54 protein-coding genes (2 of these 54 cut by a window edge) are annotated in these 57671 nt (G+C 63.8%); 19 read left to right on the forward strand and 35 right to left on the reverse strand.

Features of this window, described 5'->3' with window-relative positions; genetic code table 11:
* The 4 genes from GM676_RS12425 to GM676_RS12440 all read left to right on the forward strand — a co-directional run.
* Positions 1–383 carry the 3' portion of a gluconokinase gene (locus GM676_RS12425; RefSeq protein WP_229262656.1) on the forward strand. Its footprint begins 130 nt before the window's first position, so only the last 383 of its 513 coding nucleotides appear in the window; its start codon lies beyond the left edge, outside the window; it ends in the stop codon at positions 381–383.
* Positions 384–475: 92 nt separating this feature from the next.
* Positions 476–1813 carry an MFS transporter gene (locus tag GM676_RS12430; RefSeq protein WP_371866214.1) on the forward strand — a complete coding sequence of 446 codons (1338 nt, stop codon included), beginning with the start codon at positions 476–478 and terminating at the stop codon, positions 1811–1813.
* Positions 1814–1826: 13 nt separating this feature from the next.
* Positions 1827–4196 (forward strand): GH36-type glycosyl hydrolase domain-containing protein, encoded by a 2370-nt coding sequence (locus GM676_RS12435; protein ID WP_155463888.1) that lies wholly within the window; start codon positions 1827–1829, stop codon positions 4194–4196.
* A gap of 81 nt (positions 4197–4277) precedes the next feature.
* The gene (locus GM676_RS12440; protein ID WP_229262657.1) at positions 4278–6479 is read left to right on the forward strand and encodes a beta-glucosidase family protein; all 2202 of its coding nucleotides are present in this window, start codon (positions 4278–4280) and stop codon (positions 6477–6479) included.
* On the opposite strand, the gene GM676_RS12445 is transcribed toward GM676_RS12440, so the two are convergent.
* Entirely contained in the window at positions 6476–7318 is an 843-nt protein-coding gene (locus GM676_RS12445) for a substrate-binding periplasmic protein (RefSeq protein WP_155463890.1), read from the reverse strand. The two genes, GM676_RS12440 and GM676_RS12445, sit on opposite strands and share 4 nt — an antisense overlap.
* 128 nt (positions 7319–7446) lie before the next feature.
* Here GM676_RS12445 and GM676_RS12450 point away from each other — a divergent pair, with 128 nt between their 5' ends.
* Positions 7447–8640 carry an esterase/lipase family protein gene (locus GM676_RS12450; RefSeq protein WP_155463891.1) on the forward strand — a complete coding sequence of 398 codons (1194 nt, stop codon included), beginning with the start codon at positions 7447–7449 and terminating at the stop codon, positions 8638–8640.
* Here GM676_RS12450 and GM676_RS12455 read toward each other — a convergent pair.
* The 4 genes from GM676_RS12455 to GM676_RS12470 all read right to left on the reverse strand — a co-directional run bounded on the left by GM676_RS12455 (position 8637) and on the right by GM676_RS12470 (position 10009).
* On the reverse strand, positions 8637–8894 hold the full coding sequence (locus GM676_RS12455) for a hypothetical protein (protein WP_155463892.1): 258 nt from the start codon (positions 8892–8894) through the stop codon (positions 8637–8639). The genes GM676_RS12450 and GM676_RS12455 overlap by 4 nt on opposite strands.
* Before the next feature lie 26 nt (positions 8895–8920).
* Positions 8921–9229 (reverse strand): hypothetical protein, encoded by a 309-nt coding sequence (locus GM676_RS12460; protein WP_155463893.1) that lies wholly within the window; start codon positions 9227–9229, stop codon positions 8921–8923.
* Positions 9230–9294: 65 nt separating this feature from the next.
* A complete protein-coding gene (locus GM676_RS12465; RefSeq protein ID WP_155463894.1) occupies positions 9295–9585 on the reverse strand; it encodes an RnfH family protein in 291 nt (96 codons plus the stop codon).
* Positions 9575–10009, reverse strand: coding sequence for a type II toxin-antitoxin system RatA family toxin (locus GM676_RS12470; protein WP_155463895.1), 435 nt, complete (start codon positions 10007–10009; stop codon positions 9575–9577). The genes GM676_RS12465 and GM676_RS12470 overlap by 11 nt, the downstream gene beginning before the upstream one ends.
* 75 nt (positions 10010–10084) lie before the next feature.
* Here GM676_RS12470 and smpB point away from each other — a divergent pair, with 75 nt between their 5' ends.
* From smpB to GM676_RS12485, 3 genes are all read left to right on the forward strand, one after another.
* Positions 10085–10534 (forward strand): SsrA-binding protein SmpB, encoded by a 450-nt coding sequence (gene smpB, locus GM676_RS12475; RefSeq protein ID WP_155463896.1) that lies wholly within the window; start codon positions 10085–10087, stop codon positions 10532–10534.
* Positions 10535–10687: 153 nt separating this feature from the next.
* On the forward strand, positions 10688–11362 hold the full coding sequence (locus tag GM676_RS12480; RefSeq protein WP_229262658.1) for a hypothetical protein: 675 nt from the start codon (positions 10688–10690) through the stop codon (positions 11360–11362).
* Complete coding sequence (locus tag GM676_RS12485) at positions 11362–11913, forward strand: FlgO family outer membrane protein (RefSeq protein ID WP_155463898.1); 552 nt, start codon at positions 11362–11364, stop codon at positions 11911–11913. The genes GM676_RS12480 and GM676_RS12485 overlap by 1 nt, the downstream gene beginning before the upstream one ends.
* On the opposite strand, the gene GM676_RS12490 is transcribed toward GM676_RS12485, so the two are convergent.
* From GM676_RS12490 to ppsA, 5 genes are all read right to left on the reverse strand, one after another.
* Complete coding sequence (locus tag GM676_RS12490) at positions 11910–12746, reverse strand: NAD-dependent protein deacetylase (protein WP_155463899.1); 837 nt, start codon at positions 12744–12746, stop codon at positions 11910–11912. The two genes, GM676_RS12485 and GM676_RS12490, sit on opposite strands and share 4 nt — an antisense overlap.
* Positions 12743–13159 (reverse strand): DUF4259 domain-containing protein, encoded by a 417-nt coding sequence (locus GM676_RS12495; RefSeq protein ID WP_155463900.1) that lies wholly within the window; start codon positions 13157–13159, stop codon positions 12743–12745. The genes GM676_RS12490 and GM676_RS12495 overlap by 4 nt, the downstream gene beginning before the upstream one ends.
* Before the next feature lie 2 nt (positions 13160–13161).
* Positions 13162–14097, reverse strand: coding sequence for an SPFH domain-containing protein (locus GM676_RS12500; RefSeq protein ID WP_155463901.1), 936 nt, complete (start codon positions 14095–14097; stop codon positions 13162–13164).
* 21 nt (positions 14098–14118) lie between these two features.
* Positions 14119–14553 (reverse strand): NfeD family protein, encoded by a 435-nt coding sequence (locus GM676_RS12505; protein ID WP_155463902.1) that lies wholly within the window; start codon positions 14551–14553, stop codon positions 14119–14121.
* Between the two features lie 141 nt (positions 14554–14694).
* Positions 14695–17124: a phosphoenolpyruvate synthase gene (gene ppsA / locus GM676_RS12510; RefSeq protein ID WP_155463903.1), complete on the reverse strand. Its 2430-nt coding sequence runs from the start codon at positions 17122–17124 to the stop codon at positions 14695–14697.
* A 153-nt stretch (positions 17125–17277) separates the two neighbouring features.
* Between ppsA and ppsR the strand changes: the two genes are divergently transcribed.
* Complete coding sequence (gene ppsR / locus GM676_RS12515; RefSeq protein WP_155463904.1) at positions 17278–18126, forward strand: posphoenolpyruvate synthetase regulatory kinase/phosphorylase PpsR; 849 nt, start codon at positions 17278–17280, stop codon at positions 18124–18126.
* Between the two features lie 3 nt (positions 18127–18129).
* On the opposite strand, the gene GM676_RS12520 is transcribed toward ppsR, so the two are convergent.
* The 18 genes from GM676_RS12520 to rpsB all read right to left on the reverse strand — a co-directional run bounded on the left by GM676_RS12520 (position 18130) and on the right by rpsB (position 37159).
* Positions 18130–20505, reverse strand: a complete 2376-nt coding sequence (locus tag GM676_RS12520) for a catalase (RefSeq protein WP_155463905.1) — start codon at positions 20503–20505, stop codon at positions 18130–18132.
* Positions 20506–20589: 84 nt separating this feature from the next.
* Positions 20590–21789: an EAL domain-containing response regulator gene (locus GM676_RS12525; protein ID WP_155463906.1), complete on the reverse strand. Its 1200-nt coding sequence runs from the start codon at positions 21787–21789 to the stop codon at positions 20590–20592.
* A gap of 18 nt (positions 21790–21807) precedes the next feature.
* Complete coding sequence (locus GM676_RS12530) at positions 21808–22593, reverse strand: TrmH family RNA methyltransferase (RefSeq protein WP_371866216.1); 786 nt, start codon at positions 22591–22593, stop codon at positions 21808–21810.
* The gene (rnhB, locus tag GM676_RS12535; RefSeq protein ID WP_371866217.1) at positions 22590–23231 is read right to left on the reverse strand and encodes a ribonuclease HII; all 642 of its coding nucleotides are present in this window, start codon (positions 23229–23231) and stop codon (positions 22590–22592) included. The genes GM676_RS12530 and rnhB overlap by 4 nt, the downstream gene beginning before the upstream one ends.
* Positions 23228–24397 (reverse strand): lipid-A-disaccharide synthase, encoded by a 1170-nt coding sequence (gene lpxB / locus GM676_RS12540; RefSeq protein ID WP_371866222.1) that lies wholly within the window; start codon positions 24395–24397, stop codon positions 23228–23230. The genes rnhB and lpxB overlap by 4 nt, the downstream gene beginning before the upstream one ends.
* A gap of 28 nt (positions 24398–24425) precedes the next feature.
* The gene (gene lpxA, locus GM676_RS12545; RefSeq protein ID WP_155463907.1) at positions 24426–25217 is read right to left on the reverse strand and encodes an acyl-ACP--UDP-N-acetylglucosamine O-acyltransferase; all 792 of its coding nucleotides are present in this window, start codon (positions 25215–25217) and stop codon (positions 24426–24428) included.
* 5 nt (positions 25218–25222) lie between these two features.
* A complete protein-coding gene (gene fabZ, locus GM676_RS12550; protein ID WP_170304285.1) occupies positions 25223–25708 on the reverse strand; it encodes a 3-hydroxyacyl-ACP dehydratase FabZ in 486 nt (161 codons plus the stop codon).
* Positions 25705–26760 carry a UDP-3-O-(3-hydroxymyristoyl)glucosamine N-acyltransferase gene (gene lpxD, locus GM676_RS12555; RefSeq protein WP_155463908.1) on the reverse strand — a complete coding sequence of 352 codons (1056 nt, stop codon included), beginning with the start codon at positions 26758–26760 and terminating at the stop codon, positions 25705–25707. Before lpxD ends, fabZ begins: the two co-directional genes overlap by 4 nt.
* 15 nt (positions 26761–26775) lie before the next feature.
* Positions 26776–27279, reverse strand: a complete 504-nt coding sequence (locus GM676_RS12560) for an OmpH/Skp family outer membrane protein (RefSeq protein ID WP_155463909.1) — start codon at positions 27277–27279, stop codon at positions 26776–26778.
* A gap of 58 nt (positions 27280–27337) precedes the next feature.
* Complete coding sequence (bamA, locus tag GM676_RS12565) at positions 27338–29674, reverse strand: outer membrane protein assembly factor BamA (RefSeq protein ID WP_155463910.1); 2337 nt, start codon at positions 29672–29674, stop codon at positions 27338–27340.
* 30 nt (positions 29675–29704) lie between these two features.
* Positions 29705–31063 (reverse strand): RIP metalloprotease RseP, encoded by a 1359-nt coding sequence (gene rseP, locus GM676_RS12570; protein ID WP_155463911.1) that lies wholly within the window; start codon positions 31061–31063, stop codon positions 29705–29707.
* Positions 31060–32253, reverse strand: a complete 1194-nt coding sequence (ispC, locus tag GM676_RS12575; RefSeq protein WP_155463912.1) for a 1-deoxy-D-xylulose-5-phosphate reductoisomerase — start codon at positions 32251–32253, stop codon at positions 31060–31062. The genes rseP and ispC overlap by 4 nt, the downstream gene beginning before the upstream one ends.
* A 10-nt stretch (positions 32254–32263) precedes the next feature.
* Positions 32264–33103, reverse strand: a complete 840-nt coding sequence (locus tag GM676_RS12580; protein ID WP_155463913.1) for a phosphatidate cytidylyltransferase — start codon at positions 33101–33103, stop codon at positions 32264–32266.
* Positions 33103–33855 (reverse strand): polyprenyl diphosphate synthase, encoded by a 753-nt coding sequence (gene uppS, locus GM676_RS12585; protein ID WP_155463914.1) that lies wholly within the window; start codon positions 33853–33855, stop codon positions 33103–33105. The genes GM676_RS12580 and uppS overlap by 1 nt, the downstream gene beginning before the upstream one ends.
* 106 nt (positions 33856–33961) lie before the next feature.
* Positions 33962–34522 (reverse strand): ribosome recycling factor, encoded by a 561-nt coding sequence (frr, locus tag GM676_RS12590; RefSeq protein WP_155463915.1) that lies wholly within the window; start codon positions 34520–34522, stop codon positions 33962–33964.
* Positions 34523–34546: 24 nt separating this feature from the next.
* Complete coding sequence (gene pyrH / locus GM676_RS12595; RefSeq protein WP_155463916.1) at positions 34547–35263, reverse strand: UMP kinase; 717 nt, start codon at positions 35261–35263, stop codon at positions 34547–34549.
* Positions 35264–35384: 121 nt separating this feature from the next.
* The gene (gene tsf / locus GM676_RS12600; protein ID WP_155463917.1) at positions 35385–36299 is read right to left on the reverse strand and encodes a translation elongation factor Ts; all 915 of its coding nucleotides are present in this window, start codon (positions 36297–36299) and stop codon (positions 35385–35387) included.
* A gap of 107 nt (positions 36300–36406) precedes the next feature.
* A complete protein-coding gene (rpsB, locus tag GM676_RS12605) occupies positions 36407–37159 on the reverse strand; it encodes a 30S ribosomal protein S2 (RefSeq protein ID WP_155463918.1) in 753 nt (250 codons plus the stop codon).
* A 347-nt stretch (positions 37160–37506) separates the two neighbouring features.
* On the opposite strand from rpsB, the gene GM676_RS12610 reads away from it, so the two are divergent.
* The 8 genes from GM676_RS12610 (at position 37507) to GM676_RS12645 (ending at position 49123) form a co-directional block, all read left to right on the forward strand.
* The gene (locus tag GM676_RS12610) at positions 37507–38292 is read left to right on the forward strand and encodes an MHFG family PEP-CTERM protein (protein ID WP_155463919.1); all 786 of its coding nucleotides are present in this window, start codon (positions 37507–37509) and stop codon (positions 38290–38292) included.
* Between the two features lie 135 nt (positions 38293–38427).
* Positions 38428–39249: a type I methionyl aminopeptidase gene (gene map, locus GM676_RS12615; RefSeq protein ID WP_155463920.1), complete on the forward strand. Its 822-nt coding sequence runs from the start codon at positions 38428–38430 to the stop codon at positions 39247–39249.
* 18 nt (positions 39250–39267) lie between these two features.
* On the forward strand, positions 39268–41835 hold the full coding sequence (locus GM676_RS12620; protein ID WP_155464005.1) for a [protein-PII] uridylyltransferase: 2568 nt from the start codon (positions 39268–39270) through the stop codon (positions 41833–41835).
* A 24-nt stretch (positions 41836–41859) separates the two neighbouring features.
* Positions 41860–42609, forward strand: coding sequence for a pseudouridine synthase (locus tag GM676_RS12625; RefSeq protein ID WP_211923218.1), 750 nt, complete (start codon positions 41860–41862; stop codon positions 42607–42609).
* Between the two features lie 205 nt (positions 42610–42814).
* A complete protein-coding gene (locus GM676_RS12630) occupies positions 42815–43489 on the forward strand; it encodes a flagellar brake protein (RefSeq protein ID WP_155463921.1) in 675 nt (224 codons plus the stop codon).
* 53 nt (positions 43490–43542) lie between these two features.
* The gene (locus tag GM676_RS12635; protein WP_155463922.1) at positions 43543–46938 is read left to right on the forward strand and encodes a hybrid sensor histidine kinase/response regulator; all 3396 of its coding nucleotides are present in this window, start codon (positions 43543–43545) and stop codon (positions 46936–46938) included.
* On the forward strand, positions 46922–47824 hold the full coding sequence (locus tag GM676_RS12640) for a response regulator (RefSeq protein ID WP_155463923.1): 903 nt from the start codon (positions 46922–46924) through the stop codon (positions 47822–47824). The genes GM676_RS12635 and GM676_RS12640 overlap by 17 nt, the downstream gene beginning before the upstream one ends.
* 33 nt (positions 47825–47857) lie before the next feature.
* Positions 47858–49123 (forward strand): DUF445 domain-containing protein, encoded by a 1266-nt coding sequence (locus GM676_RS12645; protein WP_371866218.1) that lies wholly within the window; start codon positions 47858–47860, stop codon positions 49121–49123.
* On the opposite strand, the gene ctaD is transcribed toward GM676_RS12645, so the two are convergent.
* Genes ctaD through GM676_RS12660 form a run of 3 tightly spaced genes read right to left on the reverse strand, consistent with a single transcriptional unit; the run spans position 49110 to position 52893 of the window.
* Entirely contained in the window at positions 49110–51605 is a 2496-nt protein-coding gene (ctaD, locus tag GM676_RS12650) for a cytochrome c oxidase subunit I (protein WP_155463925.1), read from the reverse strand. The two genes, GM676_RS12645 and ctaD, sit on opposite strands and share 14 nt — an antisense overlap.
* Positions 51602–52537 (reverse strand): cytochrome c oxidase subunit II, encoded by a 936-nt coding sequence (locus tag GM676_RS12655; protein ID WP_155463926.1) that lies wholly within the window; start codon positions 52535–52537, stop codon positions 51602–51604. Before GM676_RS12655 ends, ctaD begins: the two co-directional genes overlap by 4 nt.
* A complete protein-coding gene (locus GM676_RS12660) occupies positions 52534–52893 on the reverse strand; it encodes a c-type cytochrome (RefSeq protein ID WP_371866219.1) in 360 nt (119 codons plus the stop codon). The genes GM676_RS12655 and GM676_RS12660 overlap by 4 nt, the downstream gene beginning before the upstream one ends.
* Positions 52894–52973: 80 nt before the next feature.
* Here GM676_RS12660 and GM676_RS12665 point away from each other — a divergent pair, with 80 nt between their 5' ends.
* Positions 52974–53816 carry a c-type cytochrome gene (locus GM676_RS12665; RefSeq protein WP_155463927.1) on the forward strand — a complete coding sequence of 281 codons (843 nt, stop codon included), beginning with the start codon at positions 52974–52976 and terminating at the stop codon, positions 53814–53816.
* A gap of 12 nt (positions 53817–53828) precedes the next feature.
* A complete protein-coding gene (locus tag GM676_RS12670; protein ID WP_155463928.1) occupies positions 53829–54902 on the forward strand; it encodes an AI-2E family transporter in 1074 nt (357 codons plus the stop codon).
* Here GM676_RS12670 and urtE read toward each other — a convergent pair.
* The 4 genes in view from urtE to urtB are tightly spaced (at most 4 nt apart) and all read right to left on the reverse strand, a layout consistent with a single transcriptional unit that may run on beyond the window.
* The gene (gene urtE / locus GM676_RS12675; protein WP_155463929.1) at positions 54880–55578 is read right to left on the reverse strand and encodes an urea ABC transporter ATP-binding subunit UrtE; all 699 of its coding nucleotides are present in this window, start codon (positions 55576–55578) and stop codon (positions 54880–54882) included. The genes GM676_RS12670 and urtE overlap by 23 nt on opposite strands.
* Positions 55579–55582: 4 nt before the next feature.
* Positions 55583–56377: an urea ABC transporter ATP-binding protein UrtD gene (urtD, locus tag GM676_RS12680; protein ID WP_155463930.1), complete on the reverse strand. Its 795-nt coding sequence runs from the start codon at positions 56375–56377 to the stop codon at positions 55583–55585.
* Positions 56374–57447 (reverse strand): urea ABC transporter permease subunit UrtC, encoded by a 1074-nt coding sequence (gene urtC / locus GM676_RS12685; protein WP_155463931.1) that lies wholly within the window; start codon positions 57445–57447, stop codon positions 56374–56376. The genes urtD and urtC overlap by 4 nt, the downstream gene beginning before the upstream one ends.
* Positions 57444–57671: the 3' portion of an urea ABC transporter permease subunit UrtB gene (gene urtB, locus GM676_RS12690; protein WP_155463932.1), read on the reverse strand. It continues 1344 nt past the right edge of the window; the window shows 228 of its 1572 coding nt (coding positions 1345–1572); the start codon falls outside the window, past its right edge — the gene reads right to left on this strand; its stop codon occupies positions 57444–57446. The genes urtC and urtB overlap by 4 nt, the downstream gene beginning before the upstream one ends.

Raw genomic sequence — 57671 nt, forward strand, 5'->3', positions numbered from 1 at the left:
ACTCCTTCGAGAACGTGGCCAAGATGACGGCCGGCGTGCCGCTCACCGATGCCGACCGCGCCGACTGGCTGTGGGCCCTGCACCGCGAGATCCGCGAAGCCCGCCTCAGGCACAGCGGCCTGGTGCTGTCCTGCTCGTCGTTGAAGCGGCGCTACCGCGATCTGCTGCGCAGCGCCGATCCCGAGTTGCGCTTCGCCCACCTGGCCGGCCCGCGCGAGCTGATCGCCGAGCGCATGGCGGCGCGCAAGGACCATTACATGCCCACCACCCTGCTGGACAGCCAACTGGCCACGCTGGAGCCGCTGGAGGACGACGAGGCCGGCATCGTGCTGGACATCGCCCGCCAGCCGGTGGACTTGGTGCGGCAGATTTTAAGAACATAGTTACCGCTATCAAAGAGCTCTCCCCGGAACTGTAGCAAGTTCCGTTCAGGCAGTGTTACGCTGCCTGCTTTTACAAGCGTTTGAAGACCACCGTGAACAAACAACTGACCTGGCGCGAAAAAATCAGCTACGGCGTGGCCGACATGGGTTTCAATTTTTACTGGACCAACGTCGCCACCTTCCTGCTGATTTACTACACCGACACCTTCGGCATCTCAGCCGCGGCGGCCGCCTCCATGATGTTCACGATCAAGCTCATCAACGCATTCACCGACCCCATGATCGGCGCGGCGGCCGACCGCACCAGCACCCGCTGGGGCAAGTTCCGGCCTTACCTGATCTGGGTGCCGCTGCCGCTGGCCTGCGCCGCCTTCCTCACCTACACCACGCCCGACCTGTCGGAGGACGGCAAGATTATCTGGGCCTACGGCACCTACCTGGCGATGATGGTGTGCTACACCTGCATCAACATTCCGTACAACGCGCTGTCCGGCGTGCTGTCGGCCGATGCGCAGGAGCGCTCCACCGTCAACGGCCTGCGCTTCATCTTCGCCTTTGCCGGCGGCACGCTGGTGACGGCGGCCACGCCGTGGCTGGTGCGTCATCTGGGCGGCGGCAACGACAAGCTGGGCTGGCAGCTGACCATGTTGGCGTGGAGCGCGTTTGCCTCGGTGCTGTTCGTGCTCACCTTCCTCAACACGCGCGAACGGATCGCGCCGCCGGCCGAGCAAAAGACCAACGTCTGGCAAGACCTGCGTGACCTGTCGCAGAACCGCCCGTGGGTGGCGCTGTTCTTCCTGGCGCTGATCATCATGATCACCATCACGCTGCGCACCAGCAGCGCGGCCTACTACTTCAAGTACGTGGTGGAGCGGCCGGATTTGATGGCGGGCTTCGTGCCGGCCTACATGATGGCGGCCGCCGCCGGCGCCTCGCTGACGCCGCTGATGACGCGCTTCGTCGACAAGAAAAAGCTGATGATGGTCCTGATGACCATCACCGCCCTGCTCTCCTCGGCCTTCTTCTTCGTGCCGAAGGACCAGGTGTGGCTGATGTTCGCGCTGCAAATCGGCATGGGGCTGGCGCTGGGGCCGAAGTCGCCGCTGGCCTTCTCCATGTACGCCGACACCGCCGACTACAACGAATGGCGCACCGGCCGCCGCGCCACCGCCATGACCTTCGCCGCCGCCACCTTCTCGCAGAAGCTGGGCACCGCCGTCGCGGTGGCGGTGATCGGCGCCATCTTCACCCAGCTGGGCTACGTGGCCAACGCCGCCCAGAGCGCCGTGTCGCAGGCCGGCATCGTGTGGCTGATGTCCTTCATTCCGGCCGCCTTCGCGCTGCTGGCGGTGGCGGTCATGTTCTTCTACAACCTCGATAATCAAAAACTGCTCCAGATCCAGCACGATCTCGAAGCGCGCAAATCCTGACGGAGAGATGTCTATGTTACGCCCCACCCACAACGGCGACCGCTATGAACTGACCAGCCCCACGGCCATGCCGCAGGCAGCCGGTTTCCTGTGGAATCAGAAGATGATGATACAGATCACCTGCCGCGGCTACGCCACCGCCCAGTTCATGCAGCCGGAACCGGCCAAGTATGCGCACGCGCCGAATCTGGAGGCCAAGACCTTCATGCAGCCGGAGCAAAACTACTACGCGCACCACCCGGGCCGCTTCTTCTACATCAAGGACGAAGAGACGGGCGAGCTGTTCTCGGCGCCGTACGAGCCGGTGCGCACCAAGGTCGACCGCTTCAATTTCTCGGTCGGCAAAAGCAATCTGGCGTGGACCGTCGAGCATCTGGGCGTGCGCGTCGAACTGACCCTCAGCCTGCCGGTGGCGGACGTGGTGGAACTGTGGTCGCTGCGCGTGACGAACATCTCGGGCCGCGTCCGCAAGCTCAGCGTCTACCCCTACTTCCCGATCGGCTACATGTCGTGGATGAACCAGTCCGGCGAATACCGCGCGGATCTGGGCGGCGTGGTGGCCAGCAGCGTCACGCCGTACCAGAAGGTGGCCGACTACTTCAAGCAGAAGGACTTCAAGGACAAGACCTACTTCCTGTGCGAGCAGGCGCCGGACGCGTGGGAAGTGCGCCAGTCCGCCTTCGAAGGCGAAGGCACGCTAAACCGCCCGGCCGCCATCGAGGCCGAACAGCTGGGCGGCAGCGACGCCCGCTACGAAACGCCGACCGCCGCCGTGCAGTACCGCCTGTCGCTGGCCGATGGCGAGGCGCGCGACTACCGCTTCCTGTTCGGCCCGGCGTTTGACGACGCCGAGATCAAGGCCGTGCGCGCCAGGTACCTGAGCGCCGAGGCCTTCGCCGCCACGCAAAAACAATACGCGGCCTACATCGCCGGCGGCCAGGGCTGCCTGCGCATCGAAACGCCGGACGCCGATCTCGACAACTTCGTCAACCACTGGCTGCCGCGCCAGGTGTTCTATCACGGCGACGTCAACCGCCTGAGCACCGATCCGCAAACCCGCAACTACCTGCAGGACAACATGGGCATGAGCTTCATCAAGCCCAGCGTGATGCGCAAGGCCTTCCTGCACGCGCTGTCGCAGCAGGAGGCCAGCGGCGCCATGCCGGACGGGATTCTGGTGGCCGAAGGCGCCGAGCTCAAATACATCAACCAGGTGCCGCACACCGACCACTGCGTGTGGCTGCCGGTGGCGCTGAAAGTCTACCTCGACGAAACCGGCGACTACGACATCCTCAACGAAGACGTGGTCGGCGTGGAAAGCGGCGTTGCCCTCACCGTGTCCGAGCGCGTCAGCAGCGCCATGGACTGGCTGTTGCAAGCGCGCGACAAGCGCGGCCTCAGCTACATCGCCCAGGGCGACTGGTGCGACCCGATGAACATGGTTGGCTACAAAGGCCGCGGCGTGTCCGGCTGGCTGACCGTGGCCACCGCCTACGCCCTCAATCTGTGGGCCGAGATTTGCGAAACCACCGGCGCCAGTTCCTCGCTGGCCGAAAGCGCCAAGCACTTCCGCGCCGGCGCGCGCACCGTCAATCGCGCCGCCAACGAACACCTGTGGGACGGCGACTGGTTCGCGCGCGGCATCACCGATGATGACGTGGTGTTCGGCACCAGCAAGGACAAAGAAGGCCGCATCTGGCTCAATCCGCAAGCGTGGGCGATTCTCGGCGGCGCGGCCAACCCGGGCCAGCGCGCCGCCATGCTGCAACAGGTCGACCAGCAGTTGGTGACGCCTTACGGCGTGCAGATGTTCGCGCCGCCATTCAGCGCCATGCGCGACGACGTCGGCCGCGTGACGCAGAAGCATCCGGGCTCGGCCGAGAACGGCGCGGTGTACAACCACGCCGCCGTGTTCTACATCTACAGCCTGTACAGCATCGGCGAAAGCGACCGCGCCTACGACCTGCTGCGCCGCATGCTGCCCGGCCCGGGCGAGGCCGATTACCTCCAGCGCGGCCAGCTGCCGGTGTTCATCCCCAACTACTATCGCGGCGCCTGGCACGAGTACCCGCGCACGGCCGGCCGTTCCAGCCAGCTGTTCAACACCGGCACGGTGTCCTGGGCTTACCAGTGCTTCATCGAAGGCCTGTGCGGGCTGAAAGGCAATGCCGACGGCCTGGTCATCAAGCCGCAACTGCCGTCGCACTGGGATGGCATCAAGGTGGTGCGCCAGTTCCGCCACGCGACTTTCAACGTGTCTATACAACGTGCCGACGTTAAAGAAATTCAGGTCTGGCATGAAGGCAGGTGTTTGACTGAAAACGTTTTCACCGGTATCGTTGCGGGCGGAGCTTACGCGCTGGAAGTTTTGATTCCGCGCTGATCAATCAACATAAAACTACAAGGACAACGTAATCGTATGAAAAAGCGTCTCTGGCTGTCTCTGGCACTGGCTTATCCACTCATGTTAACCGGTGCCGCGCACGCCGCGGACGCCAACCAGCCCTGGCTGAATCCGGCGCTGTCGCCGGACGCGCGCGCCGAACAGCTGGTCAAGGCGATGACGCTGGATGAAAAGATCCAGACCGTGTTCGCCTACTTCTCGACCGAGTTCACGCCGAAGAAATTCGAGCAGCCGAAGGAAGGCCGTCCGGATTCCGCCGGCTGGGTGCCCGGCATTCCGCGCCTGGGTCTGCCCTCGCAGTGGCAGTCGGACGCCGGCGTCGGCGTCGCCACGCAGGCCGTGTCGAAGAAACCATACGAGCGCACCTCCCTGCCGTCGGGCATCGCCACCGCCGCCACCTGGAACCCGAAAGTCGCCTTCGCCGGCGGCGCCATGATCGGCAGCGAGGCGCGCAGCACCGGCTTCAACATCCAGCTGGCGGGCGGCGTCAACCTGATGCGCGAACCGCGCAATGGCCGCAACTTCGAATACGGCGGCGAAGATCCGCTGCTGGCCGGCATCATGGTCGGCGAGCAGATTCGCGGCATCCAGTCGAACCACATGATTTCGACCGTCAAGCACTACGCCTTCAACGACCAGGAAACCAACCGCAACCACGTCAACGTCAAGATCGACGACCAGGCCGGCCGCATGTCGGACCTGCTGGCGATGCAGTTCGCCATCGAGCGCGGCCAGCCTGGCTCGGTGATGTGCGCCTACAACCGCGTCAACGGCGACTACGCCTGCGAAAACGACTACCTGCTGAACCAGGTGCTGAAACAGGACTGGAAATATCCGGGCTACGTGATGTCCGACTGGGGCGCGACCCACTCCACCATTCCTGCCGCGCTGCGCGGCCTGGACCAGCAGTCCGGCTTCCCGTTCGATAAATCGGACTACTTCAACGGCGCCCTGAAGGAAGCGGTGGTCAACCGCCACGTGCCGGAAGCGCGCCTGGACGACATGGTCAAGCGCATCACGCGCGCCATGTTCGCCAACGGTCTGGTCGAGCATCCGGTCACCGCGCCGACCTCGGCCGACGCCGGCATCGACTTCGTTGCCCACGGCAAGATCACGCAAGCCGATGCGGAAGAAGCCATCGTCCTGCTGAAGAACCAGCACGACCTGCTGCCACTGTCTTCCGGCGTGCGCAGCATCGCCATCATCGGCGGCCACGCCAACGTCGGCGTGCTGTCGGGCGGCGGCTCGGCGCAGGTATACCCGATCGGCGGCTCGGCCGTGCCGAACGAAGGTCCGACCTCCTTCCCCGGCCCTATCGTCTACCACCGCTCGTCGCCAATGGGCGAACTGGCCAAGCTGAGCAAGGCAAAGCTGACCTACCACGACGGCAAGGACGTCGCCGCCGCCGCCAGGCTGGCCGCCAGCAGCGAGGTGGTGATCGTGTTCGCCAACCAGTGGCTGGCCGAAAGCTTCGACGCCGACGACCTAAACCTGCCGAACAAGCAGGACGCCCTGATCGAGGCCGTGGCCAAGGCCAACGCCAAGACCGTGGTGGTGCTGCAAACCGGCGGCCCGGTGGTCATGCCGTGGCTGAACAAGGTGGGCGCGGTGCTGGAGGCCTGGTATCCGGGCACCAGCGGCGGCGCCGCGATCGCGCGCGTGCTGGCCGGCGAAGTCAATCCATCCGGCCGCCTGCCTGCCACCTTCCCGGCCTCGCTGGCGCAATTGCCGCGTCCGGTGCTGGATGGCGACGCCAAAACCAAGGATGAGAACATCATCGAGAAGGTCGCCACCGACTACAACATCGAAGGCGCGGCGGTTGGCTATAAATGGTTCGACCTGAAAGGCCACAAGCCGCTGTTCCCGTTCGGTTACGGCCTGTCGTACACCAACTTCGCGTATGAAGGCCTGAGCGCCAAGCCAGCCGGCAGCGGCATCGAGGTCAGCTTTAGCATCAAGAACACCGGCAAGCGCGATGGCAAGGCCGTCGGCCAGGTCTACGTGTCGCCGGTCGCGGGCGGCTGGGAAGCACCCAAGCGTCTGGGCGGCTGGGACAAGCTGGAGTTGAAAGCAGGCGCCAGCGGCAAGGCCACCGTGCAGATCGATCCGCGCCTGCTGGGCGTGTACGACAGCGCCAGCAAGACCTGGAAGATCGCCGCCGGTGAATACCTGGTCACGCTGGCCGACTCGGCCGGCGCCAAGCCAGCCGCCAGCGTCAAGGTCAAGCTGGACGCCCGCACCGTGGACGTCAACGGCCGTTAATCCTCGGGCGCCGACAAGGCCGTGAGCAACGGCCCCTGGCCTTGTCGGAAAGTGCGCTTGACGATGGCTTCGTCAAAATAGCGCGTATAAATGCCGTGCACATACAGGTCCGCCACCATCGTCTTCAGCGTGAGGGCGTAACGCTGGCGGACCTGCTCCTCCATGGTCTTCTTCGATAGATAGATGCCGGTAAAACGCGCCGTCGCTTCCGCTATCGGAATAACCGCGGCGCGGCGATGCAGGCTGCTTTGCTTCAGGTACTTGCTGTAGATGGGCGGCGTGGCGAGCGTGCCGTCGGCGCGCCCCATCTCCAGCTTGCCGAACACGGTCTCATAATCGTTCACCACCTCCAGCCGGCCGGCGGCGGCCAGCAGCGCCAGCTGTGCGTCGACCGCCGCGCCATAGGTCACGCCACGCGTCACGTTGAGCCGCCCGCTGCCATGCTCGACGAAATCGGCCAGGCTGTGATACTGGCGTGAAGGCGCGGCCGCCAGGACCAGATCGTATTGCAGGTAGGCGTACGGCAGATGGCGCGCGTACGCATCGCGTTCCGGCGTGCGGACCGAGCCCATGGTCATGTCGATGTGGCCGGCCTCCATCTCAATGAACAGGCGCTGGCGCGGATACCAGTGGAATTCAAACTTGCAGCCGGTGCGGCGCCCCATCTCATTGGCGATCTCGACCGCGATGCCGGCGATGCGCCCCTGTTCGCGGTAGGCGGCATAACCCAGGTCGCTCAGGCCGACCCGCGTGACCGACGGGCAGGCGCCGCCGGCCTGGGCAACAGGCAGGCTGCAATACAGTACGGCGATCAATAGCAACCGGTTGCGTCTCATCATGGGCTCTTAGCTGGAGGTAACAATGAGTGTATCTTAGGTTGGCGCCTGAGCGCGAGGAAGGCCCATCGCCGCAAAGCTTGTTTGCAACAGTGCAAAGGGCGCCTGGCCAGCGGCGGTACACTGGCAACATGACACTCACTCCAGCCAAGCAAGCCGAACTGCATCGCGCCCTGCAAGACGCGGCGGACGATCACGCCTTGCTGGCGGCGCCGCCGGACTTGCAACTGCTGGCCGGAACACCGCCGCTGCCGGCCGAACACATCGCCGACAGCGAGCTGCACATCGTGCGCCACAAGGACAGCGGCTGCGTGCAGTTTGTGGTGCCGTCGGCGACGCAGGGGCTGCTGCCGCAGGGCTGGGACTGGATTGTGCAAGCCACCCTGCGCAGCAAGGAGCGCATGACGCAGGCCATGATCGAACGCATCGAGGCGCACAGCAAGCCGGAGCGCCTGCTGTCGTTGCGCCATGGCTACGGCGTGGCGGCCACAGCCGACGAACTGGCGGCGGCCCACGGACGCCGGGTGCTGTTGCTGGTGCATGGCGTGTTCAGTTCGTGCCACGGCGCATTTGGCGCACTGGACTTGCAGCCGTTGCTGGAGCGCTATGAAGGCCGGGTATTCGGCTACGACCACTGGACCATCGCCAAGACGCCTCAGCGCAACGCGCTCGACCTGCTGTCGCTGCTGCCGGCCGAGGCCGGCTGGGAGGTCGACATCCTCTGCCACAGCCGTGGCGGCCTGGTGGTGCGCGCGTTATTGAGCGAAGCCATGGCCGACATCCGCCGCACGCGCGATGGCCGCATCGCCAAGGTGGGCAAGGTGATGTTCGTGGCGGCGGCCAACCGGGGCTCGGCGCTGGCCTCGCCGGACGAAATCCAGCATTTCCTGAACGCGGCGGCGCTGCTGGCCTCGTTCAGCGGCGGCATGGCGCTGGATGTGGTGATCGGGCTGGCGCGGCTGGTGGTATCGATGGGCTTCGGCCGGCCCAGCGTGCAAGCGCTGGCCAGCAGTTCGGCCTTCATTGCCAAGCTGGACCGTGACGCCAGCCTGCTGACCGGCGCCAACAGCTACTACGTCCGCGCCAACTTCGATTACGGCGACTCCATGCTGGAGCACACCGGCGCCCTGCTCTCGCGCGTGCTGCTGGACAGCGCAAACGACCTGGTCGTGCCCTACGACGGCGTGTTGCTGCCGCAAGCGGCGCCAGACAATGCCCACATGCTGAGCTTTGGCAGCGCAGAACAAAAGCAAAACGAAGTATGGCACACCGAATTTTTCACCCAGCCCGCCACCCGGAACTTCCTGCTGGCGAACCTGCACTAGCGCCTCAGCCGCGCCCAGTGCGCGCGCACCATCTCCGCGTGATGCTCACGCAACTCCGCTTCAAAGCGCTTGGGATTTTCCTGCACATACTCGAAGAACTTCCATATCTCCGCGTTGGGATTGGGAGTCCCCTTGAAATACGTCGGCACCAGATCGGCAATATCGTCATCCACCCCGCCAACCAACATCGGCGCCTCACCTGACAAGTACCTGCGAAACTCTTCGATGCCTTCCAAAATAGCCTTGGTATTCATAATGCACCTCCAATGCTTTCAGAGATCTATACGCCGAAAAAGTTCCGCAAACGTAGTAGGCAACTTGGCGGGCGCAAACCATGCCATTCCACTTTTTCAACATCCATAAAGCAGATTGCTCGAAATAGAGGCTCGTAGGAGTAATAGACCACGCAACCGGCAAAATCCAGAGAGCGAGAATTGCGGGAGCCCTGCAATTTCGCGCCGATTTCCGGCTCCTCCGCAACCAGCAGCTTCAGAGCGCGAAACTCGACGGCGCTAAGACTCACGTATAAATTCTTTGAAAATCTGGCGCCAAACGCAAACTGCACCGGCGATTCGGATTGAGGCGCCATCTCGACCTCCAGAAGCGGTAGATGCTCCATTGTCCTGCCGGGCGTACCGCCCCATCTGATCTGGATCAAACGGGCGCGGGGGTTTTGCGGCGGCGACGGGCGTGTTTGGGATCGGCGATCAGGGGGCGGTAGAGTTCGACGCGGTCGTGCTCGCGCAGCACGGTGTCGCGCGGCTTTTTCTTGGCGTAGATGCCGGTTTCCAGCGCGTTCAGGTCCACCCCGGGCAGTTCGGCGGCCAGCCCGCTCAGGGCGATGGCTTGTTCCAGCGTGGTGTCCACCGGCACTTGCAAGGCGCGCAGGAATTGCACCGCGTCGCTGGCGTAGCACACCTGAATGTTGATGGTCTCAGCCGCCATACACCGTTTCCGCCCGTTTGCAGAAGGAGTCCACCATGCTGTTGGCGATCATGCCGAACACCGGTCCCACCAGCTTGGCCAGCAAGGCGCTGGAAAATTCGTAGTGCAGGTCCAGATCGATCTTGCAGGCGTCGGCGCGCAGCTCCTTGAAGGTCCAGGTGCCGTCCAGGCACTTGAAAGGACCGTCCACCAGCTTCATCTTGATGGTCGTCGGCGCCGTGTTTTCATTGGCGGTGGTGAAGCTTTGCTTGACACCGTGATAATTGATGCCAACGCTGGCCACCACCGTATCGCCATTGCGCTCCTTGATTTCAACACCACCGCACCATGGCAGGAATTTGGGATAGTCCTCGATCGCGGCCACCAGATCGAACATTTGCCGGGCGCTATAACCGAGTAAAACTGATTTGTGTACTACTGCCATGTGCTAACCATTTGCTATGATGTTGAATTATTCGCGCTTTTCGGCGCGCAGCAGTAGTTTAACCGATACCATCTCATGACCATAGCCGATAACAAAAAAGCCTTTTTTGACTACTTCATCGAAGACCGCTTCGAAGCGGGCATCGTGCTGGAAGGCTGGGAAGTCAAGGCCATCCGCGACAACAAGGTGCAGATCAAGGAAGCCTACGTCACCATCAAGGGCGACGAGCTGTACCTGTTTGGCGCCCACATCAGCGCCCTGCCGACCGCCTCCACCCACATCACCCCCGACATGGTGCGCACCCGCAAGCTGCTGCTGCACCGTCAGGAGATCGACAAGCTGATCGGCAAGGTCACGCGCGCCGGCTACACCCTGGTGCCGCTCAACCTGCACTACAAGGGCGGCCGCATCAAATGTGAAATCGGCCTCGCCAAGGGCAAGAAAATGCACGACAAACGTGCCACCGAGAAAGATCGCGACGGCAAGCGCGAGGTGGCGCAGGCGATGAAAACCCACCGCCGCTAAAACTGTTGCGCCCTCTGTACAAAACCCGGTCCCGCACCGGGTTTTTTATTGTTTATAGAATTTCTAACTAGAAACATCCATGCTAAACTTGGGGGTGACCGATTTTACATTCGCACCTTTGACGATGAGGCAATCATGGCGCTGAAAACTGCAATGGCTCTGGCAGCCGGAATTTTGCTGGCAGGATGTGCGGCGCGCTACACGCCCACCCCGCTGGCCGCCAACTTCCCCACCACCAAGCAAGCCAAGCTGCAAGCGGCTTACCACTGGGGCGTCATCTCCGACAATATCGAAAAGAACGTGGCCGCCGAGCTCAAGAAGAATCCGCCGCGCCCGGTCTACATCAACGAGTCGAAAGACCCGACGCCGTTCCAGCGCGCGCTGGCGACCCAGCTGACCACCTCGCTGGTGAACGACGGCCATGTGGTGTCGCGTTCGCCGGCCGGCTCGCTCAAGGTCGACCTCGACGTGCAGGCTGTCACCTTCAGCGCCAACCGTCCGCAATACCGCTACCACGGCGAGCGCGCCATTCTGGGCGCCGGCGTCTGGCTGCTGAGCGAGATCGAAGCCCCGGCACTGGCCTACGCGGCGGCCGGCGCCGGCGCGTGGGACGCCTACGACTGGTTCAACGCCCAGTTCGCGCCGGGCGCCACGCCCAAGACCGAGATCATCGTCACCGTGTCGGTGTCCGACCAGTACCGCTATCTGGCGCGCAGCACCTCGGCCTACTACGTGGCCGATACCGACCGCGTGCTGTACGGCATCGTCGATCCCAAGCCCGAAGAACCCAAACTGACCCGTACCTTCCAGGTACGCGGAGACATGTAATGCTGAAAACCGTATTGCGCACCGCCCTGCTGGCCGCGCCGCTGCTGCTGGCCGCCTGCTCCTCCACGCCGAAACAGGAAGAAGGCAATTACGCCACCATTTCCTCCAACCAGTTCATCAACGCCAACTACAAGGCCGCCGACGCCCTGCTCCAGCAACTGAGCGGCAAGCTGGTGGCCGACAAGCCGCTGATCATGGCCACGGTGGTGAATATCGACGCGCTGGAGCAGACCACCACGCTGGGCCGCCTGGTTTCCGAGCAGCTGTCCACGCGCATGGCGCAAGGCGGCCTGAGCATGCTGGAGATGAAGCTGCGTAACAGCGTCTACCTGAAACGCAATCAGGGCGAGCTGATGCTCACGCGCGAGATCGGCGAAGTGGCCAACAGCCACAACGCGCAAGCCATCGTGGTCGGCTCGTACGCCGAGACCAGCGACATGGTGTTCATCAACGTCAAGGTGATCCAGCCCAACACCAACTTCGTGCTGGCCGGCCATGACTACGTGCTGGCCAAGGAAGCCATCGTCCGCTCCATGTTGCAGCGGAACTAAAGCAGCAGCGGCAGAATATCGACTGCCGACGCCGCCACCTTCAAGCCGATCAGGTCGTCCGCCCGGGTTTTCCCGAGATTGATGGCCGCGATCGGCTTGTTCGCTTGCGCCGCCAACTTGGCGAAGCGGTAGCCGGAAAACACCATCAGCGACGAGCCGACCACCAGCACGGCGTCGGCCTCCTCGGCCATCTGCAAGGCATCGGTCGTGCGCTGCGGCGGGATGTTATCGCCGAAGAAAATCACGTCCGGCTGCAAGGTGCCGCCGCAGGCGGCGCAGTAAGGCAGCTGGAAATGCTGGAACTCGTCCAGTTCGACTTCCGCATCGCCGTCGGGACGCGCTTCCGGCACCACTTCGCCGGCCGGGCCGGTTGGCACCAGCTCCGGATTGGCCTGTGCCAGCCATTCCTGAATCCCGGCACGCGGATGCACCCGGCGGCAGTCGAGGCAGACCACGCCATGAATATTCCCATGCAGCTCGATCAGTTTGCGGCTGCCGGCCCGCGTGTGCAGGCCATCCACATTCTGCGTAACGATGCCGTGAATCCGCCCGGCCTCCTCCAGCGCGGCCAGCGCATGGTGGCCCGCGTTCGGCGCGGCGCCCGCCAGGGTCGGATAGCCGGCCATGCTGCGCGCCCAATAGCGGCGGCGCACCGCCTCGGACTTGCGGAAATCCGGTCCCTGAATCGGATTGCGGCCGCGCCGCACGCCATCCTTGTCGCGGTAATCGGGAATGCCGGAGGCGGTGCTCAGGCCCGCCCCGGTCAGCACCAGCACGCGCTGGTGGCGCCGCAAAAAGGCTTGCAGCTGGTCGATCTCGTGCTTCATGGTCATGAATTCAGGCGGCTGCGCAGGTCTTCGACGGCGGCGCGCCAGTCGGCGTAATGTTCGCTGTCTTCCCACAGCTGGCGTAGCTCGCTATCAGGCGCGAGGACGCGTTCGATGGCGCGCGCGGCTTTCTCGGCCAGATCGGCGCGCGGCTTCACCGGCTTCGCCTTGCGCGCATCCACCCATTCATCGACCGCCGCGCTGTCTTCGGTACGCGCGCCGCCCTTGCCTTGCAGACGCGCCAGCACTTCAGCCGCCACCAGCGCTTCCGCCGCGAACGGCGCCTCCAGTTCGGCGCCGCTGTCCAGCACGGTGTTCAGCGTGTCTTCCACCGCATCCAGGTTGCCGGTCTCGTGCAGATCCTCCGCCCAGTCCTGCGCGTAATCGTTGCCGAAGGCGTCCACTGCCCAGGTCCCCATAGTTACTCCTTGATGATCTTGCCTTGTGTCTTGACGACCTGCATGGCGGTAGCAATCAGCCCGCTCATGTCACCCAAATTGGCCGGTATGATAATCGAATTATTGGTCTTGGCCAGTTGGCCGAAGGCGTTGACGTACTGCTCGGCCACTTTCAGGTTCATGGCCTCGTCGCCGCCCGGTTCGCGCAGCGCGGCGCCGACCTGGCGCAAGGCCGAGGCATTCGCTTCCGCCAGCGCCACAATCGCCGCCGCCTGGCCCTGCGCGCGGTTGATGGCGGCTTGCTTGTCGCCCTCCGAGCGCGCGATCTGCGCTTCGCGTTCGCCGCTGGCGATGTTGATCTGCTCCTGCTTGCGGCCTTCCGAGGCGGCGATCAGCGCGCGCTTCTCGCGCTCGGCGGTGATCTGCGCCTGCATGGCGTGCAGGATTTCCTTCGGCGGCGTCAGGTCCTTGATCTCGTAGCGCAGCACCTTCACGCCCCAGTTGGCGGCCGATTCGTCGATCGCGTTCACGATGGTGGTGTTGATGTGTTCACGCTCTTCAAACGTCTTGTCCAGCTCCATGCGGCCGATCACCGAGCGCAGCGTGGTTTGCGCCAGCTGGGTAATCGCGGCGATATAGTTGGACGAACCGTACGAAGCGCGCATCGCATCCGTCACCTGGAAGTACAGGATGCCGTCCACTTGCAGTTGGGTGTTGTCGCGCGTGATGCAGACCTGCGGCGGCACGTCCAGCGGAATCTCTTTCAGCACATGCTTGTAAGCGATGCGGTCGACAAACGGAATCACGATGTTGAGGCCCGGCCCCAGCGTCGCGTGATACTTGCCGAGTCGCTCCACCACCCACGCGTGCTGCTGCGGCACCACGTTGATGGTTTTAATGACGAATACCAAAGCCAGAATAAACAGAATGAAGGTGACGTTACCTATGCTGATGTCCATGTAAATCTCCGTTGATTAATCTTAAGCCGCCACAATCAGGCGGCTGCCGCGTACTTCGCGGATGGTGTACTGGCCAGGCGTGGCCACCACGCCTGGCGCCACGCTGGTGTCCAATTCCACATCCCACAGCGCGCCGCGATACATCACGCGCGCCGCGTTATCCTGCCATTCCGGCACATGCACGGTCTGGCCGATATCCAGGTTGACGTTCGGGTCGCGCGCCGCGTCGACGCGTTCCTGCTGCTTGCCGTAGCGGCTGCGGCGCAGCGCCACGGTGGCGCCGGCGCCGACCAGCGCCGCCACCAGCAATTGCACCGCTTCGCCAAAGCCGAGCAGGGCCGCCGCGCTGCCTGCCGCCAGACCGATGGCGATCATCAGCAGGTAGAACGTTCCGCTGAACAGTTCCAGTATCACTGTCAGGCCCGCCGCGGCCAGCCAGTAGCTCCAATCAGCCATGATGCACTCCTTTCAAATGAAAAAACCCCCGCGTCCCGGGATGGGCTGCGAGGGTCTTTTGCTGCTGACAGATGGTATTGATAGAGTGTTTTGCCACTAAATTCGATAACTCCAGTCTATACCATTTTCAGCTTACGTCAATCATTTCTGGAGCGACGCCAGTTTCTGCCATGTGTCGATCACCGAGTCCGGATTCAGCGACATCGATTCGATGCCCTGCTCCATCAGCCACGCCGCGAAGTCCGGGTGGTCGGATGGGCCCTGGCCGCAAATGCCGATGTACTTGCCCTGCGCGCGGCAGGCCTTGATCGCTTGCGACAGCAGGGCTTTCACCGCGTCGTCGCGCTCGTCGAAATCGGCCGCCAGCAGCGCCATGCCGGAATCGCGGTCCAGGCCCAGGGTCAGCTGAGTCAGGTCGTTGGAACCGATGGAGAAGCCGTCGAAGTGCTCCAGGAAGCGCTCCGCCAGAATCGCGTTCGATGGCACTTCGCACATCATGATCAGGCGCAGGCCGTTCTCGCCGCGCACCAGGCCGTTCTTGCCCAGCAGGCCCACGACTTTCTCAGCCTGGCCCAGGGTGCGCACGAACGGCACCATGATCTCGACGTTGGTCAACCCCATGTCGTTGCGCACACGCTTCATGGCCGCGCATTCCATTTCGAACGCACCGGCGAAGTCGTCGGCCAGATACCGTGCGGCGCCGCGGAAGCCCAGCATCGGGTTTTCCTCGTCCGGCTCGTAACGCGAGCCGCCGATCAGCTTCTTGTACTCGTTGGACTTGAAGTCCGACAGGCGCACGATCACCGGTTTCGGCCAGAACGCGGCGGCGATGGTGGCCACACCTTCGGCCAGCTTGTCGACGTAGAAGGCTTTCGGCGAAGCGTGGCCGCGCGCGACCGACTCCACCGCTTTCTTCAGGTCGGCGTCGATGTTCGGGTACTCCAGAATCGCCTTCGGGTGCACGCCGATATTGTTGTTGATGATGAACTCCAGACGGGCCAGACCCACGCCGCCGTTCGGCACGGCCTGGAAGTCGAACGCCAGCTGCGGGTTACCCACGTTCAGCATGATCTTGGTCGGCAGCTTGGGCAGCTCGCCGCGCGACACTTCCGACACTTCGGTTTCCAGCAGGCCGTCGTAGATCTTGCCTTCATCGCCTTCGGCGCAGGACACGGTGACGAAAGTGCCGTCCTTCAGCACATCGGTCGCATCGCCGCAGCCCACAACGGCAGGCACGCCCAGTTCGCGCGCGATGATCGCCGCGTGGCAGGTACGGCCGCCACGGTTGGTGACGATGGCCGATGCGCGCTTCATCACCGGTTCCCAGTTAGGGTCGGTCATGTCGGCCACCAGCACGTCGCCCGGCTGCACGCGTTCCATTTCCGACGGATCGGTAATCACGCGCACCGGGCCGGCGCCGATCTTCTGGCCAATCGCGCGGCCCGAAGCCAGCACGGTGCCGGACGATTTCAGCTTGAAGCGCTGCTGCACGTCGGTCGATTTCTGCTGCGACTTCACGGTTTCCGGACGCGCTTGCAGGATGTACAGCTTGCCGTCGCGGCCGTCCTTGCCCCACTCGATGTCCATCGGACGACCGTAGTGGTTCTCGATGATGACCGCGTACTTGGCCAGCTCCACCACTTCCGCATCGTTCAGCGAGTAGCGGTTGCGCAGCTCGACCGGCACGTCAACGGTCTTCACCGAACGGCCGGCCTTGGCTTCCGAGGTGAATTCCATCTTGATCAGTTTCGAACCGATGTTGCGGCGGATGACGGGCGATTTGCCCTTCTCCAGCATCGGCTTGTGGACGTAGAACTCGTCCGGATTGACCGCGCCCTGCACCACGGTCTCGCCGAGGCCGTAGCTGGAGGTCACGAACACCACGTCCTTGAAGCCGGACTCGGTGTCGATGGTGAACATCACACCCGCCGCGCCCAGGTCGGAACGCACCATGCGCTGCACGCCGGCCGACAACGCCACTTCGGCGTGGGTGAAGCCCTTGTGCACGCGGTACGAGATCGCGCGGTCGTTGTACAGGGAGGCGAACACGTGTTTCATCGCGTCCAGCACGTTGTCGATGCCGACCACGTTCAGGAAGGTCTCCTGCTGGCCGGCGAAGGACGCATCCGGCAAGTCTTCGGCGGTAGCGGAAGAACGCACGGCGAACGATACCTCGGTCGACGAGTCGGCCACCAGTTTATCGTAGAAGGTCTTGATTTCCGCTTCCAGCCGAGGCTGGAACGGCGTATCGATGATCCACTGGCGAATCTCGGCGCCGGCTTGCGCCAGCGAGCGCACGTCGTCGATGTTCAGGTCGGACAGACGATCGGCGATGCGATCGGCCAGCGACTTGCCGCCGGCTTCGCTGTAGGACAGGAAGTCGCGGAAAGCCTGTGCCGTGGTGGCAAAGCCCCCAGGCACGCGCACGCCGGCTCCCGCCAGCTGGCTGATCATCTCGCCGAGAGATGCGTTCTTGCCGCCGACGGATTCGACATCCGTCATTCGCAAGTGTTCAAACGAGGCAACGTAGACTGCTTCGTTGTTTTGCTCCTTCAATGCTGCGTTGGACATAATTACACCTTTTTGATGATAGAAATCTTCCAGCGAGGCGCAGACTTGTTTCTTGTTATTCTGTTCGTCGTGCAGCACAATCTAACCATAGCCTTTTATTCTACAGCCTGTGGCCAGAATTGACGAACCACAATACAACATCGCATCCCCTACATGACACAAGAACAACGACCACCCCTGCCCTCCGCCGCCCGCACCGTGTTTTTTGTTTCCGATGGTACCGGTATCACCGCTGAAACCTTTGGTCACTCCGTGCTGACCCAGTTCGAGCTGCGCTTCCGCCAGGTGCGGCTGCCCTTCATCGATACGCTGGACAAGGCGCACGACGCGGTGCGCAAGATCAACGAGGCGTTTGCGACCGACGGTCAGCGCCCGATCATCTTTTCGACGCTGGTGAAGACGGAGTTGTCCGACGTCATTCGTCTATGCAAGGGCATGTACATGGACATGTTCCAGACATTTGTCGCCCCGCTGGAACAAGAGTTGGGCGTGAAGTCGACCCATACGATAGGCCGCTCGCACAACATCGTCGACAGCGAGGAGTACAAGAACCGCATCGAGGCGATCAACTTCTCGCTGGCGCATGATGACGGCCAGTCGCACAAGAATCTGTCGTCGGCGGATGTGATCCTGGTGGGCGTGTCGCGCTCGGGCAAAACGCCGACCAGTTTGTACCTGGCGATGCAGTACGGGATCAAGGCCGCCAACTACCCGCTGATTCCGGACGATTTCGAGCGCGGCAAGCTGCCGTCGTCGCTGTATGAATTCAAGTCGAAGATCTTCGGCCTGACCATCACGCCGGAGCGCCTGAGCGAAATCCGCAACGAGCGCCGCGCCGGCAGCAAGTACGCGTCGCTGGAAAACTGCCGCTACGAAGTCAACGAAGCGGAGCTGATGATGAAGCGCGAAGGCATACGCTGGCTGTCGTCCACCACCAAATCGATCGAGGAAATCTCGACGACGATCCTGCAAGAGATCAAGCCGGATCGCCGCGAGTACTAAGCGCTAGGCGCGTTCGCGCGCATACACACGGTGACGCGCCAGCATCTCCTTGAAGCTGGCCAACGCCGCCTCCGCATCCGCGCTCTCCGCCACAATCACGCCGGGATCAGGCTTGCGCGGGATTTTGGCGGCCTTCAGCAATTCGGCGCCGTTCCCCAGCGCCAGTATCGGCTTGTCGTGCTGATACTGTAGCCTGAGGAATTCCAGCGCCTGCGCGTCGCCCACGAACACCGGGCTGTCGGCCACGATCACGCCATCCCACAACACCGAGGGCCCGGTCTCGAAGCTGATTTCCACGTCCAGCGGCGCGTCGTCGCTGGTGGCGAGCGGCCCGATACGCGCCGAAATCAAACGCGGCACAGCGCCCGCATCCAGCAGCGCCGCGTACAGCTTGCGCACCTGCCCTCCTTCCGCACCCTGCCCGACCATCCACGCCACACGCCGCGTGCGCACGCCCAGCGCGCCGGGACGCGCAAACAGCGACAGCGCCGGCGACGGCTGATAGTCATGCGGCGGGTTGTCCGAGGACAGTGGCAGCGGCGGCGGCAACACCATGCCCAGGCCGTCGGCCACCGCGCCGGCCAGGCGCTCATCGATATTCAGCAGCAGCGCCAGCACGCGGCTGCGCACGGCCGGCGTCTGCACTCGCGTCAACTCAAAGCGGAAGGCATCGATGATGTGGCGCTGCTCCACCGCGCTCTGACTGACCCAGAACAGGCGCGCCTGCGAATAGTGGTCGGCAAACAGTTCCGGCTTGCCGCGCACCTCATTGCCCTGCGAAGGTTCAGGCACGCTGACAAAACCGCGCGCCCCCGCCTGGAACGGGCAGCCTCCGGCCAGCGAATTCGGCTCGTAATTCACGCGGCCACGGTTGATCTGCTGGCGATGGAATCCCTCGCGCTGGTTGTTGTGAATCTGCGCCACCGGCGTATTGATCGGGATTTCATGGAAGTTCGGGCCGCCCAGGCGCGTGATCTGCGTGTCGATGTAGGAATGCAGCCGCCCTTGCAGCAACGGGTCGTTGGTGAAGTCGATGCCTGGCACCACCTGGGCAGCGCAGAACGCCGCCTGCTCGGTCTCGGCGAAGAAGTTATCCGGATTGCGGTCCAGGACCATCTTGCCGACCGGACGCACCGGCACCAGTTCTTCAGGCACGATCTTGGTCGGATCGAGAATATCGAAGGGGAATTGCGCCGCCTGCTCCTCGGTGAACAGTTGCAGGCCCAGCTCCCACTCGGGAAACTGGCCGCTGTCGATGGCTTCCCACAAATCGCGGCGGTGATAATCGGGATCGGCGCCGGCGATGCGTACCGCCTCGTCCCACACCAGCGAATGCGTGCCGGCCATTGGCGTCCAGTGGAATTTACAGAACAGTGACGCGCCCTTGTCGTTCACCAGCCGGAAGGTGTGCACGCCAAAGCCTTGCATCATGCGGTAGCTGCGCGGGATAGCGCGGTCCGAGGTTTGCCACATCAGCATATGCGCGATCTCGGGACTGAGCGAGGCGAAGTCCCAAAAGGTGTCGTGCGCGCTGGAGGCTTGCGGCATGGCGTGATGCGGCTCCGGTTTGACCGCGTGGACCAGATCGGGGAATTTCATCGCATCCTGGATGAAGAACACCGGAATGTTATTGCCGACCAAATCCCAGTTGCCGTCATCGGTGTAAAACTTGACGGCAAAGCCGCGTACATCGCGCACTGTGTCGGCCGAACCGCGCTCGCCGGCCACCGTGGAGAAGCGCACAAACACCGGCGTGCGCTTGCCGGCCGCCGCGAACGGCGCGGCGCGGGTGATGGCGCGCAGGTCTTCGTAACTTTCAAAATAACCGTGGGCGGCCGAACCGCGCGCGTGCACCGCGCGTTCGGGAATGCGTTCGTGGTCGAAGTGCGTCAGCTTCTCGCGCAGGATGAAGTCTTCCATCAGCGTCGGGCCGCGCAGGCCGGCTTTCAGGGAGTTCTGGTTGTCGGCCACCGGCACGCCCTGATTGGTGGTCAGCTCGCGGCCAGTGTCGTCCACGCGCACGCGGTCCAGCGGGCGGTTGATGGCGTTATCGCCGATGTCCGGCTGGCCGTCGCCGACCTTTTCCGAGGCGACGGTTTCGGTGCAGGTGCTGGCGGTGGCGATGGGCGTGGGCGGCGTGTGCGTTTCGCCCTTGTGCGGCGTGTAGGCAGCTTCGCCGTATTCCAGCGGCTTGGTGGAATTGAACGGCATTTCGGCCGCCAATGTCTCGTCGCCGGTGACCTTTTCCAGCAGCTGCCCGGCGATGGGATTGGGCGGTCCAAGCCGAGTCGGATGCGGCGGCGCGGCCGGCCCGGCCACCGTGCTGAGTACCGATCCGGCGCCATCCACCGCGCCGCCGTTGTTCTTACGTTTAGCCATCTCACACCTCGCATTTGACGCCCTCCCGACGGGAGCGCAGAAATCGAGTGTGCGATTGTTATGGCTGGCTGTATTTGATCCGGCTCAGAAGAAGTGCTGCCAGTCGGCCAGCCAGGCGGGGAAGTCTTCCACCGGCATCGGCTTGGCGATGTAGTAGCCTTGGGCGTAGGTGCAACCCAGGCCTTGCAGGAAGTCCCAATCCTGCTTGGTCTCGACGCCCACCGCCACCGACTTGCGGTCAAGGCTGCGCGCCAGGCCGAGACAGGAGCGCAGCACGGTGCCGATGGCGGCGCGCTTGGAGGCGCCGTCCACGAAGCTGCGGTCGATCTTCAGTTCGGAGAACGGGATGCGCGCCAGCAGTTGCAGGTTGCTGCGCCCGGTGCCGTAGTCGTCGATGGCGAGGCCGAAACCTTGCATGCGCAACCGCAGCAGGCGTTCGAGGAAGTGCGGATCGGTGCTCAGCACCGCCGATTCAGTCATCTCGAAGGTGATGTAGTCGGCCATGATGTGGTGCCGCGCAAGGCAGGCCGCGATCTGCTCCATGAATTGCGGATGCGCCAGCGTGGTCTGGTCGACATTGATCGAGACCGAGATCGGCACGCCCTGATCGTGCAGCTTGCGGCAGGCCGCCACCGATTTTTCGATCATGGTCCAGTCGAGGAAGTCGACCCGCCGCGCCGCCTCCAGCGCCGGAATGAAGGCCGCCGGCCCCAATACGCCGCGCAAGGGATGGCGCCAGCGGGCGAACATTTCCAGCCCTTTTACCTGTCCGGTCTCCAGTTCGATCTTGGGCTGGAAGAAGGGATCGAACTCGCGGTTCTGCAAGCCCTGCCCCACTTCGGCGAACGACATGGCCTGCGCGCCGTCGCCCGCCGTGTGTGACTCGCCCGGTTGCAGGTAGTTGTTGATCAGCGCGACCAGGCGGCTGCCGATCACCGGCTTGCCGATCGCGCCCAGCACGTTGACGCCGTAGGCCAGCGCCATGGTCTCCACCGAGAACAGCACCGCGTTGGTTTGCGCGCCCACCACGATCACGCCGGCCGTGCAGCGTGCCTCACCGAGGCGGCGTATCAGTTCCAGCGCATCCATGCCCGGCAAGGCCAGGTCGATGATGGCGATGTCCACCGCCGGCGTAATGCCGGCGTTGAAATGGCGCAGCGCGGTGTGGCCGTCCGGCGCCTGCGTGATACGTCCGACGCCGAGATGAACCAGGATATCGGCCAGCGCATGGCGTTGTACCTGATCCCCTTCGGCTACCAGAAAGTGCAACTGCGCGATATCCATGACGGCTCCAGTGTGTTCTTACGTCTGATTCTGCCTTACTTGCTCGAAAAAGCAAACTGCCGCGCAAGCGGCGACGTTGAGCGACTCCACCTGTCCGAGGTGCGGGATCACCACCTTGTGGGTGGCCAGCGACAGCAGGTCGTCCGCCACGCCCTGCCCTTCGTGGCCGAAGATCCAGGCCACCGGCTGGCGCAGGTCGATGTCGTACAGGCGCTGCGCCGCGTAGCCGCTGGTGGCCAGCGTCGGCACGCGCGCGTTCCGAACCAGTTCCGCCAGATCGACGTTTTCAAAGATATCGAGCACGAAGTGCGCGCCCATGGCCGCGCGCAGCACTTTGGGCGACCAGCAAACCGCCGAACCGGCGCTGCAATACACTTGTTGGATGCCCGCCGCCGCCGCGCTGCGCAGGATGGAGCCCATGTTGCCCGGGTCCTGCACGCCATCCAGCAGCACCGCCGATACGCTCAGTGCTTCGGTCACGCTGCGTTCCGGCGTGTCGACCAGGAACATCACGCCGATGCCATGTTCGACCTGGCTGACGGCGTTGTACAGCGCATCCGGCAAGGCCAGCACGTGGGCGCGCTGCGCTTCCAGCTGGCCGACGATATCCATCACTTCCGGGTTTTGCAGCGAGCCTTCGCTGACCACGCACTGCTCCGGCATGCCGCGCAGTTGCAGATACGATTGGCACAGATGCACGCCATCCAGCAGCGTGCGGCCGGCCTTGCGGCGCGCCTGCTGGCTACCGGCCAGCTTGACCAGTTCCTTGTACTGCGCATTGTCACGCGAGGTGATGGTCTTCACGCCAGGCCTCCGGCGCGCAGCGAGAATACTTCGATCACTTCGCGCACCGGCGCGAACGAGCGGCGATGCACCGGCGAAGCGCCGTGCTCGCGCAAGCGCTCCAGGTGCAGCGCGGTGCCGTAGCCTTTGTGCTGGTCGAAGCAGTATTGCGGATACTGCGTGTGCAGCGCCACCAGCGCGGCGTCGCGCGCGGTCTTGGCGAGGATGGAGGCGGCCGAAATGGCTTCCACCTTGTCGTCGCCACCGACGATGGCGATGCTCTGGATTTTCATTACCGGGCAGCGGTTGCCGTCGATCAGGGCCAGCGTCGGCACCGTCTTCAGCGCTTCCACCGCGCGGCGCATGGCCAGCATGGAGGCCTGCAAGATATTCAGCTTGTCGATTTCCGCTTCCGACGCTTCGGCGATGGCCCATGCGATGGCCTGCGCCTTGATCAGCGGCGCCAGCATGTCGCGCTTGGCTTCGTTGAGTTTTTTCGAATCGCGCAGGCCATCAATCGGCCGCGATGGGTCGAGGATGACGGCGGCCGCGAACACCGGGCCGGCCAGCGGCCCGCGGCCCGCTTCGTCCACACCACAGATGATTTCGTCCGGCGATTCGGGCAAGTCGTCGAACAAGCCAAGATTTTGGTTCTTCACTTTCGTCCTTCAATAACACGCAGCACAGCGGCCGCGCTCTCCGCCGCGCTGTTGCGCAGCAGGCTGTGATGCATATCGGTGAAGCGCTGCGCCAGCCGCAAACGGTGTGGCGCATCGCTCAACTGCTTCCACATGGCTTCCGCCAGCGCTTCCGGATTGGCCGCGTGTTGCAGCAGTTCCGGCACCAGGAATTCGCGCGCCAGGATGTTCGGCATTCCGATCCACGGCTGATAGCCGAAGTGGCGCAGGATTTGCCACTCCAGCTCCATCATGCGGTACGCGATCACCATCGGCTTCTTGAACAGCGCCACCTCCAGCGAAGCCGTGCCGGAAGCCACCAGCACCGCGTCGGCGGCCGCGATCGCGGTGTGCGACTGGCCGTCCAGCAGCCGGATCTCAACGTCCTGCAAGCCCGCCTGCGCCACCAGTTGCAGGAAATACTGCCGTTGGCGCTCGCCCGCCATCGGCGCCACGAAGCGCAGCGTGCGGTCGCGCGCCTTGAGCAGCCTGGCCGCCTGCATGAAGGCCACGGTGTTGTACTTGATCTCCGACATGCGGCTGCCCGGCATGATGGTGACCACGCTGGCGTCTTCCGGCAATCCCAGCGCACGTTTGGCGGCGTTTTCGTCCGGGGTCATCGGGATCAGTTCCGCCAGCGGATGGCCGACATAGCTGACCGGCACGCCGGCCTGCTTGTAGATCGCTTCCTCGAACGGGAACACCACCAGCATGTGCGACACGGCCCGGATGATTTTCTTGATGCGGCCACCGCGCCAGGCCCAGATCTGCGGGCCGATGTAGTGCACGGTCGGGATGCCGGCCGCCTTCAGCTGCTCTTCCAGCCCGAGGTTGAAGCCCGGGTAGTCGGCGCCGATGAAGGCGGCCGGGCGCTCGGCCAGCAGTTGGTCGCGCAGCGCGGTCTGGATGCCTTTCAGTTCGCGGTAGCGCATCAGCACCGGCAGCAGGCCGCGCACGGTCAGCTGGTCCATCGGCCAGTGCGACTCGAAACCATGCGCCATCATCGCCGGACCGCCGATGCCGTGGAAGCGCGCGTCCGGCAGATGCGGACGCAGGCCGGAAAGCAAACGAGCCGCCAGCATGTCGCCGGACGGCTCGCCTGCTACCAGTGCGATGGATGGGCCGCGCCCTGTCGCCGGCCGGCCCACGCCGGCATCGGCGCCCTGCGGCGGCAAATTAGCGGACGATGCCACGGGTCGCGGTATCCAGGAATTCGCGCATGGCGCGCATGTGCAGCGCCACGTCGGCCGGCACCGCCGCCTCTTCGACGATCAGCGCCGCCTTGGCTTCTTCCAGCGTGAGGCCGGAGCGGTAGATGATTTTGTAGGCCGCGCGGATGCCGTTGATCTGCTCGCGCGTGAAGCCACGGCGTTTCAGACCTTCGATATTGACGCCGTGCGCCGCCGCCGGATTACCGTTCAACAGCACGAACGGCGGCACATCCTGCGTCAGCGAGGTGCTCATGCCGACAAACGCGTGCGCGCCGATCTTGCAGAACTGGTGCACATTGGCGAAGCCGCTCATGATCACGTGGTCGCCGATTTCAACGTGGCCGGCGATCTGCGCATTGTTCGAGAAGATGGTATTGCTGCCCACCTGGCAGTCATGCGCCAGGTGCACATAAGCTGAAATCCAGTTGTCGTTGCCCAGCGAGGTCACGCCCTTGTCCTGCACCGTGCCAGTGTTGAAGGTGCAGAATTCGCGGATGGTGTTGCGGTCGCCAATGGTCAGGCGGGTAGGCTCGCCCTTCCACTTCTTGTCCTGCGGCGCGGCGCCGATCGACGAGAACTGGAAGAACTTGTTGTCGCTGCCGATGGTGGTGTGGCCTTCGATCACCACGTGCGGGCCGACCACCGTGCCGGAGCCGATGGTCACATTCGGACCGATCACCGAGTACGGGCCGATTTCCACGCTGTCGTGCAGCTCGGCCTTGCTGTCGACGATGGCGGTGGCATGAATTTTTGCCATGATGCTTAACCTGCCGGCTGCGAAGCGTCAGTGGCGCTACGGATGGTGCACATCAGTTCCGCTTCCACGGCCACCTGGCCGTCGACCGAACCAACCGCCTTGTACTTCCAGATGCCGCGCGCGTTGCGCAGGATCTCGACGTCCATTTTCAGCTGGTCGCCAGGACCGACCGGGCGCTTGAAGCGCGCGCCGTCGATGCCGACGAAGTACACCACCGAATTCTCGTCAGGCTTGATGCCCATGGTCTTGAACGACAGCAGGGCCGCGGTCTGCGCCATCGCCTCGATCATCAGCACGCCCGGCATGACCGGCTTGTGCGGGAAGTGGCCGTTGAAGAACTCTTCGTTTACGGTCACGTTCTTGATGGCGGTGATGGTCTTGCCCTCTTCGTACGAAATCACGCGGTCCACCAGCAGCAGCGGGTAGCGGTGCGGCAGGTAGGATTTGATTTCGCAGATATCCATGGTTTTGGAAGTTTCGGTAGTGGTCATGATTCGTCTTCTTCTGATTTCGTCTTAATGATTTTTTCAAGCGCGCGGATTTTATCGCGCATGGCCGGCAGGTTGCGCACAATGACCGCCGACTTTTCCCAGTCGGCGTTCTTGGCCAGCGGGTAGAAGCCGGTGTACTGCCCCGGCTCCAGGATCGAGCGCGACACCATGCTGCCCGAACCCACATGCACCTTGTCGACAATGGTCAGATGGCCCAGCACCATGGCCGCGCCGCCAAAGGTGCAGTACTTGCCGATCTTCGCGCTGCCGGCCACGCCGACGCAGCCGGCCATCGCCGTGTGCGCGCCGATATGGCAGTTATGGCCGATCTGGATCTGGTTATCCAGCTTCACGCCGTCTTCAATAATCGTATCGGCCAATGCGCCACGGTCGATGGTGGTGTTGGCGCCGATATCCACGTCGTCGCCGATCATCACGCGGCCGGTTTGCGGAATCTTGATGTAGACGCCGCCCTCGTTGGCAAAGCCAAAGCCGTCGGTGCCGATCACCGCGCCGGAGTGGATGATGCCGCGCTTGCCGATCTGGCAGTAAGCGTGGAAAGTCACGTTGGCGAACAGCTGCGTTTCCGCGCCGATCACCGCCTCGTGGCCGATGAAGCAGCCGGCGCCGATCACCACGCCCTCTTCGATCACGGCGCCGTCCTCGATCACCACACGCGGGCCGATGTGGGCCGAAGCGGCGACTTGCGCGCTCTCCGCCACCACCGCCGTGGCATGCACACCGGCCGCCGGCACGATGGCCGTCAGCGAAGCGAAGTACTGTGCCGCGCGGGCGAAGTACACATAGGGATTCGGAACGACGATGCGCGCGCCGCCGTAGCCGGCCGCGATGAATGCGTCATCGGCGGCCGACACAATCAGCGCCGCCGCCTTGCTCTGCGCCGCCTGCGCGCGCAGTTTGCTATTGCTGAGAAAGCTGATGTGCGAAACGCCGGCATCAGTCAGGGGCGCGATCCCGGTCACTTCCAGGTTTGCGTCGCCCACCAACTGTCCGCCCAAGCGTTCGACCAATGCTCCTAGTCGAGTGCCCATCGGGTGATCCAATCTTTATTTGTCTTTATCCAGCGCCGCCAGCACCTTGTCGGTGATGTCGATACGGTTGCTGGCCCAGACCGCGTCTTGCAGCACGATGTCGAAACCTTCAACGCTGGCCAGCTGCTTGATGATCTTGGTGGCTTTTTCCGAAATCGCCTGGCGCTCCTCATTGGTGCGCTGGCTTACGTCCTCGCGAAACTCGCGCTGGCGGCGCTGGTATTCCTTATCCAGCTCGAACACGTCGCGCTGGCGCTTGACGCGGTCCGCTTCGCTCAGCGACGGCGCGTCTTTCTCCAGTTTTTCCGACGCGGACTTCAGGCGGCCGGCCATGTCGGTCATGGCTTTTTCGCGCGACTTGAATTCTTCCTTCAGCTTTTCCTCGGCCAGCTTGGCCAGCTTGGATTCATTGTAGATGCGCTCAGGGCTGATCCACGCAATGCGCGACACCGAGGTCTGAGCCTGCACCGGCGCCAATGAACACCAGCCCAGTGCAAGCGCGGCGAGATATTTGGTCATGGTAGCGGATGCAGTCTTCAACTTATTTCTCCGAGATAAAAATTAGTGCCCAAAATCATCAGAAACCGCTGCCCATCTGGAACTGGAAACGTTCCAGGCGGTCGCCGGTCTTGGCGTTGAGGGGTTTAGCATAACTCAGTTTCAGCGGGCCGACCGGCGAAATCCAGCTGATACCCAGGCCGGACGAATAACGCAGCTGCGACAGGCGCATCTTCTCGCCTTCCTGGTACACCTGGCCGCCATCGACAAAGCCGAACCAGCGCAGGCTGCGGTCCTGGCCGGAGCCCGGGAACGGCAGCTGGAGTTCGGCATTGCCGATCAGGCGCGAGGCGCCGCCCAGCGCGTCGCCGTAGCGGGTATCGACCGCGCCCAGCGAGGAGCTGTAGTAGCCGCGCACCGAACCGATGCCGCCGCCGTAGAAGTTCTTGAACACCGGGTAGGCGCTGTTGCCCAGGCCATGGCCGTAGTCGATCTCGCCCTTCAGAGCCAGCGTGACTTTCGAGAACAGCGGTTTGTACCACTGGTGCTCGTACACCGCGCGGTAGTATTTCTGTTCGCCGATCAGGTCCAGCTCCAGGTTGGCGCGCTGGTAGCGGCCGACGGTCGGCGTCAGCGCCGAGTCGCGGCTGTCGCGCGCCCACGCCATGGTCAGCGGCACGGCCTTGGTGGAAGCGGTGCCGATACCGCTGGTGGTGCCATTGATGGTGTTGACGTATTCCTGGAAGCGGATCGGCGAGGTGGCGTCGGTGGTGATCTTCGAGCTTTCCAGACCGATACCGAAGAACACCGTGTCGACTTCCGAGAACGGCACGCCGTAGCTGATGCGGCCACCCACCTGCTTGATGGTGTAGTAACCGATGTTGACCGCCGGCGGCTGCTGCGTGCGCAGATACAGCTCGTAGCCGCGCGAGACGCCATCGTCGGTGTAATAAGGGTCGGTCTGCGAGAACGAGATCGTGCGGCTGTACTTGGAGGTGTTCAGCTCCAGGCCCACGGTGGTGCCCGAACCGGCGAAGTTGGCCTGCTGGATCGCCGCCTGGAACGAGAACTTCTCCGACTGCGAGAAGGCGCCGCCGATCTGGAAGTTGCCGGTCGGTTTTTCGGTCACGGTCAGGTTGACGTCCACCTGGTCGGAAGTGCCCTGCGCTTCCGGCGTGTCGATGGTCACGTCCTTGAAGTAGCCGAGGCGGTCGACGCGGTCGCGCGACAGCTTGATCTTGTTGGCGTCGTACCAGCTCGACTCGAACTGGCGGAATTCGCGGCGGATCACCTCATCGCGGGTCGAGGTGTTGCCGGCGATGTTCATGTGACGCACGTAGGCGCGCTTGCCCGGATCGATGAAGAAGGTGAACGACACTTCGCGCTTGTCGCGGTCGATGTCCGGGTTGGCGTTGACGTTGGCGAAGGCGTAGCCGAAGGTGCCCAGGCGGTCCGAGATCAGCTTGTTGGTGGCGGTCAGGCGCTCGCCCGAATAGACCTCGCCTTTTCGCAGCAACACCAGCGAGCGCAATTCTTCCTCGCGGCCGAAGGTCTCGCCCTCGAACTTGATGTCCTTGACGTTGTACTTCTCACCCTCGGTGATATTGATGGTGATGTAAATGTCCTTCTTGTCGGGCGTGATCGACACCTGGGTCGAATCGATGTTCATCTCGATGTAGCCGCGATTCAGGTAGAAGGACTTGAGCGACTCGATGTCGCCGGTCAGCTTGGTCTTGGAGTACTGGTTGGCCTTGGTGTACCACGAGAACCAGCCGCCGGTGTTCAGCGCCAGGTTGTCCTTCAGTTCCTTGTCCGAGAATACCTTGTTGCCGACGATGTTGATCTCTTTGATCTTGGCGACATCGCCCTCGTCCACCGCGAAGGTGATGTTGACGCGGTTACGCTCGATCGGGGTGACGGTGGTGACCACCTTCACGCCATACAGGCCGTGCGACAGATACTGGCGCTTGAGTTCTTGCTCGGCGCGGTCGACCGACGCCTTGTCGAAAATCTTGGTCTCGCCCACGCCGATGTCTTTCAGCGCCTTGACCAGCGTGTCCTTCTCAAATTCCTTGGTGCCGGTGAATTCCACCTTGGCGATGGCCGGACGTTCCTCGACCAGCACCACCAGCACCTGGCCGTCCTTCTCCAGCTTCACATCCTTGAAGAAACCGGTGGCGTACAGCGCCTTGATGGCGGTGACGGATTTGTCGTCGTTGAAGGTCTCGCCGACGCGAACCGGCAGATAGCTGAAGACCGTACCGGCTTCCGTACGCTGGATCCCTTCGACGCGGATATCTTTGATGACGAATGGATCGATCGCCATGGCGCTGCCGCTGCACAGGGCCAGGACAGCGGCGCCGATCAGGCTACGGCGCAAGGAAGTTGAAGTAATACGGTCAGAATATAATTTCATCGGGTTCAATGGCTAAATCAACGAGAACTGCTACAACAGCCGGGCGACGTCGTTAAAGACCGCAAGCAGCATCAAGGTCAGTAACAAACCCATGCCTAGACGCTGCGCAATCTCGCCTACGCGCTCCGGCACAGAACGCCCAGTTAAAACTTCCAGCGAATAATACAGCAAATGCCCCCCGTCTAGAACGGGAATTGGCAGCAAATTCATTACGCCTAAACTAATGCTGATGAAGGCGATAAAGCTCAAATAGCTGGCCGCGCCCATGCGGGCGGTCTGGCCGGCATAATCGGCGATGGTGATCGGGCCGGTGACGTTCTTGAGCGAAGCCTCGCCGGTGATCATCTTGCCGATCATCTTCAGCGTCATCGTACAAGTCTCCCAGACCTTGGCGACCGCCTTGCCCACGGCCGCAATCGGGGACGATGGCACGTTGATCATATCCGGCAGCAGCGCGACGTACGCGCCGATCTTACCGACTGTTACAGTTCCTTTGCCGGTTTTTGCCTGCTCGGCTTGCGGCGCCACATCCAGGATCAGCGGCTGGCCGCCGCGCAGCAAGGCCACCTGCACGGTCTTGCCGGCCGAGGCGCGGATGATGTCGATGAAGGCGATGCCGTCGGCCACCGCCACGCCGTCAACGGCGGTCAGCAGGTCGCCCTCGCGCAGGCCGGCGCGTTCGGCCGGGCTGCCCGGCATCACTTGCTGCACCACCGGCGCCGGACGCGAGACGCCCACGCCCAGCTGGCCCGGCACGTCGCCTTCCAGATCGAGGGCGGCCAGCGCGGACGCCGGCACGGTGACGGACACGCGGCCCTGCCCCGCGCGCTCGACGGCGAGACGCAGCTCGTGCTTGTCGATGGCGGACTGGATGAACTGCCAGCGCAGATCGGACCAGACCTGCACCGGTTGCTCGTTGACGGCGGTGATCACGTCGCCGCTTCGCAGGCCGGCTTGCGCGGCGGCGTTGTCGCCGGCGTGCACGCTGACCTTGCTGCTCGGCTCTTCGATGCCGTGCATGAACAGGCCGGCGAACAGCACGATGGCGATCAGGAAGTTGGCCGCCGGGCCGGCGGCCACGATGGCGATGCGCTTCCACACGTTCTGGCGCGTGAACTCGCGCTTCAGGTCCGCTTCCGGCAGGCCGGCAAGCTCGCCTTCGCGCGCGTCCAGCATCTTGACGTAGCCGCCCAGCGGCAGCGCCGAGATGGCCCACTCGGTCTGGTCCGGCCCGAAGCGGCGCGACCACACCACCTTGCCCATGCCGACCGAGAAGCGCAGTACTTTCACGCCGCACCAGCGCGCCACCAGATAATGTCCCAGTTCGTGGAAGACGATCAGGGAGCCGAGGCAGACGATGAACGCCAGCGCGGTTTGCAGGAAGTTCATTTTGCCAGTCCGGCGATACAGGTTTCAGCGGCGGCGCGGGCGGCGGCGTCCTGCGCCATCACCGCTTCGATGCTGTGGGCGGCGCCGTGCGGCAGCGTGTCCACCACATGGCCGATCACGCGGTCGATCTGGCGGAAGCCGATCTTCAGATCGAGGAAGGCTTGCACCGCCACCTCGTTGGCCGCGTTCAGCAGGGCCGGCGCGGTGCCGCCTGCGCGCAGCGCGTCGAAGGCCAGCGCCAGGCATGGGAAGCGGTTGAAGTCCGGCTTCTCGAATTGCAGGGTGGCGATCTGGGTCAGGTCCAGCTGCGCCACGCCGGAAGCGATGCGTTCCGGGTAGGCCAGCGCGTGGGCGATCGGCGTGCGCATGTCCGGGTTGCCCAACTGCGCCAGCACCGAACCGTCGACGTAGGACACCATTGAGTGGATCACCGACTGCGGGTGGATCACCACCTCGATCTGCCCGGCCGGGGCGCCGAACAGCCAGTGCGCCTCGATCACTTCCAGGCCCTTGTTCATCATGGTGGCCGAATCGACCGAGATCTTGCGGCCCATCGACCAATTCGGATGCTTGCAAGCCTGCTCCGGCGTCACCGCGTCCAGCGTGGCGACGTCGCGCGTCAGGAACGGGCCGCCGGAAGCGGTCAGCAGGATCTTGGCCACGCCGGCCGCCGCGTCGCGCACCGCCGGTACCTTGCCGCCAAACTGCGGCATGGACTGGAAGATGGCGTTATGCTCGGAGTCAATCGGCAGCAGCACGGCGCCCGATGCGCGCACGGCGTCCATGAACAGCTGGCCGGACATGACCAGCGCTTCCTTGTTGGCCAGCAGGACCTTCTTGCCGGCGCGGGCGGCGGCCAGCGTCGGCGCCAGGCCGGCCGCGCCAACGATGGCGGCCATCACGCTGTCGACCTCCGGCGCGCTGGCGATGCCGCACAGGGCTTGCTCGCCCCACTCCACTTCGGTCTTGACGCCGGCCGCGCGCAGCAGCGCGGCCAGACGGTCGGCGGCGGCGGCGCTGCCGACCACCGCGCGCGCGGGACGGAACTGGATGCACTGCGCGGCCAGTTCATCGACGCGGCTGTGGGCCGACAGGGCATAAACGGTGTAGCGGTCCGGATGGCGCGCCACCACGTCCAGCGTGGATACGCCAATCGAACCGGTGGCGCCTAAGACGGTAATACGTTGCATGATGATTCTTTCAGATCCAGGACGTGACCAGCGCGGCCATCGGCAGCACCGGGATCAGCGCGTCCACACGGTCCAGCACGCCGCCGTGGCCGGGCAGCAGGTTGCTGCTGTCCTTCATGCCTGCGCGGCGCTTGAGCGCGGATTCAAACAGGTCGCCGATGACCGAGAACATCACGATCACCAGCAGGATCAACAGGGTCAGGCCCCAGCCGAAGCGGGCGTGCAGCTTGTACGAGAAGGTGTCTTGCAGCCATGGCGCGGCGCCGTCGGCCAGCACCACCGAGATCGCGGCGATCGCCAGCACGGCGATCGCGCCGCCGATCGCGCCTTCCCACGACTTGCCCGGCGAGATGGTCGGCGCCAGCTTGCGCTTGCCGAAGGCCTTGCCGGAGAAGTAGGCGCCGATATCGGCGATCCACACCAGCGCCATCACCGACAGCAGGTACAGCGGCGAATGCAGGTACAGCCCGACGATGGCGAAGAAGGCCGCGAACACGGCAAAGCTAAAGGTGATGGCCAGCGACCAGTTGGCCGCCCCGCCCATTTGCGGCAGGCCCAGGCCCAGCGTCGGCGCATAGCGGATGATCCACAGCAGCGCGGCCACGCCGTACAGGGCGTTGACCGAGCCCGGCTTGGCCGAATACATCAGCGCCACGAACAGCAGGCCGCCGGCGAAGCCGGCCACGCGGGCCTTGCCCTCGCCCAGGCCGAACAGGCGCGCGCCCTCCCACACGGCGGCGCCGACAAACAGCGTCACCACCAGGGCAAACGCGGGGAAATAGTTGAAGAACAGGACCGGCAGCAGCACCGCCAGTAACGCCACAGCGGTAATAATCCTCGTTTTCAGCATCAGCTTGTCTTTTCAGCCAGTTGCGCGCCGGTGCGGCCGAATCGCCGCTCGCGGTGCTGGTAAGAGGCGATGGCCTCGTCGAGACACTCGGCGGAAAAGTCCGGCCAGTAGGTGTCGGTGAAGAACAGCTCGGTGTACGCGAGCTGCCACAGCAGGAAATTGGAGATGCGCTGTTCGCCGCCGGTGCGGATGAACAGGTCGGGCTCGGGCGCGTAGGCCATGGCCAGGTGCGGCGCCAGCTGCTCTTCGGTGAAATCGGTGGCGCCCGGATGGGCCTTGACCATCTGGCCGACCGCCTGCATCACGTCCCAGCGGCCGCCGTAGTTGAAGCACACGGTCAGGGTCATGCGGGTGTTGGCGGCGGTCTTGCGCTCGGCGGCGGCGATCATGCCTTGCAGTTTTTCGTCGGCGCGCGACAGGTCGCCGACCACCCGCAGGCGGATGTTATTGGCGTGCAGTTTGGAGACTTCGCGCTCCAGCGCCGTCACGAACAGGCGCATCAGGAGGGACACTTCCTCCTCCGGGCGGCGCCAGTTTTCCGAGCTGAAGGCAAACAGGGTGAGGTATTCGACGCCGCGGCGGGCGCACGACTCGACCACGGTGCGCACCGCTTCCACGCCCTTGACGTGCCCGGCCACGCGCGGCAGGAAGCGCTTGGTGGCCCAGCGGCCGTTGCCGTCCATGATGATGGCCACGTGGCGTGGCACGGCGGGCGCGTCTGGAACCTCGGTAGTCGAACTCGTATATTTCATGAAAACGTTGGTGCCAAAGTATAAAGTATTGCAGGTGTGAGACAAAAAGACAAGACGCCAGCAAACGGACGCCGCATAGCGGGCCGCCGGCTGGCGTCCTGGGGTGTTACACCGTCAGAACTTCTTTTTCTTTCTCGGCCAGCATCTTGTCGATGTCGGCGATGGCCTTGTCGGTCAGTTTCTGGATGTCGTCGGTGCCGCGGCGCTCGTCGTCTTCCGAAATGGCCTTGTCCTTGACCAGTTTTTTCAGGCCTTCGTTGGCATCGCGGCGGATGTTGCGCACCGCCACTTTGGCGTCCTCGCCTTCGCTCTTGACCAGCTTGACCATTTCCTTGCGGCGCTCTTCGGTCAGCGGCGGGGTCGGCACGCGGATCATGTCGCCCTGCGCCGCCGGGTTCAGGCCCAGGTCGGAATCGCGGATCGCCTTCTCGATGGCGGCCGCCATCTTTTTCTCGAACGGCTGCACGCCGATGGTACGGGCGTCGACCAGGGTCAGGTTGGCCACCTGGTTGATCGGGGTCGGGTTACCGTAGTAATCCACCATCACGCTGTCGAGGATGCCGGCGTGGGCACGGCCGGTACGAACCTTGGCCAGGTCGCCGCGCAGGGTTTCCAGCGATTTGACCATGCGTTCTTGCGCACTCTTTTTAACGTCAGCTACGGACATTGCTGCTCTCCTGTTGTATCTAAATTAAACGTGAACCAGTGTACCCTCATCCTCGCCCATGATCACGCGCATCAGCGCGCCCGGCTTGGTGATGGAGAACACTTTGATCGGCAGTTTCTGGTCGCGGCACAGCGCGAACGCGGTGGCGTCCATCACCTGCAAGTGCTTGGCGATCGCTTCATCGAAGCTGATCGAGCTGTACAGCGTGGCGTTCGGGTCTTTCTTCGGATCGGCGGTGTACACGCCGTCCACCTTGGTGGCTTTCAGCACGATTTCCGCGCTCACTTCCGAACCGCGCAGCGAGGCGGCGGTGTCGGTGGTGAAGAACGGGTTGCCGGTGCCGGCCGCGAACACCACGACCTTGCCTTCTTCCAGGTATTGCAGCGCTTTCGGGCGCACGTAGGGCTCGACCACCTGCTCGATGCCGATGGCCGACATCACGCGTGCGGTGATGCCGACATGGCGCATGGCGTCCGCCAGGGCCAGCGCGTTCATCACGGTGGCCAGCATGCCCATGTAGTCGGCGGTGGCGCGGTCCATGCCTTGCGCGCCGGGCGCCACACCACGGAAGATATTGCCGCCGCCAATGACGATCGCCAGTTCCACGCCCAGTTTCGCGACCTCGGCCACATCGGCCACCGTCCGTTCGATCGTGGCGCGGTTGATGCCGTAAGGATCATCGCCCATCAGGGCTTCGCCGGACAGTTTGAGGAGGACGCGCTTATAGGCTGGTTTGGACATGAGACGGGGCTCCTATTGATTGGGTTGTACGGGGTAAGTCTGCCGGCGCCTATGATACCTCGCCCGACGCCGGGCACTGCTGCGGGCTTAAAAAAACGGGCCTCTCGGCCCGTTTTCTTTATTACGCTCCTTTGGAAGCGGCCATCTGTGCGGCCACTTCCGCTGCGAAGTCGTCTACTTTCTTCTCGATACCTTCGCCCACCACGTACATGGTGAAGGCTTTCACGGTGGTCGATTTCTCTTTCAGCATCTGCTCGATCGATTGCTTGTCGTTCTTCACGAAAGCCTGGTTCAGCAGCGACACTTCCTTCAGGTACTTCTGTACCGAGCCTTCCAGACGCTTGGCGACGATGTCGGCAGGCTGTACTGGCTTGCCGGCGGCCACGGCGGCAGCCGCGTCTTCGTCGGCCTTCAGCTTGGCGACCGAACGCTCTTTCTCGATCAGTTCCGCTGGAACTTGCTCCGACGACAGGGCGACCGGTTTCATCGCGGCGATGTGCATCGCCACGTCTTTACCGACTTGCTCGTCGGCGCCGTCGAACTCGACCATCACGCCGATGCGGGTGCCGTGCAGGTACGAAGCCAGCTTGGCGGTGGTTTCGAAACGCTGGAAACGACGGATCGACATGTTTTCGCCGATCTTGCCGATCAGGGCCGAACGCACTTCGTCCAGGGTTTTGCCGTCGGCGGCCGGCAGGGCCAGCAGGGCAGCCACGTCGGCCGGGTTCTTTTCCGCAACCAGACGGGCGGCGGTGTTCGCCAGGGCCAGGAAGTCGTCGTTTTTGGCCACGAAGTCGGTTTCCGAGTTCACTTCCACCAAGGCGCCCACGCCGCCGGCGATGTAGGTCGCCACCACGCCTTCGGCGGTGATGCGGCTTGCTGCCTTACCAGCCTTGCCGCCCAGCTTGACGCGCAGGATCTCTTCCGCACGACCCATGTCGCCGTCGGCTTCGGTCAGTGCTTTTTTGCATTCCATCATCGGCGCGTCGGTTTTCGCGCGCAGTTCGCCTACCATTGCTGCGGTAATAGCTGCCATGTGTTTCTCCTGTATTCGGTATTCAGTATTCGGTGGGGGTGCTTTATGTCAAAAAAAAGGGGGAGCTGTTGGCCACCCCTTTTTTTCTTACAGCCTGTCAGGAACGATTAAGCCTGTTCGTTGACTTCGACGAATTCGTCGCCGGCTGCGGCTTTCACCAGCTCAACAACTTCCGCGCCAGCGGCCGAACGGCCTTCCAGGATCGCGTCTGCCACGCCGCGGGCGTACAGCGTGATGGCTTTCGACGAGTCGTCGTTGCCTGGAATGACGTACTGCACGCCTTCTGGCGAGTGGTTGGTATCGACCACGCCGATCACTGGGATACCCAGCTTAGCGGCTTCGGTGATGGCGCCCTTGTGGTAGCCAACGTCAACGACGAAGATGGCGTCAGGAACGCCGCCCATGTCTTTGATGCCGCCGATCGATTTTTGCAGCTTGACGATTTCGCGTTGGAACATCAGCGCTTCTTTTTTCGACAGCTTCTCAACCGAACCGTCTTCCAGAGCGGCTTCCATGTCTTTCAGGCGCTTGATCGAGGTCTTGATGGTCTTGAAGTTGGTCAGCATGCCGCCCAGCCAACGCTGGTCAACATAAGGAACGCCTGCGCGCTGGGCTTCGGCGGCGATGATATCGCGGGCCTGACGCTTGGTGCCAACCATCAGGATGGTGCCACGGCTAGCGGCAACCTGTTTCACGTGCTTCATCGCTTCCTGATACATACCCATCGTCTTTTCCAGATTGATGATATGGATCTTGTTGCGGTGACCGAAGATGAACGGTGCCATCTTTGGGTTCCAGAAACGGGTTTGGTGACCGAAGTGGACACCGGCTTCCAGCATTTCGCGCATAGTTACGGACATAATTTACTCCAGGGTTAGTTCTGGAATCCGATCAGTCACCCATGAAAAGGCACCCTTGTCGACCGGATTCGCGTGTTTAAATTAATGAAATTTACAACATTGCCTAAACCAAATTCAAGCAACCCGAGATTCTACCCTGAAAACAGGGGCTACGGCAAGCCTTCCCTCCATGGTGCAATGCCCCACGACGGTGCGGCCCGCACCAATGTGAATCATAGAAAAAATAAATACGCGAAAGCATCACAATAGCTGCATAAAATGTAATATCATGGGAGACATTAAAGTTACGCTACATTAACCCTCGCCGCGCCTAACCCCTGCGATAGCGTCCAGCCTGAGAGATTTTTATGCCTTTACTGCTCGCCGTTAGCCTTGCCGCCGCCATCCAACCGACTTGCTCGTGGGATAATCCGGGGCACAATCCCTACACCGGTGGCGCCGCGGCCGCCATCGACCGTTACACCGACATTCCTGAAGCCGTGCGCAGCACGCTCAAGCGCCGCATGGAAGAAGGCCAGTCCGACGACCAGGTCAACATCACCCGCGACAACATCGCCGGCAAATACCAGTACGACAGCGCCATCCGCGACATGCACTTCGGCCGCGCCTCGATGTGCGCCACCGTCACCCGCGGCAAATGGGCGCCTGCCCGCAACGAGCCGGGTGCCGTGTACTGCGTCGAGCAGCACTGCATCCTGGTGCCGCGCATTTGCGGCAACGTCAGCCGCATCACCCGCAGCGCGCCCGCCGTGGCGGCGGGGCCGAAAGCACCGCCGGCGGAAGCCCGGCGCGAAGCCGGCGCCCCGGTCGAATTCGCCGACCTGGGCCTGGTTGACGCCCCGGAGCGCGAACCGGTCGACCTCGACGATCCGACCGAAATCGAGCGCCGCAACGCCAACAACCGCGCCCTGCGCGCGCTGGGCCACGCCGGCGACCTGCTGACCGAAGAGGAACTGGCCGACGCGGCCGACCTGAGCCGCTACGGCCTGTTCGGCCGCAACAGCGCCTTGGGCGACGACGAGTACGGCCTGGCCCAGCCGGTGCCGGAAGCCGACACCTGGGCCATGCTGCTGGCCGGCCTGGGCCTGCTGGGCTGGCAGGCCCGCCGCCGCGCCCGCAAGGCCGCCAAATAAGGCCCGGCGGCGACAGCCGCACGACAGCCCCGCCGTCGTTTATAATTTCGACATATTGCACGCCACGCCGCCACGCTCTTCAACGAGCAGCGCGCCGGGCGTGTTCACCGTTTACTTTGCAGATTGCGATCCAATATGTCTATCTCCATCAAAACCGCCGAAGATATCGAAGGCATGCGCCTTGCCGGCCGCCTCGGTTCCGAAGTGCTGGACTACATCACCCCGTTCGTCAAGCCGGGCGTCACCACCGGCGAACTGGATCGCCTGTGCCACGAATACATGGTCAACGTGCAGGGCACCGTCCCGGCGCCGCTGAACTACTGCCCGCCGGGCTACACGCCCTACCCCAAGGCCATCTGCACCTCGGTCAACGACGTGATCTGCCACGGCATCCCGGGCGACAAGGTGTTGAAAAATGGCGACGTCGTCAACCTCGACATCACCGTCATCAAGGATGGCTACCACGGCGACAACAGCCGCATGTTCTTCATCGGCGAGCCGTCGATCCTGGCCCGGCGCCTGTCGGAAGTGACTTATGAGTGCATGTGGCTGGGCATCGAGCAAGTCAAGCCGGGCGCCTTCCTGGGCGACATCGGCCACGCCATCCAGCAGCACGCCGAAAAAGCCGGCTACAGCGTGGTGCGCGAATTCTGCGGCCACGGCATCGGCAAGGTGTTCCACGAAGAGCCGCAGGTGCTGCACTACGGCCGCCCCGGCACCGGCGTCAGGCTGGAAGCCGGCATGATCTTCACCATCGAGCCGATGATCAACGCCGGCCGCCGCGAAATCCGCGAAATGGGCGACGGCTGGACCATCAAAACCAAGGACCGCAGCCTGTCGGCCCAGTGGGAACACATGATCCTGGTGACCGAGACCGGCTACGAAGTGCTGACCCTGTCGGCCGGCAGCCCGCCGCCGCCGGCGTTCGTCACCGGCGCCGCCGCCAAGGCAGCGTAAACCGTGAACGCGGCCGTGATGAAGAAGGAACTGCGCGAACAGCTCAAGCGCCAGCTGAAGGCCGACCGCCAGGTCGTCATTGCCGCCTTCAAGGAAGACGGCAAGCCGGAAAAACTGCTGCGCAGCCTGCGCCAGACGGTCGATGCGGTGCTGTGCACCGCCTGGCACGCGGCCGATCTGCCGGACAACACGGCGCTGATCGGCGTCGGCGGCTACGGCCGCGGCGAGCTGTTCCCCTATTCCGACGTCGACCTGCTGATCCTGCTGGAGCGGGCGCCGGACGCCGACACCACGGCCAAGCTGGAGGAACTGGTGCAACTGCTGTGGGATCTGGGCCTGGAAATCGGCCACAGCATCCGCACCGTGGACGAGTGCCTGAGCGAATCGGCGGCCGACATCACCGTGCAGACCAGCCTGCTTGAAGCGCGCATCATCTGCGGCGACGAGCAGCTGTTCCAGCAGCTGGAAACCCGCTACGCGGCCGCCATGGACCCGCGCGCCTTCTTCCACGCCAAGGTGCTGGAAATGAAGCAGCGGCACGCGAAATATGAGGACACCGCCTTCAGCCTGGAGCCCAACTGCAAGGAAAGTCCGGGCGGCCTGCGCGACCTGCAAGTGATCCTGTGGCTGGTGAAGGCCGCCGGCCTGGCCAACTCCTGGCGCACCCTGGCCACCAGCGGCCTGATCACGCAGACCGAAGCCAAGCAGCTGATGGAAAAGGAACGCGCCTTCAAGGACATCCGCGTGCGCCTGCACCTGCACGCCGGCCGCCGCGAGGACCGGCTGGTGTTCGACGTCCAGACCGCGATCGCCGAATCGCTGGGCCTGACCGCCACCGGCAGCGGCGTCCACATGCGCCGCGCCAGCGAATACCTGATGCAGCGTTACTACTGGGCCGCCAAGACGGTCACCCAGCTCAACACCATCCTGCTGCAAAACATCGAGGAGCGGCTGTTCCCGCAATCGGGCGAGGCGGTGCGCATCAACGAGCGCTTCAACGATGTGAACGGCCTGATCGACATCGTCGAGGACGACACCTTCGAGAAGACGCCGTCGGCCATGCTGGAAATCTTCCTGCTGATGACCGAGCGCCCTTCGCTCAAAGGCATGACGGCGCGCGCCACCCGCGCGCTGTGGCACGAGCGCTTCAAGATCGATGCGGCGTTCCGCGCCGATCCGGTCAACCGCGCGCTGTTCCTGCGCATCATGCAGGCGCCGGTGGGCGTCATCCACGCGCTGCGCCGCATGAACGACCTGTCGATCCTGGGCCGCTACCTGCCCAACTTCCGCAAGATCGTCGGCCAGATGCAGCACGACCTGTTCCACGTCTACACGGTGGACCAGCACATCCTGATGGTGGTGCGCAATATGCGCCGCTTCACCATGGCCGAGCACGCGCACGAGTACCCGTTCTGTAGCCAGCTGATGGCCAACTTCCCGCAACCGTGGGTGCTGTTCCTGGCGGCGCTGTTCCACGACATCGCCAAGGGCCGCGGCGGCGACCATTCCGAGCTGGGCATGGCCGACGCCGAGCAGTTCTGCCGCGATCACGGCATGAGCGACGAGGACACCGAACTGGTGGTGTTCCTGGTCGGCAACCACCTGACCATGTCGCAAGTGGCGCAGAAACAGGACTTGTCCGACCCGGACGTGATCCAGGCCTTCGCCAGGGTGGTGGGCGACGAGCGCCACCTGACCGGCCTGTACCTGCTGACCGTGGCCGACATCCGCGGCACCAGCCCGAAAGTCTGGAACGCCTGGAAAGCCAAGCTGCTGGAAGACCTGTACAAGATCACCCTGCGCGTGCTGGGCGGCGAGGAGCACAGCGCCGACAACGAACTGCGCAACCGCCAGCAGGAGGCGCTGGCCACGCTGCGCCTGTACGGCCTGGCGCCGGACGCGCACGAGGCGTTCTGGAAGCAGCTGGACATGGCCTACTTCCTGCGCCACGACGCCTCCGACATCGCCTGGCAGACGCGCGCCCTGTACGAGCGCTTCAACAGCGAACAGCCGGTGGTCAAGTGCCGCCTGGCGCCGATCGGCGAGGGCTTGCAGATCGCCGTCTACATCAAGGACCAGCCCGACCTGTTCGCGCGCATTTGCAGCTATTTCGACCGCAAGAATTTCTCCATCCTCGACGCCAAGATCCACACCACGCGCCACGGCTACGCGCTGGACACCTTCCTGGTCACCGAGCAGAACTTCGCCAAGAGCTACCGCGACATCATCAGCCTGATCGAGCACGAGTTGTGCGGCCTGCTGACCTCGCCCGAGCCGCTGCCGCCGCCGGGCAAGGGCCGCTTGTCGCGCCTGTCGCGCACCTTCCCGATCCAGCCGACCGTGGACCTGCGCCCGGACGAGCGCGGCCAATACTACCTGCTGTCGGTGGCCGCCAACGACCGCACCGGCCTGCTGTACTCGATCGCCAACGTGCTGACCAAGTACAAGATCAACCTGCACACGGCCAAGGTGATGACCCTGGGCGAGCGCGTGGAGGACGTGTTCCTGATCGATGGCGCCGCCCTGTCCAACGCCCGCAACCAGATCCAGCTGGAAACCGACCTGCTGGAAGCAATGAAGGTTTAACCCCCGTTTTAAAAGAGTTTCGCAATGTCTGAAGAATTACTCCGCCTGTCCAAACGCATGTCCGAACTGGGCCTGTGCTCGCGCCGCGAGGCCGACGAATGGATCGCGCGCGGCTGGGTCCGGGTTGACGGCAAGGTCGTCAGCGAACTGGGCACCAAGATTTACCCGAGCCAGAAAGTCACGGTCGAGCGTCAGGCCGCCGCCGAGCAATCCAAGCGCGTGACCATCCTGATCAACAAGCCGATGGGCTACGTGTCCGGCCAGGCCGAGGACGGCTACCAGCCGGCCGTGGCCCTGATCAAGCCGGAAAACCGCTGGCCGGACGATCCGTCGCCGGAGCAGTTCCACCCGACGCAGCTGCGTTCGCTGGTGCCGGCCGGCCGCCTGGACATCGACTCGGTCGGCCTGCTGGTGCTGACCCAGGACGGCCGCGTGGCCAAGCACCTGATCGGCGAGACCACCGAGGTCGACAAAGAGTATCTGGTGCGGGTCGAGTACACCAAGCCGGGCAAGCTGCCGGACAGCGACCTGAAAAAACTCAACCACGGCCTGTGGATGGACGGCAAGCCGCTGCTGCCGGCCAAGGTGCGCTGGCAAAACGACGACCAGCTCAGCTTTACGCTGAAGGAAGGCAAGAAACGCCAGATCCGCCGCATGTGCGAAATGGTGGGCTTGAAAGTTGTTGGATTGAAACGGGTGCGCATCGGCAAAGTGAAACTGGGCGACCTGCCGGTCGGCCAATGGCGCTATTTGCGCCCGGACGAGCGCTTCTGAACCACAGGAAATCAAATTTCTTGCTATTTTGCAAGCCAAAAGACTGAAACCGCTGTAAACTGCGCAGATCGACCTCGCATCATAGAAGTCATTATCAAAGAGATATGCCGTCGTGAACGATCCAATACCAAATGAATTTCGCCGCGGGCCCCCCACCCTAAAAGACGCTGTGGAGCCAATCGCGACGGGTTCGAAGCCCCACGACATGACCGATGAAAATGACATCGGTGATGCCCTGTCCTTGCTGGCCGATAGCGGCGAGCCGGTGTCGATTTACCCGGCCGGCGCCACCAATGTGGTGATGGCGCGAATCAAGTCGGTCGACCCGAAGAATCCCTATTTTGTGCTGGAGCTGAACGAAGGCGAGTTCCTGCCGCCCGGCGACGCCACCTTTGTCGCCTGGCTGCGCTCGTCCAAGCTCCAGTTCAAGCTGAGCTCGGACACCTGGCCGGCCTTGCCGGAGCAGCCGACCCTGCTGAACCTGGAGTTCCCGCTCAAATGCCAGGTGCTGAACCGCCGCGCGTCGACGCGGCTGGAAACACCGCTGGGCGTGTACTACATGGCCTCCTTCGTCCTCAACGGCAAGCCCTATGAATTGCAGCTGTACGACTTTTCCGCCGGCGGCGTCGGCATGCGCGCGGCCCCGCGCGATGCGGTCGGCCTGCACGTGGGACGCAAGCTGCAACGCGTGCGGCTGGAGCTGGGCCCGGAGACAGTCATGATCGCCGACCTGGAAGTGCGCCTGTCGCGCACCTTCCGCTCCTTCCTGCTGGGCGAACAGGTGCAGATCGGTTGCCAGTTCGCCAACCTGTCGCCGGCCATGGAAGAGGAACTCAAGCGCCTGCTCGACAAGCTCAACGCCGGCAAGCGCTACGGTTAAAGACAGGCATATTCCTTGCTTAAAAAGCAGCTAGTTCACTAGCTGCTTTTTTTATGACCACACCACAGCGCATCGTCAAAATACGGCGCGATTACAACACCTGGGTCGCCAACGAAACCATCGAGGATTACGCGCTGCGCTACACGCCGCGCGCGTTCCGCCGCTGGTCGGTGTTCCGCGTATCGAACACGGCGTTCGGGGCGATTTCCTTCCTGGTGCTGGAAGCCATCGGCGGCACCATCACCGTCAACTACGGCTTCATCAACGCGCTGTGGGCCATCATGGCGGTGGGACTGATCATCTTCCTCACCGGCCTGCCGATCAGCTACTACGCCGCGCGCTACGGCGTCGACATGGATCTGCTGACGCGCGGCGCCGGCTTCGGCTACATCGGCTCGACCATCTCGTCGTTCGTGTACGCCTCGTTCACCTTCATTCTGTTTGCGCTGGAAGCGGCCATCATGGCCTATGCGCTGGAGCTGTATTTCGGCCTGCCGCTATGGCTGGGCTACATGGTGAGCGCCCTGATCGTGGTGCCGCTGGTGACGCACGGCGTGACGCTGATCTCGCGCATCCAGATGGTGACGCAGCCGGTCTGGCTGGTGCTGATGGCCCTGCCCTTCATCGCGATTTTCATCAAGCGCCCGGAACTGCCGGCGCAGCTGCTGGACTACGCCGGCAAGGACGGCAGCCACGGCCACTTCAACGTGCTGATGTTCGGCGCGGCGACGGCGGTGGGCGTGGCCCTGATCACGCAGATCGGCGAGCAGGTCGACTTCCTGCGCTTCATGCCGCAGCGGACGCGCGCCAATCGCCTGCGCTGGCACTTCGGCGTGCTGGCCGCCGGTCCCGGATGGATTTTGCTTGGCATCGCCAAGATGCTGGGTGGCGCGCTGCTGGCGTGGCTGGCCATCAGCAGTGCCATGCCGCTGGCGCAGGCGGTGAATCCGACCCATATGTACCTGGCCGGTTTCGGCCTGGTGTTCGGCCATCCGCAGATGGCGCTGGCGGCGACCGCGCTGCTGGTGGTGGTGTCGCAGGTGAAGATCAACATGACCAACGCCTACGCCGGCTCGCTGGCGTGGTCCAACTTCTTCGCGCGCCTGACCCACAGCCATCCGGGCCGCGTGGTGTGGGCCGTGTTCAACGCGCTGATCGCGGTGCTGCTGATGGAACTCGATGTGTTTCAGGCGCTGGATCAGGTGCTGGGCCTGTACTCCAACATCGCCATCTCCTGGATTACGGCGGTGGTGGCGGACCTCGTGATCAACAAGCCGCTGGGCCTGAGCCCCAAGGGCATCGAGTTCCGCCGCGCCTACCTGTACGACATCAACCCGGTCGGCGTGGGCGCCATGCTGCTGGCGTCCGCGCTATCGGTGGCCGCGTTCATGGGCATGTTCGGCGCGCAGGCGCAGGCCTTCTCCGCCTTCATCGCGCTGGCGACGGCGCTGGTGGCCTCGCCGCTGATCGCGCTGGCGACGCGCGGGCGCTACTACATCGCCCGCCCGGCCGCCGCGGTCCACAGCAAGACCTGCGTCATCTGCGAGAAGGAATACGAGTCGGAAGACATGGCGCACTGCCCGGCCTACCAGGGCTCGATCTGTTCCCTGTGCTGCTGCCTCGACGCCCGCTGCAACGACACCTGCAAGCCGCACGCGCGCGTGGCCGTGCAATGGCAGGAAGCCATGCGCGCGATCCTGCCGCAATCGCTGTGGCGCTACCTGAGCGGCGGGCTGGGACACTACCTGTTGCTGATGATCGTCACCGTGCTGTCGCTGGGCGCGCTGCTTGGGCTGATCTACTACCACGAGCAATCGGTGCTGCCGGATGCGGCGCTGCTGCCGCAGCTGCAACTGGTGTTCTTCAAAATCTTCGCGGCGCTGCTGCTGTTGAGCGGCATCGTCGCGTGGTGGCTGGTGCTGACCAGCGAAAGCCGGCGCGTGGCACAGGAAGAATCCAATCGCCAGACCGGCCTGCTGACGCGCGAGATCGAACTGCACCAGCAAACCGACGCCCAGCTCCAGCAGGCCAAGCAGGCCGCCGACCTGGCGAATCAGGCCAAGAGCCGCTATATCGCCGGCATCAGCCACGAGATCCGGACACCGCTGAATTCCATCCTCGGCTACGCGCAGCTGCTGGATAACGACCCGGCGATTCCCGCGCATCGCCAGCAGGCCGTGCGCGTGATCCGCAACAGCGGCGAGCATTTGCTGTCGCTGATCGAAGGCACGCTCGATATCGCCCGCATCGAAAGCGGCAAGCTGCACTTCGACATGAAGGAGCTGGACTTCCCCGACTTCATCGGCCAGGTGGTGCGCATGTTCGAACTCCAGGCGGCCAACAAGGGCCTCAGCTTCCGCTACGAACTGACCGGCGCCCTGCCCCATTGCGTGCGCGCGGACCGCAAGCGGCTGGGGCAAATCCTGATCAACATCCTGGGCAACGCGGTCAAGTTCACCAGCCATGGCGGCATCGTCATGCGCTTGCAGTACGCGCGCGAGATGGCGTCGTTCGAGATCGAGGACACCGGTCCCGGTATCTTGCAGGAAGAGATAGACCACATCTTCGAACCCTTCTCGCGCGGCAGCGCCAGCGCGCACGCCAACGCCAGCGGCACCGGCCTTGGCCTGCCGATCGCGCGCATGCTGACGCAACTGATGGGCGGCGAACTCAAAGTCCGCAGCACACCGCGCGGCAGCGTGTTTCAGGTGCGGCTGTTCCTGCCCAGCGTGCACGCGCGCGATGGGCGTGGTGGCGGCGGCGCGGCAGGCGCCGCACACGCGGGCGGGCGCCGCGGCGAAGCGCCGCCGCAACGCACCGGCTATCGCGGCCCGCGCCGCCGCATCCTGGTGGTCGACAACGAGCGTGTGGACCGCGAGCTGCTGCTCAACATCCTGTCGCCGCTGGGCTTTGAAGTGGCGCAGGCCGAATCCGGCCTTGAGTGCCTGGACCTCTACGCCACCTTCAAGCCGGACCTGATCCTGATGGACCTCGCCATGCCCGGCATGGACGGCTGGGAAGCCAGCTACATCCTGCGCCGCCGCGAAATGTCGGTGACGCCGATCGCCATCGTCTCCGCCAACGCATTCGACAAAGGCATGGAAAACCCGGCCGCCATCCGCGCCGAAGACTTCTTCATCAAGCCGGTGAACGTGAACGAGCTGCTGGACTGGATAGGCGCGCGCCTGTCGCTGGAATGGATCGCCCAGGCCACGCCGCCCGCGCCAGCCGCCGCCGCGCCGCCGGCCATGGTGTTCCCGCCGGACGACATCATGGATGCGCTGCGCGAACTGATACGCGTCGGTTACGTGCGCGGCATCCAGAAAAAGCTGGACGAGATCGAACCGCACTACCCGCAATTCAGCCACACCATGCGCAACTTTGCCGCCCGCTTCCAGTTGGACGCGATGGCCGACTTTGTGAAAGATAACAATGAACTTCAACAGTGAATCCAGCATTGTGCTGGTGGTGGACGACGTGCCGGAAAACCTCGCCGTGCTGCACGACGCGCTCGACGAATCCGGCTACACCGTGCTGGTGGCGAACAATGGCGAGGCGGCGCTGATCCGCGCCGCCGAAGCGCAGCCGCACATCATCCTGCTGGACGCCATCATGCCCGGCATGGACGGCTTTGACACCTGCCGCCATCTGAAAGCCAACCTCGCCACACGCCACATCCCGGTGGTCTTCATGACCGGCCTGACCGAAGCCGAACACGTGGTGGCGGCCTTCGACGCCGGCGGCAACGACTACGTCACCAAGCCGCTGCGCACCAGCGAAGTGCTGGCCCGCATCGCCTCGCACATGCAAACCGCGCGCCTGATGGACCAGGCCCGCACCGCGCTCGACGCCTTCGGCAACGCCGTCATCGCCATGACGCCACGCGACGGCAAAATCGTCTGGCAAACGCCATTGGCACGCACGCTGATGCAAGGCTACGCGGCCGACGCCGAACTGCCTTCGTGGTTGCAAGCGACGCAGGAAGCGCACGGCAAGGGCCAGTCGCATCCGCCACTGACGCTGGTGCGCGGCGCCCGCCGGCTGATCTTCTCTGCGGCGGAATTCAGCGAGAACGAACAATGGATGATCGTGCTGCGCGAGGAATCGGACGCCGCCCAGATCGAAAAGCTGATGGCCTCCTTCAAACTGACGCAGCGCGAATCCGAGGTGCTGAACTGGGTCATCAAGGGCAAGACCAACCGCGACATCGGCGACATCCTCGGCACCAGCCCGCGCACCGTCAACAAGCACCTGGAACACGTGTTCGTGAAGTTGGGCGTGGAGACGCGCACCTCGGCAGCCTCCGTCGCGTTGGCCAAAATGGAGCGTTCCTGAGCGATTTGTCATACACTGGGTCATATGGCAAATATGACCAAAGAAGATGAACTGAAACGCTCGAAGCTGCTGGCACTGTCGCTGCTGGCCGGCGCCTGCGCGGTTTTTCTGGCCACCTCCTTCATGCAGCGCGGCTTCTGGACCGACGGCCTGCGCGCCGTGTCGGAGGCTGCCATGGTCGGCGCGCTGGCCGACTGGTTTGCCGTGGTGGCGCTGTTCCGCAAAGTGCCGATACCGTTCGTCTCGCGCCACACCGCCATCATCCCGAACAATAAGGACCGCATCGCCGACAACCTGGCCGGCTTCGTGGAAGAGAAATTCCTCAAGCCGGAATCGCTGGCCGCCGTCATCCTGAAAACCGATCCCGCCACCAACGTGGCCGAATGGCTGAAGGAGCCGGCCAACCGCGCCTACCTCGCCACGCATCTGGCCAAACTGGTCCCCGAAATTCTTGCCACCGCCGATGACGCCCGCATCCAGCAACTGTTGAAAGACGCGCTGCACGCCGCCATCGGCAAACTGGATATGGCGCCGTCGCTGGGCACCGTGATCGCCAGCCTGACGCGCGAAGGCCGCCATCAGGAACTGCTGGACGACGGCATGCGCGCACTGATCGGCATCCTGAACCGCCCCACCACGCGCCAGTTGATGGCCGAACTGATTACCTCCTGGCTCAAGCGCGAACACGCGGCCATGGAACTGGTGCTGCCGACCGAATGGATCAGCGAAAACGGCGCCGTGATGATCGCCAATACGCTCAACAACATCATGGAAAACGTCGCCGCCGACAAAGACCACAAACTGCGCGTGCGCTTCGACGACATGGTGCAGCGCTTCGTGGTGCGGCTGCAAACCGATCCCGCCTTCATCGCCAAGGGCGAGGACTTCAAGCGCTACCTGCGCGACAGCGCAACCTTCAACCGCTACACGCAAGACATATGGACCAGCGTGCGCGACTGGATACGCGCCGACATCGCAGCCGAAGACTCTCGCCTGAATGCAGGCGTGATGCAAGCCGGCGCGTGGCTGAGCGAGGAACTGCTGTCCCACCCCGACATGCGCGCCTCCCTCAACCAGCATCTGGCCGGCATGGCCCGCACACTGGCGCCAGCCTTCTCCAGCTTCCTGACGCGCCACATCAGCGACACCGTCAAAGCCTGGGACAACAAAGACATGTCGCGCCAGATCGAACTCAATATCGGCAAGGACCTGCAATTCATCCGCGTCAACGGCACGCTGGTGGGGGCCATGATAGGCCTGCTGTTGTATCTGCTCAGCACTGCGGTCAGCCTGCTGTAATGCGGATGGCGGCTGCCAGGCACCAGGCTTGCAGCGTGGTGTAGTGCCATATCAGCGTGCAGTTGTCCAGCGTGGCGCGGTTCACGGCAGTTAGCCGGCCGCACCAGGAGCGCATCCACAGGTAGGCCGCGAGTATCGCCAGCAGCACCGCATGCAGGCCTTGATAGGACAGCATCACCGCCACCGACGCCGCCCAGGCCGTGCTGGCGGGATCAAGGCGGGTCGCGATCCAGCTACCGATATCCAGCGCCACGCCCGCCAGCATGCAGCACAGTGCCAGCAGGAAGGCCAGCCGCTGCCGCCCATGCGCCGCTTGCCGCCGCGCCCATGCCATCAGCAGTGATCCCGCCAGCAGCAGGCCGCAGGCCGACCAGCTCCACCCGGCCGCCGGCAAGGCCGCACCGGGCGGCGGACAAATGTCCAGCCGCATCGCGGTGTGAATATGCGTAAAAACGAAGGAGGCAAACACGGTGCCGTCCACCACCAGCATGATGACGGTCGCCCACAGCGAATGCGAGGCCAGTCCGGTGGCGCCGACTAGCAGCGTCACGCCGTCCGCCACCTGCGCGCTGCGCATTTCGGGCAGTCCCGGCAGGCTGTCCGATTGCCACATCCATGCCAGCACGGAAGCGATCGCGATCATCCCGCATACCCAGGCGATCACTGTCAGCTGCACCGTCAGCAGCAGGAAGAAGCCTGCCGTGCCCAATGCGGCCGCCAGTGGCCACCAACTGTCGCCGGGCAGCACTTGCAGATACAGCGGCCTGGCCCGCACCGGGCTGGTGACGATGGTCTCGCGCCGGCCGGTGGCGGTGCCGGGCAGCCAGTGCGCACCGGCATGCACCTCTTCCACCAGGCGCGGATTGTCCCACAGCGGTTCCAGCGACCGCACGTCGGGAATGCTACGCGTCGCATGGTCCTCGGCCGGTATCCATTCCAGCGTGCCGGCCTGCCACGGATTGCCATGATCGCGCTGCGGCCTGCGCAGCGTGCGCGCGGCGTCGCAGATGAACAGCAGCACGCCAAGCGCGAATATCAGCGCGCCAATGCTGGACGCCAGATTAAACGCATTCCAGCCCATCTCCGGCGCGTAGGTGTAGACGCGGCGCGGCATGCCGAGCAAGCCGCTGATGTGCATCGGGAAAAAGGCCAGGTTCATGCCGATGAACATCAGGCCAAACACCCAGCGCGCCAGCGCTTCCGAGAGCCGGTGCCCATTCACCAGCGGCAGCCAGTAATACAGGGCGCCGAACATGGGAAATACCAGTCCGCCAATCAGCACATAATGCAGGTGGGCGACGATGAAATAGCTGTCATGTGCCTGCCAGTCGAACGGCAGCACGGCCACCATCACGCCGGTCAGTCCACCCAGCACGAAGATGAACAGGAAGCCCAGCACGAACAGCGTCGGCGCGTTGAGGCGCGCCCGGCCGCGCCACAAGGTCGCTATCCAGGCGAACACTTGCAGCGCGGTCGGTATCGCCACGATCATGCTGGCGGCCGACACCAGCGTGGACGACCACAGGCTGAGGCCCGCGGTGAACATGTGGTGCGCCCACAGGGCAAAGCTGATGACGCCCACCGCGCCCAGTGCGATCACCACGGCACGGTAACCGACCAGCCGCGCGCCGACCAGCGCCGGCAGCATCATCGATACCATGCCGGCCGCCGGCAGGAAGATGATGTAGACCTCGGGGTGGCCGAAGAACCAGAACAGGTGCTGCCACAAGACTGGATCACCGCCGCGCGCCGGAATGAAGAACGGCCAGTCGTAGGCCCTTTCCAGCTCCAGCAGCGTGGTGCCGGCGATAATGGCCGGGAAGGCGAATACGATCATCAACGCGATCACCAGCATGGCCCACGCGTACACCGGCATCCGGCTCAGCGTCATGCCCGGCGCGCGCGTGAACAGGATGCCGACGATCAGTTCAATCGCGCCGGCAATCGCGGAGATTTCGATAAAGCCTATGCCCAGCAGCCAGAAGTCGGCGTTGATGCCAGGCGAATGCTCCTTGCCGGTCAACGGCGGATACATGAACCAACCGCCGTCTGGCGCCAGTCCGGCGAATATGCTGAGGAAGAAGCCGATCCCGCCGGCCGCATAGGCCCAGTAGGCATAGGCGGACAGACGCGGGAACGGCAAGTCGCGCGCGCCGAGCATGGCCGGCAGCAGGAACACGGAGATGGCTTCCACGATGGGTATCGCGAACAGGAACATCATCACCGTGCCGTGCATGGTGAACACCTGGTTGTAGACGCCTGCGCTGAGGAAGCCGTTGTCCGGCACGGCCAGCTGCACGCGGATCAGCAGGCCAAGTATGCCGGCCAATACAAAGAACAGCAGCGCCGTGCCGATGTACAGCAGGCCGATGGTGGAATTGTTGACGGTGGTGAGAAAGCGCCATCCGCGCGGCGTGCGCCAGACGCGGGCCAGTTCTTCCAGTTCGCCGTCCGGGCGTGGCAGGGAGCTGGGTGTGGTCATTTCAATTGCTCCAGATAAGCCGCCAGCGCATGCAGGTCCGCGCGTGAAAGGTCGGCGCTGGCCGGCATGCGCACGCCGGGCTTGATGGCGTGCGGATCGGCGATCCATGCCTCCAGCGCGCCACGCTCATTGCGCCGCGCGCCGGCGGCGAGATACAGGCGGCTGCCCACATGCGTCAGGTCCGGTCCCAACCCGCCTTGCACACCGGCGCTTCCACGGATGGTGTGACAGGCGGCGCAACGCTGTTGCTCGAACACCCGCCGGCCCGTCGCGGCCAGGCTGTCCGACGCAGGCGGCGGGCTGGCCGGCCTGGCTTGCAGCGCCAGCCAGGCCGCGAATTCCGGCCCGCTCTGCGCCACAACGTGCAACGCCATCTGCGCATGCTGCTGGCCGCAATACTCCGCGCATTGCGCCCGATACACGCCGGCGCGATCGGCCTGTAGGGTCATGCCATGCAAGCGGCCCGGCACCATGTCCACCTTGCCCGCCAGCGCCGGCACCCAGAAGCTGTGGATCACGTCCGCGCTGCTCAAGCCCAGGTACACCGGCTGTCCCACCGGAATCCGTACCTCGTTGGCCAACACGATATCCGGCCCCCCTGCCGGATCGGTGTAACGCACCTCCCACCACCACATCCGTGCCACCACCGCGATCTTCACCGCATGCCGCGACGATGGCATGCTCAGTTGCGCGCCGCGCAGGGTCGAAAACGCCAGCAGCGCGGACAGCACCAGCACTGGCAAGGCAATGCCGCCGCCCCACAGCCACCAGCGCGCATGCACCACGCGCCGGCCACGCAACCCCATCACGCACAACACCATCACCCCGGCAAAAATCAGCACCGCGCCGCCGGCCATCACCCACGCCAGTTGCGCGATCGTTTCCGCGTCCGGCCCGGCGGGGTGCAGCACCGATTGCTGATGGTCCGTCATGGCAGCGCGTACAGATAAGCCGCGATGTCGCGCGCATCTTGCGCCGACACGCCCATCGCCGGCATCGCGGTGCCGGGCCTCATGGCCGGCGGATCGACCAGCCAGCGCTCCAGCGTTTCCGGCGTATTCGGCAGGTTGCCGGCGATGTAGCTGCGCCGGCCAAAGCTGTCTAGCGGCGGCCCGGCCTGGCCGCGCGCCGACGCCACACCGGCGATCTGGTGGCACGATCCGCACTGGTACTGCGCCAGCAACGATTGTCCGCGCTGCGCGTCACCGCCCGCCACGCGCGCAGGCGCAGGGCCGCCGCTGTCGCACGCGACCAGCCATGCCAACGGTAGGAGGAAAAGGATGCGCACGATTGGAACCCGCCTTAGCCTGTGGTCTCGATATACTATAAGAATCACAATATGATTGTCGCTTCAATAGGACGCAGGTGATGACCACTTCCCGCCGCAGACTCGTTGCCATCACGGCCGCCGCCACATTGGCGGGGCTGGCGACGCTTGGCGCGGCGGGCGGCGTGCTGGTGTTGTATGGCGGCTTTTACAACGTCGCCTCCACGCGCTCCCATTTCCAGTGGGTTCACAGCCTGCTGGAACTCGGCATGCAGCGATCGGTGCGCCACCATGCACGCGACATCGTGCCGCCGCCGGCCAATCCGCAACTGGCCGCGCGCGGCGCCGGCCTGTATCGCGACAACTGCGTGACCTGCCACGGCGCCCCCGGGGTGGCGCAAAGCGATATCGGCCAAAGCATGCAGCCCGTGCCCGGCCCGCTGGCCGACGCCGCGCGCCGCTGGCATCCCAACGAACTGTATTGGATCACCCGCCACGGCATCAAAATGAGCGGCATGCCGGCCTGGGAATACCATCTGTCGGACGACGATATCTGGGCAGTGGTGGCCTTCCTCGCAGCGCTGCCCGCCCTGTCGCCGCAAGCCTATGCCGCCCTGCTGGAACAAGCCGGCCACCCGCAGCGCGGCGCCAGGCCAGCGCACGCGCAAGCCGACGCCCGGCGCGGCCATCTGGCGCTAAGCCAGTACGCCTGCAACGCCTGCCACCGCATTCCCGGCGTGACCGGTCCCGACACCCTGGTCGGGCCGCCGCTGCGCGATCTGTCCAAACGCCAGTACATCGCCGGCGGCCTGCCCAACAACGCGGACAATCTTGCGCAATGGGTGCGCGATCCGCAACGCATACGCCCGCACAGCGCCATGCCGGCGATGGGGGTGACCGAGTCCGACGCGCGCGACATCGCCGCCTACCTGCTGCAACCATAGGAGAACACCGCCATGCCGCCCGCTACTCCACCGCCCGGCAGTGAACGCAGCTTCCTGCACCGCGTGGTGCTGGCCTACGGCATCGGCATGCTGTTCATTCTGGTGCTGGCCGCGCTATGGTATGGCGCGGAAGTGCTGTTGCTGCTGTTCGCCTGCGCGCTGTTTGCCATCCTGCTGTATGAGCTAAGCCGCCGCATGGCCAGGCGCCTGCCGATGCGGCGCGGTGTCGCCCTGGCCATCGTCGCCGTGGTGCTGGCGGCATTGATGGGCGGCGGCGGCTGGGCGCTGGCGCCGCAGATCGCCGAGCAGGCGGCGGAACTGGGCTCGGTGGTGCCGGACGCCATCGAACGCCTGCGCGCGGCGGTGGCGCAAAACCCCTTCCTGCACAGCATCCTGTCCGACCTGCCCAGCGCCGAACAGATACGCAAGCAGCTGACCGCCATGGTGCCCAACGCCGGGCTGGTATTCAGTGGCGTGTTCGGGGCACTGGGCAACGCCGTCATCATCCTGTGCGTGGGCCTCTACTTCGCCGCCCAGCCCACGCTGTACATCGAGGGTTTCATCAAGCTGATTCCACAACCGCGCCGCGCACGCGCGCGTGAAGTGCTGGACGCCATCGGCGACACGCTGGCGCGCTGGCTGGTCGGCAAAGCGGTATCGATGATTGTGGTGGGCGTGGCCACCGCCGCCGGACTGTGGGCACTGGACGTGCCGCTGGCCATGGTGCTGGGATTGATCGCAGGCTTGCTCGACTTCATCCCCTACATTGGTCCCTTGATGGCGGGGGTTCCGGCGGTGCTGATCGCGTTTTCGCACAGCCCTGAGCTGGGTCTGTACACAATGCTGCTGTTCCTCGCCATCCAGCTGGCCGAAGGCTATCTGCTGTCGCCGCTGATCGAGGCGCGCAGCGTATCGCTGCCGCCAGCGCTGACCATCGCCATGCAGATGCTGTTCGGCGCCCTGTTTGGTCTGGCCGGCATCGCGCTGGCGACGCCGCTGGCGGCGGTGCTGTCTGTGCTGACCGCCATGCTCTACGTCGAAGACGTGCTTGGCGACGCGCCGCCTAAACCGCCAGATGGCGCTTGACCTCCGGATCGTTCATTGACGCCTGCTGACCGGACGCCACCACTTCGCCGCGCGACAGCACGATGAACTGGTCGGCCAGTTCGTGGGCGAAGTCGAAGTATTGTTCGCACAGCAGGATGGCCATGTCGCCGCGCTGGCGCAGCAGGCGGATGACGTTGCCGATGTCCTTGATGATGGAGGGCTGGATGCCTTCGGTCGGTTCATCAAGAATAATCAGCTTGGGCTCCGCCAGCAGTGCGCGCGCGATCGCCAGCTGTTGCTGCTGGCCGCCGGACAGGTCGCCGCCACGCCGGTGCAGCATCTCTTTCAGCACCGGGAACAGTTCGTACACTTCGCCCTTGATGGTGGAGGCCTTCTTGCCGCTATGTGTGGCAAGGCCCATCAGCAGATTCTCTTCCACCGTCAAGCGGGCGAAGATTTCGCGTCCCTGCGGCACGTAGGCGATGCCGGCCCGCGCACGCTGGTGCGGCGGCAGCCTGGTGATGTCGCGCCCTTCCAGTTTGACGCTGCCCGCAGATACCGGCAGTACACCCATCAGGCATTTCAGCAGCGTGGTCTTGCCGACGCCATTGCGGCCCAGCAGCGCCATGCACTTGCCCTTCTCCAGTTCCATCGACACACCGCGCAGGGTGTGGGCGGCACCGTAGTATTGGTTGATTTTTTCTACTTGCAGCATATGCTTAGCGTCCCAGATAAACTTCAATCACCCGATCATCGGCCTGCACTTCGTCCATGCGGCCTTGCGCCAGCACCGAGCCTTCATGCAGCACCGTCACCACGCCCTGTTGCGCGATCTCGGCGACGAAGCCCATGTCGTGCTCCACCACCATGATGGAATGCTTGCCGCGCAATTCGTTCAGCAGCTCCGCCGTGCGCGCCGTTTCAGCGTCCGACATGCCGGCCACCGGTTCGTCCAGCAGAATCAGCTGCGGCTCCTGCATCAACAGCATGCCGATCTCCAGCCACTGCTTCTGGCCGTGCGACAGCAGACCGGCCAGACGCTGCTCGCTGCCGTTCAGGCGTATCAGTTTGAGGATCTCGTCGATCTTGCCGCGCTGTTCGGACGACAGGCGCGCGAACAATGTCGGCCGCACGCGCTTGTCCATCTTCATCGCCAGTTCGAGATTTTCAAACACCGTGTGCTGTTCGAACACCGTCGGCCGCTGGAACTTGCGGCCGATGCCGGCGTGGGCGATTTCATGCTCACTCATGCGGCTCAGGTCCATGGTCTGGCCGAAGAAGGCCGTGCCGGAGGTCGGCCGCGTCTTACCGGTGATGACGTCCATCATGGTGGTCTTGCCGGCGCCATTCGGGCCGATAATGCAGCGCAGCTCACCGACCGAGATATCGAGACTCAGCTTGTTCAGGGCGCGGAAGCCGTCGAACACCACGCTGATCTCTTCCAGGTACAGAATGGCGCCGTGGGTGGTGTCCAGCCCTTGCAGCGCAATTCGCCCGTCGTTCATTGAACTCATGCCTGCTCCTTGCGTACCAGTCCTGCGAGGCCGCGCGGCAGGTAGCGCGTCACCAGGATGAAGATTAAACCGAGGGCGAACAGCCACAGGTTGGGGAAGGCGCCGGTGAACCAGCTTTTCAGCCCATTCACCGAGAATGCGCCAATCACAGGCCCCAGCAGCGTGCCGCGGCCGCCCACCGCCGCCCAGATCACCATTTCAATCGAATTGGCCGGCGACATTTCGGACGGATTGATGATGCCCACCTGCGGCACATACAGTGCGCCCGCAATCCCGCACAGCACCGCCGACAGCGTCCACACAAAGAGCTTGAACCACAGCGGGTTGTAACCGATGAACATCAGGCGCGACTCCGAATCGCGCACCGCTTGCAGCACGCGTCCCAGCTTGGACTTGACGATCCAGCGGCACAGCAGCAGTGCGCCCACCAGCACGGCCAGCGTCACCAGATACAGCGTGGCCTTGGTACCTGGCGCACTGATTGGGAAACCCAGAATCCGCTTGAAGTCGGTGAAGCCGTTATTGCCGCCAAAGCCGGTGTTATTCCGGAAGAACAGCAGCATGAAGGCGTACGTCATGGCTTGCGTGATGATGGAGAAGTACACGCCCTTGATGCGCGAGCGGAAGGCGAAGAAGCCAAACACAAAGGCCAGCACGCCCGGCACCAGCACCACCAGCGCCAACGCCACCCAGAAGCTGTCGGTGCCGCTCCAGTACCATGGGTAGGCCTTCCAGTCGAGGAACACCATGAAGTCCGGCAGGTCGCTCTGGTACACGCCTTCGCGGCCGATGGAGCGCATCAGGTACATGCCGTGCGCGTAAGCGCCCAGCGCGAAGAACACGCCGTGGCCCAGCGACAGGATGCCGGCGTAGCCCCACACCATATCGAGCGCCAGCGCGGCCAGCGCGTAGCACATGAATTTGCCGATCAGGCTCACCATGTAGCTCGGCACGTGCAGCGGATGGCCGTCGGCAAAGAAGAGATTCAGCAGCGGCAGCGCCGCCAGCAGCACGGTGGCGGCAACGATGCCAGTCCACGCGCGGCGCGAAAACAGGGATGGATGATTCATTCTGCGCTCCTGCCTTTCATGGCGAACAGGCCTTGCGGACGTTTCTGGATAAAGATGATGATGAAGATCAGGATGGCGATCTTGGCCAGTACCGCGCCCGCCACCGGTTCCAGGAATTTGTTCGCCTCGCCGAGTCCCAACGCGGCAATCACGGTGCCCGCCAGTTGGCCGACGCCGCCCAGCACCACCACCATGAACGAATCGACGATGTAGCCCTGGCCGAG

It is taken from the genome of Duganella radicis, assembly GCF_009720825.1.
Lineage (GTDB): Bacteria > Pseudomonadota > Gammaproteobacteria > Burkholderiales > Burkholderiaceae_D > Rugamonas > Rugamonas radicis.

Coding starts and splice junctions, on each gene's coding strand:
- rpsB (WP_155463918.1), bottom strand. CDS start 37,159: ATGTCCGTAACTATGCGCGAAATGCTGGAAGCCGGTGTCCACTTCGGT.
- ctaD (WP_155463925.1), bottom strand. CDS start 51,605: ATGACCACACCCAGCTCCCTGCCACGCCCGGACGGCGAACTGGAAGAA.
- GM676_RS12460 (WP_155463893.1), bottom strand. CDS start 9,229: ATGGCGCCTCAATCCGAATCGCCGGTGCAGTTTGCGTTTGGCGCCAGA.
- frr (WP_155463915.1), bottom strand. CDS start 34,522: ATGTCCGTAGCTGACGTTAAAAAGAGTGCGCAAGAACGCATGGTCAAA.
- bamA (WP_155463910.1), bottom strand. CDS start 29,674: ATGAAATTATATTCTGACCGTATTACTTCAACTTCCTTGCGCCGTAGC.
- tsf (WP_155463917.1), bottom strand. CDS start 36,299: ATGGCAGCTATTACCGCAGCAATGGTAGGCGAACTGCGCGCGAAAACC.
- fabZ (WP_170304285.1), bottom strand. CDS start 25,708: ATGACCACTACCGAAACTTCCAAAACCATGGATATCTGCGAAATCAAA.
- GM676_RS12485 (WP_155463898.1), top strand. CDS start 11,362: ATGCTGAAAACCGTATTGCGCACCGCCCTGCTGGCCGCGCCGCTGCTG.
- GM676_RS12445 (WP_155463890.1), bottom strand. CDS start 7,318: ATGATGAGACGCAACCGGTTGCTATTGATCGCCGTACTGTATTGCAGC.
- GM676_RS12580 (WP_155463913.1), bottom strand. CDS start 33,103: ATGCTGAAAACGAGGATTATTACCGCTGTGGCGTTACTGGCGGTGCTG.
- GM676_RS12495 (WP_155463900.1), bottom strand. CDS start 13,159: ATGGGGACCTGGGCAGTGGACGCCTTCGGCAACGATTACGCGCAGGAC.
- ppsR (WP_155463904.1), top strand. CDS start 17,278: ATGACACAAGAACAACGACCACCCCTGCCCTCCGCCGCCCGCACCGTG.
- GM676_RS12520 (WP_155463905.1), bottom strand. CDS start 20,505: ATGGCTAAACGTAAGAACAACGGCGGCGCGGTGGATGGCGCCGGATCG.
- GM676_RS12470 (WP_155463895.1), bottom strand. CDS start 10,009: ATGGCAGTAGTACACAAATCAGTTTTACTCGGTTATAGCGCCCGGCAA.
- GM676_RS12630 (WP_155463921.1), top strand. CDS start 42,815: ATGACCGATGAAAATGACATCGGTGATGCCCTGTCCTTGCTGGCCGAT.
- GM676_RS12625 (WP_211923218.1), top strand. CDS start 41,860: ATGTCTGAAGAATTACTCCGCCTGTCCAAACGCATGTCCGAACTGGGC.
- urtC (WP_155463931.1), bottom strand. CDS start 57,447: ATGAATCATCCATCCCTGTTTTCGCGCCGCGCGTGGACTGGCATCGTT.
- GM676_RS12500 (WP_155463901.1), bottom strand. CDS start 14,097: ATGGACATCAGCATAGGTAACGTCACCTTCATTCTGTTTATTCTGGCT.
- GM676_RS12455 (WP_155463892.1), bottom strand. CDS start 8,894: ATGAATACCAAGGCTATTTTGGAAGGCATCGAAGAGTTTCGCAGGTAC.
- GM676_RS12645 (WP_371866218.1), top strand. CDS start 47,858: ATGACCAAAGAAGATGAACTGAAACGCTCGAAGCTGCTGGCACTGTCG.
- rseP (WP_155463911.1), bottom strand. CDS start 31,063: ATGAACTTCCTGCAAACCGCGCTGGCGTTCATCGTCTGCCTCGGCTCC.
- GM676_RS12450 (WP_155463891.1), top strand. CDS start 7,447: ATGACACTCACTCCAGCCAAGCAAGCCGAACTGCATCGCGCCCTGCAA.
- ispC (WP_155463912.1), bottom strand. CDS start 32,253: ATGCAACGTATTACCGTCTTAGGCGCCACCGGTTCGATTGGCGTATCC.
- GM676_RS12480 (WP_229262658.1), top strand. CDS start 10,688: ATGGCTCTGGCAGCCGGAATTTTGCTGGCAGGATGTGCGGCGCGCTAC.
- GM676_RS12465 (WP_155463894.1), bottom strand. CDS start 9,585: ATGGCGGCTGAGACCATCAACATTCAGGTGTGCTACGCCAGCGACGCG.
- GM676_RS12665 (WP_155463927.1), top strand. CDS start 52,974: ATGACCACTTCCCGCCGCAGACTCGTTGCCATCACGGCCGCCGCCACA.
- GM676_RS12505 (WP_155463902.1), bottom strand. CDS start 14,553: ATGGCTGATTGGAGCTACTGGCTGGCCGCGGCGGGCCTGACAGTGATA.
- uppS (WP_155463914.1), bottom strand. CDS start 33,855: ATGAAATATACGAGTTCGACTACCGAGGTTCCAGACGCGCCCGCCGTG.
- GM676_RS12490 (WP_155463899.1), bottom strand. CDS start 12,746: ATGACCATGAAGCACGAGATCGACCAGCTGCAAGCCTTTTTGCGGCGC.
- GM676_RS12670 (WP_155463928.1), top strand. CDS start 53,829: ATGCCGCCCGCTACTCCACCGCCCGGCAGTGAACGCAGCTTCCTGCAC.
- urtD (WP_155463930.1), bottom strand. CDS start 56,377: ATGAGTTCAATGAACGACGGGCGAATTGCGCTGCAAGGGCTGGACACC.
- map (WP_155463920.1), top strand. CDS start 38,428: ATGTCTATCTCCATCAAAACCGCCGAAGATATCGAAGGCATGCGCCTT.
- ppsA (WP_155463903.1), bottom strand. CDS start 17,124: ATGTCCAACGCAGCATTGAAGGAGCAAAACAACGAAGCAGTCTACGTT.
- GM676_RS12440 (WP_229262657.1), top strand. CDS start 4,278: ATGTTAACCGGTGCCGCGCACGCCGCGGACGCCAACCAGCCCTGGCTG.
- lpxD (WP_155463908.1), bottom strand. CDS start 26,760: ATGGGCACTCGACTAGGAGCATTGGTCGAACGCTTGGGCGGACAGTTG.
- smpB (WP_155463896.1), top strand. CDS start 10,085: ATGACCATAGCCGATAACAAAAAAGCCTTTTTTGACTACTTCATCGAA.
- GM676_RS12635 (WP_155463922.1), top strand. CDS start 43,543: ATGACCACACCACAGCGCATCGTCAAAATACGGCGCGATTACAACACC.
- pyrH (WP_155463916.1), bottom strand. CDS start 35,263: ATGTCCAAACCAGCCTATAAGCGCGTCCTCCTCAAACTGTCCGGCGAA.
- GM676_RS12610 (WP_155463919.1), top strand. CDS start 37,507: ATGCCTTTACTGCTCGCCGTTAGCCTTGCCGCCGCCATCCAACCGACT.
- urtE (WP_155463929.1), bottom strand. CDS start 55,578: ATGCTGCAAGTAGAAAAAATCAACCAATACTACGGTGCCGCCCACACC.
- GM676_RS12655 (WP_155463926.1), bottom strand. CDS start 52,537: ATGACGGACCATCAGCAATCGGTGCTGCACCCCGCCGGGCCGGACGCG.
- GM676_RS12435 (WP_155463888.1), top strand. CDS start 1,827: ATGTTACGCCCCACCCACAACGGCGACCGCTATGAACTGACCAGCCCC.
- GM676_RS12620 (WP_155464005.1), top strand. CDS start 39,268: ATGAAGAAGGAACTGCGCGAACAGCTCAAGCGCCAGCTGAAGGCCGAC.
- GM676_RS12525 (WP_155463906.1), bottom strand. CDS start 21,789: ATGGATATCGCGCAGTTGCACTTTCTGGTAGCCGAAGGGGATCAGGTA.
- GM676_RS12640 (WP_155463923.1), top strand. CDS start 46,922: ATGAACTTCAACAGTGAATCCAGCATTGTGCTGGTGGTGGACGACGTG.
- lpxA (WP_155463907.1), bottom strand. CDS start 25,217: ATGGCAAAAATTCATGCCACCGCCATCGTCGACAGCAAGGCCGAGCTG.
- GM676_RS12560 (WP_155463909.1), bottom strand. CDS start 27,279: ATGACCAAATATCTCGCCGCGCTTGCACTGGGCTGGTGTTCATTGGCG.